This is a genomic window from Novosphingobium sp. Fuku2-ISO-50 (genome assembly GCF_001519055.1).
In the GTDB taxonomy this organism is placed as follows: Bacteria; Pseudomonadota; Alphaproteobacteria; order Sphingomonadales; family Sphingomonadaceae; genus Novosphingobium.
In genome coordinates this window covers 1-56289 of record NZ_KQ954301.1, presented here as the reverse complement: position 1 = coordinate 56289, position 56289 = coordinate 1, and the positions used below count along the sequence as shown (strand labels likewise).

51 protein-coding genes (1 of these 51 only partly in view) are annotated in these 56289 nt (G+C 65.3%); 27 read left to right on the top strand and 24 right to left on the bottom strand.

The features are described from left to right. Nucleotides 1-114 carry the 3' portion of an L-aspartate oxidase gene (gene nadB / locus AQZ50_RS17170; RefSeq protein WP_067748124.1) on the top strand. Its footprint begins 1521 nt before the window's first position, so the window shows 114 of its 1635 coding nt (coding positions 1522-1635); its start codon lies off the left edge, out of view; it ends in the stop codon at nt 112-114. Between the two features lie 44 nt (nt 115-158). On the opposite strand, the gene AQZ50_RS17165 is transcribed toward nadB, so the two are convergent. Then, entirely contained in the window at nt 159-416 is a 258-nt protein-coding gene (locus tag AQZ50_RS17165; protein ID WP_369801436.1) for a GlsB/YeaQ/YmgE family stress response membrane protein, read from the bottom strand. Nucleotides 417-1059: 643 nt separating this feature from the next. On the opposite strand from AQZ50_RS17165, the gene AQZ50_RS17155 reads away from it, so the two are divergent. The 3 genes from AQZ50_RS17155 to AQZ50_RS17145 all read left to right on the top strand — a co-directional run bounded on the left by AQZ50_RS17155 (nt 1060) and on the right by AQZ50_RS17145 (nt 4915). Continuing rightward, on the top strand, nt 1060-3051 hold the full coding sequence (locus tag AQZ50_RS17155; protein WP_067748178.1) for a ribonucleoside-diphosphate reductase subunit alpha: 1992 nt from the start codon (nt 1060-1062) through the stop codon (nt 3049-3051). 266 nt (nt 3052-3317) lie between these two features. Next, nucleotides 3318-3704, top strand: coding sequence for a PepSY domain-containing protein (locus AQZ50_RS17150; RefSeq protein ID WP_067748120.1), 387 nt, complete (start codon nt 3318-3320; stop codon nt 3702-3704). A gap of 155 nt (nt 3705-3859) precedes the next feature. Beyond that, the gene (locus AQZ50_RS17145; RefSeq protein WP_067748119.1) at nt 3860-4915 is read left to right on the top strand and encodes a ribonucleotide-diphosphate reductase subunit beta; all 1056 of its coding nucleotides are present in this window, start codon (nt 3860-3862) and stop codon (nt 4913-4915) included. Nucleotides 4916-5023: 108 nt separating this feature from the next. On the opposite strand, the gene AQZ50_RS17140 is transcribed toward AQZ50_RS17145, so the two are convergent. Then, nucleotides 5024-6109, bottom strand: coding sequence for a choice-of-anchor A family protein (locus AQZ50_RS17140; protein WP_067748117.1), 1086 nt, complete (start codon nt 6107-6109; stop codon nt 5024-5026). Nucleotides 6110-6204: 95 nt separating this feature from the next. Continuing rightward, nucleotides 6205-8724: a DNA topoisomerase (ATP-hydrolyzing) subunit B gene (gyrB, locus tag AQZ50_RS17135; protein WP_067748115.1), complete on the bottom strand. Its 2520-nt coding sequence runs from the start codon at nt 8722-8724 to the stop codon at nt 6205-6207. A gap of 195 nt (nt 8725-8919) precedes the next feature. Here gyrB and dapB point away from each other — a divergent pair, with 195 nt between their 5' ends. Genes dapB through AQZ50_RS17120 form a run of 3 tightly spaced genes read left to right on the top strand, consistent with a single transcriptional unit; the run spans nt 8920 to nt 10726 of the window. After that, the gene (gene dapB / locus AQZ50_RS17130; RefSeq protein WP_067748113.1) at nt 8920-9648 is read left to right on the top strand and encodes a 4-hydroxy-tetrahydrodipicolinate reductase; all 729 of its coding nucleotides are present in this window, start codon (nt 8920-8922) and stop codon (nt 9646-9648) included. Next, entirely contained in the window at nt 9645-10337 is a 693-nt protein-coding gene (gene nth, locus AQZ50_RS17125; protein ID WP_067748111.1) for an endonuclease III, read from the top strand. Before dapB ends, nth begins: the two co-directional genes overlap by 4 nt. Further along, nucleotides 10334-10726, top strand: coding sequence for a hypothetical protein (locus AQZ50_RS17120; protein ID WP_067748109.1), 393 nt, complete (start codon nt 10334-10336; stop codon nt 10724-10726). The genes nth and AQZ50_RS17120 overlap by 4 nt, the downstream gene beginning before the upstream one ends. Nucleotides 10727-10750: 24 nt before the next feature. Here AQZ50_RS17120 and AQZ50_RS17115 read toward each other — a convergent pair whose 3' ends face one another. Beyond that, a complete protein-coding gene (locus AQZ50_RS17115) occupies nt 10751-12061 on the bottom strand; it encodes a dicarboxylate/amino acid:cation symporter (RefSeq protein WP_082703747.1) in 1311 nt (436 codons plus the stop codon). An 89-nt stretch (nt 12062-12150) separates the two neighbouring features. Next, nucleotides 12151-13218: a chorismate synthase gene (aroC, locus tag AQZ50_RS17110; protein WP_067748107.1), complete on the bottom strand. Its 1068-nt coding sequence runs from the start codon at nt 13216-13218 to the stop codon at nt 12151-12153. A gap of 73 nt (nt 13219-13291) precedes the next feature. Here aroC and AQZ50_RS17105 point away from each other — a divergent pair, with 73 nt between their 5' ends. Both AQZ50_RS17105 and AQZ50_RS17100 read left to right on the top strand, forming a co-directional pair. After that, nucleotides 13292-13606 (top strand): antibiotic biosynthesis monooxygenase family protein, encoded by a 315-nt coding sequence (locus AQZ50_RS17105; protein ID WP_067748105.1) that lies wholly within the window; start codon nt 13292-13294, stop codon nt 13604-13606. Between the two features lie 31 nt (nt 13607-13637). Beyond that, nucleotides 13638-14159 carry a GNAT family N-acetyltransferase gene (locus tag AQZ50_RS17100; protein WP_067748103.1) on the top strand — a complete coding sequence of 174 codons (522 nt, stop codon included), beginning with the start codon at nt 13638-13640 and terminating at the stop codon, nt 14157-14159. Nucleotides 14160-14163: 4 nt separating this feature from the next. Here the strand turns inward: AQZ50_RS17100 and AQZ50_RS17095 are convergent, their stop codons facing one another. Further along, entirely contained in the window at nt 14164-15153 is a 990-nt protein-coding gene (locus tag AQZ50_RS17095) for a zinc-dependent alcohol dehydrogenase family protein (RefSeq protein ID WP_067748176.1), read from the bottom strand. A gap of 69 nt (nt 15154-15222) precedes the next feature. Then, on the bottom strand, nt 15223-16821 hold the full coding sequence (locus AQZ50_RS17090) for a bifunctional aminoglycoside phosphotransferase/ATP-binding protein (RefSeq protein ID WP_231730374.1): 1599 nt from the start codon (nt 16819-16821) through the stop codon (nt 15223-15225). Nucleotides 16822-16967: 146 nt separating this feature from the next. Between AQZ50_RS17090 and AQZ50_RS17085 the strand changes: the two genes are divergently transcribed. The 6 genes from AQZ50_RS17085 to AQZ50_RS17060 all read left to right on the top strand — a co-directional run bounded on the left by AQZ50_RS17085 (nt 16968) and on the right by AQZ50_RS17060 (nt 20905). After that, nucleotides 16968-18275 carry an Hsp70 family protein gene (locus AQZ50_RS17085; protein WP_067748099.1) on the top strand — a complete coding sequence of 436 codons (1308 nt, stop codon included), beginning with the start codon at nt 16968-16970 and terminating at the stop codon, nt 18273-18275. Further along, a complete protein-coding gene (locus tag AQZ50_RS17080) occupies nt 18272-18739 on the top strand; it encodes a GreA/GreB family elongation factor (protein WP_067748097.1) in 468 nt (155 codons plus the stop codon). Before AQZ50_RS17085 ends, AQZ50_RS17080 begins: the two co-directional genes overlap by 4 nt. A 205-nt stretch (nt 18740-18944) precedes the next feature. Next, complete coding sequence (locus tag AQZ50_RS17075) at nt 18945-19553, top strand: hypothetical protein (RefSeq protein WP_067748095.1); 609 nt, start codon at nt 18945-18947, stop codon at nt 19551-19553. 105 nt (nt 19554-19658) lie between these two features. Continuing rightward, nucleotides 19659-20006: an arsenate reductase gene (locus AQZ50_RS17070; RefSeq protein WP_067748094.1), complete on the top strand. Its 348-nt coding sequence runs from the start codon at nt 19659-19661 to the stop codon at nt 20004-20006. 91 nt (nt 20007-20097) lie between these two features. Then, a complete protein-coding gene (locus AQZ50_RS17065) occupies nt 20098-20502 on the top strand; it encodes an acyl-CoA thioesterase (RefSeq protein ID WP_067748092.1) in 405 nt (134 codons plus the stop codon). Nucleotides 20503-20548: 46 nt separating this feature from the next. Continuing rightward, nucleotides 20549-20905 (top strand): cupin domain-containing protein, encoded by a 357-nt coding sequence (locus tag AQZ50_RS17060; protein WP_067748090.1) that lies wholly within the window; start codon nt 20549-20551, stop codon nt 20903-20905. Nucleotides 20906-21015: 110 nt separating this feature from the next. Here the strand turns inward: AQZ50_RS17060 and ubiG are convergent, their stop codons facing one another. Next, a complete protein-coding gene (ubiG, locus tag AQZ50_RS17055; RefSeq protein ID WP_067748088.1) occupies nt 21016-21753 on the bottom strand; it encodes a bifunctional 2-polyprenyl-6-hydroxyphenol methylase/3-demethylubiquinol 3-O-methyltransferase UbiG in 738 nt (245 codons plus the stop codon). A gap of 95 nt (nt 21754-21848) precedes the next feature. Between ubiG and AQZ50_RS17050 the strand changes: the two genes are divergently transcribed. Next, entirely contained in the window at nt 21849-23090 is a 1242-nt protein-coding gene (locus tag AQZ50_RS17050) for an aspartate kinase (RefSeq protein WP_197412541.1), read from the top strand. Between the two features lie 42 nt (nt 23091-23132). Here the strand turns inward: AQZ50_RS17050 and katG are convergent, their stop codons facing one another. Then, on the bottom strand, nt 23133-25328 hold the full coding sequence (katG, locus tag AQZ50_RS17045) for a catalase/peroxidase HPI (protein ID WP_067748175.1): 2196 nt from the start codon (nt 25326-25328) through the stop codon (nt 23133-23135). 206 nt (nt 25329-25534) lie between these two features. Between katG and AQZ50_RS17040 the strand changes: the two genes are divergently transcribed. Beyond that, the gene (locus AQZ50_RS17040) at nt 25535-26557 is read left to right on the top strand and encodes an NAD(P)H-dependent flavin oxidoreductase (protein WP_067748084.1); all 1023 of its coding nucleotides are present in this window, start codon (nt 25535-25537) and stop codon (nt 26555-26557) included. Between the two features lie 33 nt (nt 26558-26590). Continuing rightward, on the top strand, nt 26591-27805 hold the full coding sequence (locus tag AQZ50_RS17035) for an MFS transporter (protein ID WP_067748082.1): 1215 nt from the start codon (nt 26591-26593) through the stop codon (nt 27803-27805). Between the two features lie 83 nt (nt 27806-27888). Here AQZ50_RS17035 and AQZ50_RS17030 read toward each other — a convergent pair whose 3' ends face one another. From AQZ50_RS17030 to AQZ50_RS17010, 5 genes are all read right to left on the bottom strand, one after another. Further along, nucleotides 27889-28560, bottom strand: a complete 672-nt coding sequence (locus AQZ50_RS17030; protein ID WP_231730373.1) for an HNH endonuclease — start codon at nt 28558-28560, stop codon at nt 27889-27891. 262 nt (nt 28561-28822) lie between these two features. Further along, the gene (locus tag AQZ50_RS17025; RefSeq protein WP_067748081.1) at nt 28823-29005 is read right to left on the bottom strand and encodes a hypothetical protein; all 183 of its coding nucleotides are present in this window, start codon (nt 29003-29005) and stop codon (nt 28823-28825) included. Beyond that, the gene (locus tag AQZ50_RS17020; RefSeq protein WP_067748079.1) at nt 28974-29528 is read right to left on the bottom strand and encodes a hypothetical protein; all 555 of its coding nucleotides are present in this window, start codon (nt 29526-29528) and stop codon (nt 28974-28976) included. The genes AQZ50_RS17025 and AQZ50_RS17020 overlap by 32 nt, the downstream gene beginning before the upstream one ends. Nucleotides 29529-29600: 72 nt before the next feature. Beyond that, nucleotides 29601-31028: a M20/M25/M40 family metallo-hydrolase gene (locus AQZ50_RS17015; protein WP_067748078.1), complete on the bottom strand. Its 1428-nt coding sequence runs from the start codon at nt 31026-31028 to the stop codon at nt 29601-29603. 17 nt (nt 31029-31045) lie between these two features. After that, entirely contained in the window at nt 31046-32443 is a 1398-nt protein-coding gene (locus tag AQZ50_RS17010) for a M20/M25/M40 family metallo-hydrolase (protein WP_067748076.1), read from the bottom strand. 83 nt (nt 32444-32526) lie between these two features. On the opposite strand from AQZ50_RS17010, the gene AQZ50_RS17005 reads away from it, so the two are divergent. Continuing rightward, nucleotides 32527-33252: an NAD-dependent deacylase gene (locus tag AQZ50_RS17005; protein ID WP_067748074.1), complete on the top strand. Its 726-nt coding sequence runs from the start codon at nt 32527-32529 to the stop codon at nt 33250-33252. Here AQZ50_RS17005 and AQZ50_RS17000 read toward each other — a convergent pair. From AQZ50_RS17000 to AQZ50_RS16975, 6 genes are all read right to left on the bottom strand, one after another. Next, nucleotides 33241-34011: a HesA/MoeB/ThiF family protein gene (locus tag AQZ50_RS17000; RefSeq protein ID WP_067748072.1), complete on the bottom strand. Its 771-nt coding sequence runs from the start codon at nt 34009-34011 to the stop codon at nt 33241-33243. The genes AQZ50_RS17005 and AQZ50_RS17000 overlap by 12 nt on opposite strands. A gap of 345 nt (nt 34012-34356) precedes the next feature. Then, entirely contained in the window at nt 34357-35964 is a 1608-nt protein-coding gene (gene dnaA / locus AQZ50_RS16995) for a chromosomal replication initiator protein DnaA (RefSeq protein WP_231730372.1), read from the bottom strand. A gap of 515 nt (nt 35965-36479) precedes the next feature. Beyond that, complete coding sequence (gene rpsT, locus AQZ50_RS16990) at nt 36480-36740, bottom strand: 30S ribosomal protein S20 (RefSeq protein ID WP_067748068.1); 261 nt, start codon at nt 36738-36740, stop codon at nt 36480-36482. A 284-nt stretch (nt 36741-37024) separates the two neighbouring features. Next, nucleotides 37025-37990, bottom strand: a complete 966-nt coding sequence (gene hemH, locus AQZ50_RS16985; protein WP_231730371.1) for a ferrochelatase — start codon at nt 37988-37990, stop codon at nt 37025-37027. 134 nt (nt 37991-38124) lie between these two features. After that, complete coding sequence (locus AQZ50_RS16980; protein ID WP_067748066.1) at nt 38125-40491, bottom strand: molybdopterin cofactor-binding domain-containing protein; 2367 nt, start codon at nt 40489-40491, stop codon at nt 38125-38127. 5 nt (nt 40492-40496) lie between these two features. Next, complete coding sequence (locus tag AQZ50_RS16975) at nt 40497-41462, bottom strand: Mrp/NBP35 family ATP-binding protein (RefSeq protein WP_067748063.1); 966 nt, start codon at nt 41460-41462, stop codon at nt 40497-40499. Nucleotides 41463-41595: 133 nt separating this feature from the next. On the opposite strand from AQZ50_RS16975, the gene hflK reads away from it, so the two are divergent. The 3 genes from hflK to AQZ50_RS16960 all read left to right on the top strand — a co-directional run bounded on the left by hflK (nt 41596) and on the right by AQZ50_RS16960 (nt 45384). Next, complete coding sequence (hflK, locus tag AQZ50_RS21040; protein WP_067748061.1) at nt 41596-42846, top strand: protease modulator HflK; 1251 nt, start codon at nt 41596-41598, stop codon at nt 42844-42846. After that, on the top strand, nt 42836-43708 hold the full coding sequence (gene hflC, locus AQZ50_RS16965) for a protease modulator HflC (protein ID WP_067748172.1): 873 nt from the start codon (nt 42836-42838) through the stop codon (nt 43706-43708). Before hflK ends, hflC begins: the two co-directional genes overlap by 11 nt. Nucleotides 43709-43824: 116 nt before the next feature. After that, the gene (locus AQZ50_RS16960; protein ID WP_231730370.1) at nt 43825-45384 is read left to right on the top strand and encodes a Do family serine endopeptidase; all 1560 of its coding nucleotides are present in this window, start codon (nt 43825-43827) and stop codon (nt 45382-45384) included. Between the two features lie 130 nt (nt 45385-45514). Here AQZ50_RS16960 and AQZ50_RS16955 read toward each other — a convergent pair whose 3' ends face one another. From AQZ50_RS16955 to AQZ50_RS16945, 3 genes are all read right to left on the bottom strand, one after another. After that, nucleotides 45515-47635 carry a transglycosylase domain-containing protein gene (locus AQZ50_RS16955; protein ID WP_067748059.1) on the bottom strand — a complete coding sequence of 707 codons (2121 nt, stop codon included), beginning with the start codon at nt 47633-47635 and terminating at the stop codon, nt 45515-45517. Between the two features lie 144 nt (nt 47636-47779). Continuing rightward, nucleotides 47780-48178, bottom strand: coding sequence for a peptide-methionine (R)-S-oxide reductase MsrB (gene msrB, locus AQZ50_RS16950; RefSeq protein ID WP_067748169.1), 399 nt, complete (start codon nt 48176-48178; stop codon nt 47780-47782). A 51-nt stretch (nt 48179-48229) separates the two neighbouring features. Further along, nucleotides 48230-48877, bottom strand: a complete 648-nt coding sequence (locus AQZ50_RS16945) for a hypothetical protein (RefSeq protein ID WP_067748057.1) — start codon at nt 48875-48877, stop codon at nt 48230-48232. A gap of 294 nt (nt 48878-49171) precedes the next feature. Between AQZ50_RS16945 and AQZ50_RS16940 the strand changes: the two genes are divergently transcribed. After that, nucleotides 49172-49666: a winged helix-turn-helix transcriptional regulator gene (locus AQZ50_RS16940; RefSeq protein ID WP_197412537.1), complete on the top strand. Its 495-nt coding sequence runs from the start codon at nt 49172-49174 to the stop codon at nt 49664-49666. A 59-nt stretch (nt 49667-49725) separates the two neighbouring features. Here the strand turns inward: AQZ50_RS16940 and AQZ50_RS16935 are convergent, their stop codons facing one another. Then, on the bottom strand, nt 49726-50070 hold the full coding sequence (locus tag AQZ50_RS16935; RefSeq protein WP_067748053.1) for a UrcA family protein: 345 nt from the start codon (nt 50068-50070) through the stop codon (nt 49726-49728). 297 nt (nt 50071-50367) lie between these two features. Here AQZ50_RS16935 and AQZ50_RS16930 point away from each other — a divergent pair, with 297 nt between their 5' ends. The 4 genes from AQZ50_RS16930 to AQZ50_RS16915 all read left to right on the top strand — a co-directional run bounded on the left by AQZ50_RS16930 (nt 50368) and on the right by AQZ50_RS16915 (nt 55577). Beyond that, entirely contained in the window at nt 50368-51129 is a 762-nt protein-coding gene (locus AQZ50_RS16930; RefSeq protein WP_067748051.1) for a metallophosphoesterase family protein, read from the top strand. A 91-nt stretch (nt 51130-51220) separates the two neighbouring features. Continuing rightward, nucleotides 51221-52249 carry a histone deacetylase family protein gene (locus tag AQZ50_RS16925; RefSeq protein WP_067748049.1) on the top strand — a complete coding sequence of 343 codons (1029 nt, stop codon included), beginning with the start codon at nt 51221-51223 and terminating at the stop codon, nt 52247-52249. Further along, entirely contained in the window at nt 52246-53613 is a 1368-nt protein-coding gene (locus tag AQZ50_RS16920; protein WP_231730369.1) for an APC family permease, read from the top strand. The genes AQZ50_RS16925 and AQZ50_RS16920 overlap by 4 nt, the downstream gene beginning before the upstream one ends. A 221-nt stretch (nt 53614-53834) precedes the next feature. Further along, nucleotides 53835-55577: a GGDEF domain-containing protein gene (locus tag AQZ50_RS16915; protein WP_082703751.1), complete on the top strand. Its 1743-nt coding sequence runs from the start codon at nt 53835-53837 to the stop codon at nt 55575-55577. Nucleotides 55578-56289 lie beyond the last annotated feature (712 nt).

Here is a 56289-nt window from a genome sequence, read left to right as displayed (position 1 = left end):
GAACTGATCGTGAAGAGTGCCAAGGCCCGCCGCGAAAGCCGCGGGCTGCATTACAATCAGGATTATCCGGCCACGCATCCGGCTGCGCGCGACACGATTCTGGTGCCGAATTGATGGGTCTGGTGCCGAATTGATGGGGGGGCGGTCGCGGACGGCCCTCAGAAATGCCTGCCGATGAAAATAAGCAGCATCGCCCCGACGACCGAGGCGATGCAGCCCGCCCGGCTGAATCCTTCGCCCCAGGGGCGGCCATCGCGCCAGCTTGCGGCAAGTCCGGCCACAAGCGAGCCGCCGATGCCGAGCAGGATCGTATGGCCCAGACCCATCGGCACGCTGCCTGGATAGAACAGCCTGGCGAACAGGCCGATGACAAGGCCGCTCAGGATCATCGACAGAAGATTGAACACAGGCTTCATGCCCTCGTTGGGTTGCGCGCGGGCGCCCTTTTGTGAAGGCGCGCTGGCGAGTGTGGATAAGCCGCGAGGTGGGTCTGGACAGCCTCGTTGTCCACAAGATCGTGAGGTTGCCCAGAAATATATTCGACCGCCTCAGATTGGTGCTTGAAGTGCCGCTTGGTCCACGCGTCGCTGCATTGCACAACGGCTGTCATCACGATGAAACGAATCGTGCGTGCGACGAACCGAATCGCCGATGAGGGGTTTACCCTCTTGCCTCTGACACCCGTTCCGGCACTATAGGTTGTGGTTGCACAGACCGGGAACCTCAAGACCTAGTTGCAGACGGCTTGCCTCGCTTGGAGGCATGACACGGTGTCGGCATCTCTTTGCCGATGCTGCGGATTTTCGTCGGCCTGGGTTTTGGCGGCTCGGAAGTGCGCAAATTGATTCATGGTTTGTTCCGGGTGATGCTACATTCGGGCAAGGACGTGAGTCGGATGTCGATGCTCCCGGCGATGTCGCCGGGCGAATGTTCGGCACCGGGGCGGGCGTGGTTGGGGTGGGTCGGCGTGTTGTCGGCCGTCGGCAGGCGATGATGGTCGGCTTTTGGGGCGTGCCCGCGTGGGCGGGCCCCGGCGCCGGAAAATTCGAGGATTGTGGCGTGGATTTCAGGACTGGTGACGGCGCGGTGACGGATGGCGAGGCTGCTCTCGACGGCAACGATGGACCGGGCGCGGAAAAGGCGGTTGGCATGACGGCGCAAGATCATGGCAGCGAGGCACTGGTTGCCGCTATTGCCAACGCGGCGGCTGCGGCAAAGCCGATCCGCGACGACAGCGATTCCAAGGCCGTCCATGCACGCCGGTTCGATGTCCGCACCGATCCGTCGCGCGATGCACTGCTGACCGAGTTCGGCAAAGTCACGCTCGACGATCGCTATCTCCTGCCCGGCGAAACCTATCAGGATCTGTTCGCCCGCGTTGCCGTTGCCTATGCCGATGACGCCGGGCACGCGCAGCGCCTCTATGATTACATCTCGCGCCTGTGGTTCATGCCGGCGACGCCCGTGCTGTCCAACGGCGGCACCGGGCGCGGCTTGCCGATCTCGTGCTATCTCAATTCGGTCGAAGACAGCCTCGAAGGCATCGTCGCGACCTGGAACGAGAACGTCTGGCTGGCCGCGCGCGGCGGCGGCATCGGCACGTATTGGGGCAAAGTGCGCGGCATCGGCGAAAGCGTCGGGCTCAATGGCAAGACCAGCGGGATCATCCCGTTTGTCCGCGTCATGGACAGCCTGACTCTGGCGATTTCGCAAGGCTCGCTGCGGCGCGGGTCGGCGGCGTGCTATCTCGACGTGTCGCACCCGGAAATCGAGGAATTCCTCGAAATCCGCAAGCCCAGCGGCGATTTCAACCGCAAGGCGCTCAATCTCCATCATGGCGTGCTGCTGACCGACGACTTCATGGAAGCGGTGCGCGACGGGCGCGAATTCGAACTGAAAAGCCCCAAGGACGGCGCTGTCCGGGGCAAAGTCGATGCGCGCAGCCTGTTCCAGAAACTGGTCGAAGTGCGGCTTGCGACAGGCGAGCCCTATATCGTGTTTTCCGACACGGTGAACCGCACGATGCCCAAGCATCACCGCGATCTCGGGCTCAAGGTTTCGACGTCGAACCTGTGTTCGGAAATCACGCTGCCGACCGGGCGCGATCATCTCGGCAACGACCGTACGGCGGTGTGCTGCCTGTCTTCGCTCAATCTCGAAACCTGGGACGAATGGCACGAAGACAAGCACTTCGTCGGCGATGTCCTGCGCTTTCTCGACAACGTGCTGCAGGATTTCATCGAGCGCGCGCCCGATGAAATGGCTCGCGCCAAGTATTCCGCCGCGCGCGAACGCTCGGTCGGGATGGGGGTGATGGGCTTTCACTCGTTTCTGCAGAAAAAGGGCATCGCTTTCGAAAGCGCGATGGCCAAGGCGTGGAACCTCAAGATGTTTCGCCATGTCGCCTCGCGCGCCGACGAAGCCTCGCTGTTGCTGGCGCAGGAACGCGGGCCTTGCCCCGATGCCGCCGACATGGGCGTGATGCAGCGTTTTTCGTGCAAGATGGCGATTGCGCCGACCGCGTCGATCTCGATCATTTGCGGCGGGACATCGGCGTGCATCGAGCCGATCCCGGCCAATATCTATACGCACAAGACGCTGTCGGGCTCGTTCGTGGTCAAAAATCCCTACCTCGAAAAGCTGCTGCAGGCGAAATCGAAGGATTCCACCAATGTGTGGAATTCGATTCTCGAACGCGGCGGCTCGGTGCAGCACCTTGATTTCCTGACCCCTGAGGAAAAGGCGGTCTACAAGACCAGCTTTGAAATCGATCAGCGCTGGCTGCTTGAATTTGCCGCCGACCGCACGCCCTATATCGATCAGGCGCAGTCGCTGAACCTTTATATCCCCGCCGATGTCGACAAGTGGGACTTGCTCATGCTGCACTATCAGGCGTGGGAAAAGGGCATCAAGTCGCTCTATTACCTGCGCTCGAAATCGGTGCAGCGCGCCGGGTTTGCCGGCGGGGTCGAAGCCGACAACACCGCCGACGCCCCGGTCATCGAACTGCAGTCGCAGACCGATTACGAGGAATGCCTGGCCTGCCAGTAAAGGCCTGCCGATAAGGGCCGCGTTGCCGTCGGCCAAGCCGACGGCTCCGGCGCTGCCCTTGGCCGGCCGGCAGAGTGGAGTGGATGCCATGGTGGCCGGCGGCTTCAGCATCGTCGGGTCTGGCCGCTCAATGCGAATACAACCTGTCACACTTCAAAGCTTGCCAACCATGATCAGTCCAGCCGACAAAAGAAGTGCTTGCATCCAATGGCCCCGCCGGGCCATTGTTGCGATCAATTCGCAATATCAGGAAATGGGACTCTATCATGCGCAAGTGGCACCGCTGGCTTTCGGTGTTTTTCGCCGTCGTTCTGCTCTGGATCGCCGTGACCGGCGTGCTCAGCCAGATTGTGCCGTTGCTGGGCAAGGGCGAGGGGCCGCGCGAGCATGCTTCTGCGACCGGTGCTCCGGCCTTCGTCTGCCCGCCGGACTATACCTGCCGACCCAAGCCCAAGGCGGGCGATCCGCGCGCGCTGGTCGGTCTGCTGCACCATCTCCATTCGGGGGAAAGCCTTGGTCCCGCAGGCGTGGTGATCGCCACGCTGGCCGGCTTTGCCATGGTGTTTTTCAGCTTTTCAGGGCTTTGGCTCTACATTCAGATGTGGCGCAACCGCAAGGATCGCGGCCTCAGCCCACGCTGGTTCTGGAAATAACCCGGTCGACGCCTTCGCGCGTCGCCGTTGCAAACCGTTCCTGCCCGACTGGCCATCGCGCCGGTCGGGCTTTTGGCGTGCCCCGCCGGGCCGCCTTTCCCCTTGCGACCAAACTGTCGTAAACCCGTTTTCGCGTTTTCCCCGGAGTTCGTCCCATGTCTCTTCTCGAAGCCCGCAAGACCTACAAGCCCTTCGAATATCCCTGGGCCTACGAGTTCTGGAAGCGGCAGCAGCAGGTCCACTGGATGCCCGAGGAAGTGCCTCTGGGCGAGGATTGCCGCGACTGGGCGCAAAACATCAGCGAGCATGAACGCAATCTGCTGACCCAGATCTTTCGCTTTTTCACCCAGGCCGACGTCGAGGTGCAGGACTGCTACCACGAAAAGTATGGCCGCGTGTTCAAGCCGACCGAGGTCAAGATGATGCTTGCGGCCTTTTCCAACATGGAAACGATCCACATCGCTGCCTATTCGCACTTGCTCGACACCATCGGCATGCCCGAAAGCGAATATGGCATGTTCCTCGAATACGAGGAAATGAAGGCCAAGCACGACTATCTGCAACTGTTTGGTGTCGATACCGACGAGGACATCGCCCGCACATTGGCGATGTTCGGCGGCTTTACCGAAGGGCTGCAACTGTTTGCCTCGTTCGCGATGCTGATGAACTTCCCCCGCTTCAACAAGATGAAGGGCATGGGCCAGATCGTGACCTGGTCGGTACGCGACGAATCGCTGCATTGCGAAGGCATCACCCGCCTGTTTCACGCCTTTGTGCAGGAACGCGGCTGCCTGACCAAGGCGGTGCGCGAAGACATCATCGATTGCTGCCAGAAGACCGTGCGGCTCGAAGACGCGTTCATCGATCTCGCGTTCGAACAAGGGCCGGTGCCGGGGATGAGCGCCAAGGAAATCAAGCGCTATATCCGCTATATCGCCGACTGGCGGCTCGCCCAGCTCGGGTTTCAGCCGATCTACATGATCGAGGAACACCCGCTGCCCTGGCTGACGCCGCTGCTCAATGGGGTCGAACACGCCAACTTCTTCGAAACCCGCGCTACCGAATATTCCAAGGGCGCCACGCGCGGCAGCTGGAACGAAGTGTGGGATGCGTTCGACGGCCGCCGCAAGGCAAGGAATGCCGCCAACGCCGATACCCTGCTGGAAGCCACGCCGGACATGTTCAACGTCGCAGGAATCGCTGCCGAATAAGGCTGCGGCAATCATGAAAGGGGCCCCGGTTCGCAGTGTCGAACCGGGGCCCCTCTTGTTTCAGGTCGGCACAGTGTCAGGCCAGCACAGTATCAGGCCAGCACAGTATCAGGCCGGTTTGAGGCTCGCCCGGCGGCGTCGCCACGCGAGCCCTGCTGCGCCCGCTGCGAACAGCGCGATCATGCCCGGCTCGGGCACGACATCGGCGCCGCTGCTGCTGCCCGACGAACTGGTCGATGACGTGCTCGAACTCGATGACGTCGAAGGCAGGCCAAAGCTGGTGCTGAACGTGCCGATGTGCATTTCGCCATTCTGGGTCAGGCTGCCGAACACCGCCGAGCCCTGGATGTAATTGCCGGTCGTTGCCGCCGCGAGCGGCGCCAGCACCGACCCGCCCCAGGCCGTTGTCAGCGAGAGCGATGTCGCATTCGGGAAGTTCCAGATCACGCTCTGGCCGAGATTGTTCGTCCCGCCGAGGAAGTTCTGCGCCAGCGCCACCGACGCCCCGGTCACATTGACCACCACCATGCTGCTGCCATCGGTGTTGAACTGGATCGCGCTCATCCCGGCCAACTGGCTGGCGGTCAGGTTGAACACCGTCGGCGTGGTCGAACCCGAAGGCACGTTGAACACCCCGGTGCTGCCGTTCATCACCACCGAAGCGGTGCCCGCCAAAGTGCCGAGCTGATACGACAGGCCGGTCATGCTCGTGCCCATCGCGCTGCCATACTGGGTCAGGTTCTGGACGAAAGCCGGATTGCTGTTGGCAAGGCCGGAAACGACCGTGTTCTGGTTGACATTGGTGTTGCTGATCGTGCCGCCGACATCGACAGTCTGCGCCGCGCCGTTGAGATTGAAACCGCTGCTGACATTGCCGCCGACGATCGCGCCCGAGCCGTTATCGAGATTCTTGGTCCCGCCGGTGACATTGCCGACCACGGTCAGTCCGGGAACGGTGTAAGTCGATGCAGGGACGGACGAGGCAATTTCATAATTCGACGAATTGCCGGTCAGATTGCCGCCGACGAACGTGCGCCCTTCAACTTCCGAGGACGACGTGAGGTCGCCCAGCACGATCAGATTGTACGCGCTCAGCGCATTGAGGCCGAGCGGCTCCGATTGGGCCATGGCCGGTGTGGCCAAGGCAGAGCTCGCCAGCACAAACAGGGTAAACGCATCGCGCAAGGAAATCATGTCGGCAGTCCCGGACCCGCAAGAGCGGCCCGCCTATCACCTTCACGAAATTCCGTAAAGGGACGCCGCGAGTCCCGTACTCGCGGCGCCTGTTATCAGACGTCGAGATTGGCGACGTTGAGCGCGTTGTCCTGAATGAATTCGCGGCGCGGTTCGACGACATCGCCCATCAGTCGGGTCAGGATTTCGTCGGTCACGTCGGCGTCTTCGATCTTGACCTGAAGCAGCGAGCGGTTGTCGGGATCGAGTGTGGTTTCCCACAATTGTTCCGCGTTCATTTCGCCCAGCCCCTTGTAGCGCTGGACCGACAGCCCCTTGCGCCCGGTGGCAAAGATCGCTTCGACCAGTTGCGACGGGAGAGTCAGTACGCCCGCGCCCGATGTGGGGCGCACGGGCGCGGCGGTTTCCTCATCGCTTTCGGCCACAGGTTCGGCGGGCTCGGCCGCTGCGCCGGTCGACCGTGCGAGGCGCACCGTGCCTTCGTAGACATCGGCATGTTCGCCGGCGAGCCGGGTCAGACGGCGCGCTTCCTGGCTGGCGAGGAAGCCGGGTTCGATCACGTGATGATCGGTGACGCCGCGCCAGATCCGCTTGACGTGATAGCCGCCCTCGGCGGCGAGTTCCGCCGCCCAGCGCGCCTCGGGATCGCCCCGGTTGAGCCAGGCCACCGCCCGCGCCAGCGCCGCGAGGCGGGCCGTTTCATCGAGCGCCGAATCGAGCGCACCGGCCAGCGCCAGCGCTTCGATAATCCGCGGGTCATAGCGACGCGGCACAAAGGCCATCAGATCGCGCATTTTCAGCGCATGATCGACCAGCGCGACCAGATCGGCGCCGCTGCGCGCGCCGCCGCTCGTTTCGAGCACACGGCCCGACAGCCCGGCATCGACGAGATAGCGGTCAAGCGCGGCATTGTCCTTGAGATAGACTTCGCTGCGCCCTTTGGCGACTTTGTAGAGCGGCGGCTGGGCAATGAAGAGATGCCCCTGACGGATGATTTCCGGAAGCTGGCGGTGGAAAAAAGTCAGCAGCAAAGTGCGGATATGCGCGCCGTCGACGTCGGCGTCGGTCATGATCACGATCTTGTGATAGCGCAGCTTTTCGATGTTGAATTCGTCGCGGATGCCGGTGCCCATCGCCTGGATCAGCGTGCCGACTTCCTTCGAGCCGATGATCCGGTCAAACCGCGCGCGTTCGACATTGAGGATCTTGCCCTTGAGCGGCAGGATCGCCTGAGTCTTGCGGTCGCGGCCCTGTTTGGCCGAGCCGCCTGCCGAATCGCCTTCGACCAGAAACAGTTCGCACTTCGACGGATCGCGTTCCTGGCAATCGGCCAGCTTGCCGGGCAGGCTGGCAATGTCCATCGCCCCCTTGCGCCGGGTCAGTTCGCGCGCGCGGCGTGCCGCTTCGCGCGCGGCGGCGGCATCGATCACTTTGTGGATGACGGCGCGGGCATGGGCGGGATTTTCTTCCAGCCACTCGTTCATCTTGTCCGCCATCAGGCTTTCCAGCGGCTGACGCACTTCGGAACTGACCAGCTTGTCCTTGGTCTGGCTGGAAAACTTCGGATCGGGCAGCTTGACCGAAACGATCGCGGTCAGCCCTTCGCGCATGTCGTCACCCGAAAGCGAGACCTTTTCCTTTTTCAACAGCCCGGACCGGTCGGCATAGCCGTTGAGCGTGCGCGTCAGCGCGGCGCGGAACGCGGCGAGATGAGTGCCGCCGTCGCGCTGCGGGATGTTGTTGGTAAAGGTCAGGACGTTTTCGTAATAGCTGTCGTTCCATTGCAGCGCGACATCGATGCCGACGCCGTCGCGCTCGGCGCTGATCGAGATCGGGTCGGGAACCAGCGGCAGCTTGTTGCGATCGAGATATTTGACGAAAGCGGCGATCCCGCCGACGTAATAGAGATCGTGTTCCTTCACTTCGTCATGGCGGCGATCGCGCAGCAGGATGCGCACGCCCGAATTGAGGAACGCCAGTTCGCGATAGCGATGCTCCAGCTTGTCGAAATCGAACTCGGTGACATTCTTGAACGTGTCGTGGCTGGCGAAAAAGGTCACGCGGGTGCCCTTCTTCGGCTTGCCGTCGACGATCGGCGCGGGCCCGCGCACGATCAGCGGCGCCACCGCATCGCCATGGGCAAAGCGCATCCAATGCTCCAGGCCGTCGCGCCAAACCGTCAGCTCAAGCCATTCCGACAGCGCATTGACCACCGACACGCCCACGCCGTGCAGCCCGCCCGAAACCTTGTAGGCGTTGTCATCGCTGGTGTTTTCGAATTTCCCCCCGGCATGAAGCTGGGTCATGATCACTTCGGCGGCGGAAATGCCTTCTTCGGTGTGAATGCCGGTGGGAATGCCGCGCCCGTTGTCCTCGACCGAGACCGAGCCATCGGGATTGAGCTCGATCAGCACGAGATCGCAATGCCCGGCCAGCGCCTCGTCGATGGCGTTGTCCGACACTTCGAAGACCATGTGGTGCAGGCCCGATCCGTCGTCGGTGTCGCCGATGTACATGCCCGGGCGCTTGCGCACGGCATCAAGCCCTTTGAGGACCTTGATCGAATCTGCGCCATAGGAATTGGTGTTGGGGATGTTTTCGTTAGTGCTGGCCATGCTCCCGCCATAGCATCTGTAACCAGAAACCCAAGCGAATCCGCGCCGTTTTGCACAGGAGCAAGTCCTTATTCCGATCGCATGGGGCAAGTGCCCGCGTTGACGCGCGTCGTTCGCCCTGTAGAGATTTGTCTGTAGAGATTTGCCTTTGGAAATTTGATCGACAGCGTGAGCGCGCGCCAGGAAAGGGGAACAATGGCCAGAATCGGGATCATCGGCAGCGCGGGGCGCATGGGCCAGGCCTTGCGCGATGCGATCGCCCAGGGTGGGCACGATTATGCCGGCGGTGTCGACAGGGACGGCGATCCGGCTGCCCTTGCCGCGCAAAGCGATGTGCTGGTCGACTTTTCCGCGCCCGGCGCGCTCGAAAGCAATTGCGAGGCCGCGATTGCCGTGGGTGTGCCGATGGTCGTCGGCACCACCGGCCTCGAAGAGCGGCATCACTGGCTGATCGATGCGGCGGCGCTGTCGATTCCGATTCTGCAGACCGGCAACACCAGCCTCGGCGTGACGCTGCTCGCCCATCTCGTGCGCGAGGCGGCACAGCGACTCGGGCCCGACTGGGACATCGAGATCGTCGAAACGCACCACCGCATGAAAGTCGACGCGCCTTCGGGCACCGCGCTGCTGCTGGGCGAAGCGGCGGCCTGCGGGCGCGGCGAACGGCTGGGCGATGTCGAACAGCGGGCACGCGACGGGATCACCGGCGCGCGCGAGCCGGGCGCGATCGGCTTTGCCAGCTTGCGCGGCGGCACCGTCGCGGGCGACCATGCGGTCCATTTCCTGACCGATCACGAACGCCTGACTCTGACGCACATGGCCGAAAACCGCGCGATCTTTGCGCGCGGCGCGGTGCGCGCGGCGCAATGGCTGCTCGGCCGCGCGCCGGGTCGCTATACGATGCCCGAGGTGCTCGATCTTTGAAACGCGATCAGATCTTCGAATTTTTCCGTCGTCTGGCCGAGGCCAATCCCGCGCCCGAGACCGAGCTGGCCTTTGGCAATACCTATCAGTTGCTGGTCGCCGTCGTGCTGTCGGCGCAGGCGACCGATGTCGGGGTAAACAAGGCGACCAGGGCGCTGTTCCGGATCGTGCACACGCCCGCCGAGATGGTCGCGCTGGGCGAAGCGGGGCTTAAGGAACACATCAAGACGATCGGCCTGTTCAACGCCAAGGCGAAGAATGTGATCGCGCTGTCGGAGATGCTGATTCGCGATCACGGTGGCGAAGTGCCCAATGATCGCGACGCCCTGACCGCGCTGCCCGGTGTCGGGCGCAAGACGGCCAATGTCGTGCTCAATTGCGCGTTCGGCGCCGAGACCTTTGCCGTCGACACGCATATCTTCCGCGTCTGCAATCGCACCGGCATGGCCAGGGGCAAGACCGTGCTGGCGGTCGAAAAGGGGCTGGAGAAAAAAGTGCCCGAGCCGTTTCGCGTCGGCGCGCATCACTGGCTGATCCTGCACGGCCGCTATATCTGCAAGGCGCGCAAACCGGAATGCTGGCGCTGTCCGGTCATTGACCTTTGCCGCTACAAGGACAAAATCACCGAACGGGGGACGATGCCCGCGCCGGTCAGGACGGCGCGTCGGTCGAAGGAGACTGCGACATGAAACGGACCTCTGTTGTATGTGTTGCCCTTGCCGCACTGGCCGGCTGTGCGCCGGTTCATGGCGGCGATGACGGTCATGGCAAGAATGTGCCCGCCGCGCGCCCGATCGGCGCCGCGCAAAACTGTATCCCGATCAGCAGCATCAGCGAAAGCCGCGTGCAGGACGACTGGACGATCGATTTCCGCACCGGCGTCCGGCAATGGTATCGCGTCACTCTGCCGCAACGCTGCAACAGCCTCGGCACGTATCGCGCGTTCAAGTACGAAACCTCGCTCAGCGAATTGTGCAACACCGACATCATCACCGTGATGGAATTCGGCGGCCCCGGCGGCGGTCCGCGCGGATCGTGCGGCATGGGCATGTTTCAGCCGGTCGAAATCGGGAAGTAAGCCCCCCGATTCAGGCCCCCGGATTCAGGCCCCCGGATCGAGATGCAGCCCCCGGCGCCCGTGTTCCGGGGTGTCGTGGGGCGGCATCGGAATCGGCGCGTCGGGGTCGAGCGGGACTTGCAACATGCCTTCCCAATGCGTGATGACCGCCGTCGCGACCGCATTGCCGACGACATTGGTCGCGGTACGGCCCATGTCGAGGAACGTATCGACGCCCAAAAGCAGCGCGATCCCCTCGATCGGCAGGCCGAACTGGGTCAGCGTCGCGGCGATCACCACGAGGCTGGCGCGCGGCACCCCGGCAATGCCCTTTGACGTGATCATCAGCGTCAGCAGCATGGCCACCTGCTGCCCGGCGGACAGCGGAATGCCATAAGCCTGCGCGATGAACATCGTCGCAAAGCTGGTATACATCATCGAGCCGTCGAGATTGAACGAATAGCCCAGTGGCAGGACAAAGCCCGAAATCCGGCGCGGCACGCCAAACCGGTCGAGCGCTTCGAACAGACGCGGCAGCGCGCTTTCCGAGCTGGCGGTTGAATAGGCGAGCAGCAACGGCTCGCGCACATAGCGGGCCAGCAGCCAGGCGCGCCGCCCGAGAAACAGGCTGGCGACCGAAAACAGCAAGAGCCAGAACAGCGCCAGCCCGCCATAGAATTCGGCCACAAATGCGCCATAGGTGACCAGAATGCCCAGGCCCCGCGTCGCGATGACCGAGGCGAGCGCGCCAAACACCGCCAGCGGCGCCGCGCGCATGACATAGCCGGTCATCGTCAGCATCATCGCGACCAGCGCCTCGGCCCCGCGCACCAGCGGCGCGCCCGTTTCGCCCAGCGCCGACAGCGCAACGCCCGCAAACAGCGCAAAGACCAGGATTTGCAGGACATTGTTCTGCGCCATCGCGTCGATCACACTGGTCGGCACGATTTCCATGACGAAATGGCGAAAGGTGAAATCGGCGGTCGACAGCGTGCCGACCGGCGCGGCGGCGGTGAAATGCAGGCCATGGCCGGGCTGAAACAGATTGACCAGCACGAGGCCCAGAGTGATCGAGATCAGGCTGGCGCAGACGAACCAGCCCAGCGCCCGCCCGCCGATCCGGCCCAGCGCGCTGCTGTCGCCCATCGCCGCGATCCCGGTGACCAGCGTTGCCAGGATCAGCGGCGCGATGATCATCTTGATCAGCCGCAGAAACACTTCGGGCAGCAATTTCAACAGGTCGGCGGTTGTCGCCAGCGTCTTGCTGTCCGCCGGCAAGGCCTGATGCAGCCCCGCGCCCAGCGCGATACCGGCAAACATGCCGATGACGATCCACAAAGTCAGGCGTCGCGCCACGTCGTCATGCTCCCCCGAAAGACCCCATCCTGCCGGGCCGGTGCGATTATCCTGGCCGCCCGCGCTTATTCTAGCCGCCCGCGCTTATTCTAGCCGCATTGTGCGCGGTGGAGCAGCCTTTGATCGGCGAGCACTGCCGCCATCATCGCCTCGACCACCGGCACGCCGCGAATCCCGACGCAAGGGTCGTGGCGACCCTTGGTGAACAGTTCGGTCGCTTCGCCTTCGCGCGTGATCGTCGGCATCGGCGTCAGGATCGACGACGTCGGCTTGAACGCGACGCGCACCATCACCGGCTGCCCGGTGGAAATGCCCCCGGCGATTCCGCCCGCATGGTTGGCCGTGAATACGGGGCCGGCATTTCCGGGATGCATGGGGTCGGCATTGCCTTCGCCGGTATTGGCTGCGGCGGCAAAGCCATCGCCGATTTCGACACCCTTGACCGCGTTGATCCCCATCATCGCATGCGCGAGCTCGGCGTCGAGCTTGCTGTAGAGCGGCGCCCCCCAACCGGCGGGGACGCCGGTTGCGATGCATTCGACCACGGCGCCAAGCGACGAGCCGGATTTGCGCGCCTGATCGACCAGCGCCTCCCAGCGTGCGGCGGCGACGGGATCGGGGCAGAAGAACGGGTTGCGCGCGATTTCGGCCGCGTCGAAACGGGCCGGATCGATCGCATCGCCGCCGATCGCGCTGACATAGCCGATGATCGCGACTTCGGGGATCACCAGCCGCGCCACTGCGCCCGCCGCGACTCGCGCCGCCGTTTCGCGCGCGGACGATCGCCCGCCGCCACGATAGTCGCGAAAGCCGTATTTGGCGTCATAGGCATAGTCCGCGTGGCCCGGACGATAGGCCCGGGCGACGTCGGAATAGTCCTTTGACCGCTGATCGACGTTTTCGATCATCAGGCTGATCGGCGTGCCGGTGGTGCGCCCTTCGAACACGCCCGACAGGATGCGCACCTGATCGGGCTCTTGCCGCTGTGTGGTAAAGCGCGACTGGCCGGGGCGGCGCGCGTCGAGAAACGGCTGAATCTCCGCCTCGCTCAGCAACAGGCCCGGCGGGCAGCCGTCGACTACGGCGCCAAGCGCCGGCCCATGGCTTTCGCCCCAGGTGGTGAAGCGGAACACGTGTCCGAAAGTGTTGCGGCTCATGCGCGGCCTTTTCCCCATTCCGGACGAAATGTCCACTGTTGCGGGGCTCGCGAGGTGGTAAGGGAGCATTGCAATGTATCTCGTGGTGTTCCGCAATCGCAAACGGGCCGATATTGACGGCCCGACGTATGCCGCCGATGCCGATCGGATGGTCGAACTGGCGCGCGCGCAACCCGGATTTGTCGCGTTCAAGAGCTATACCGCCGATGACGGGGAAGTGATTGCCCTGTCGGAATGGACGGATGAAGCCGCCGCGCTCGCCTGGCGCCGCGTGGCCGAACACGCAGCCGTGCAGGACAAGGGCCGCCGCGCCTATTATCAAAGCTACAGCCTGTTTGCCGGCACCCCCGGCCGGGTTCATCATTACACGCACGGCGGCGAGACCTGACTCGGGTCCCCCCCAAACGGAGACCGGGACAATGTTGAACGGAGGCAAAGTCGCGGTCGGCCCGATCTTGCCCGAAGATCTCGCCCGGTTGTTCCTGTGGGGCGACGATCCCGAAATCGCCCGGCTCAACGAACCCTATCTGCCCAAGAATCCTGATCGCGAACGCGATTTCTGGCTCAATCCGATGGGCGATCCGCGCCGCATCTTCATGGCGGTGCGGCATCTGGGGCGGGCCGAAATCGCCGGCTATATCCAGATCACCGCGATCGAACCGATCCATCGCAGCGCCAATCTGGGCATCCTGATCGGGCGGGTGGAAGATCGCGGGCGCGGGCTGGGGCGCGAGGCGATGGAGTTGGCCGTGCGCTTCTGCTGGGACCATCTCAATTTGTCGCGGCTGAGCCTTGCGGTTCATGCCGACAATGTCTCGGCCATCGCGCTTTATGAAAAGCTGGGCTTTGCGACCGAAGGCATTTTGCAAAAGGCGCAATTCATTGCCGGGCGCTGGGTGGACCTGAGGCTCATGGCGCTGATTCACCCGCAGCGAGCCTAAGGAATCAGGACGCCTGGGGAATCAATACCATGGCCCCTTCGACCGCGCCCCGGCGCAAGCGGTCGAGCGCCACATTGGCCTGATCGAGCGGCAAGGCTTCGGCATGGGTGCGGATGCCGGCCTGGGCCGCCAGCGCAAGAAACTCGATACCATCGGCGCGGGTCAGGTTGGCGACTGACAGGATCTGTCGCTCTTCCCACAGATCGGCATAAGCAAAGGCGGGGATGTCGCTCATGTGAATCCCGGCGCAGACCACCCGCCCGCCTTTGCGCACCGCGCGCAAGGCGATCGGCACGAGTTCGCCCACGGCGGCAAAGATGATCGCGGCATCAAGCGGTTCGGGCGGGGCGGCGCTCGATGGCCCGGCCCAGGCACAGCCGATCTCGCGGGCAAAATCCTGCGCGGCCTGATCGCCCTCGCGGGTAAAGGCAAAGACCTTGCGCCCCTGCCAGATCGCCACTTGCGCCAGAATGTGCGCCGCCGCGCCAAAACCATACAGCCCCAGAACAGGCGCATCACCCGCCAGCCGATAGCTGCGATAACCGATCAGCCCGGCGCAGAGCAGCGGCGCGGCATGCACATCGTCAAACCCGTCGGGCAAGGCAAAGCAGAACCGCGCATCGGCGATCATGTGGCTGGCATAGCCGCCATCGCGGGTAAACCCGGTGAACAGCGGCGCGTCGCACAGGTTTTCGCGGCCGGACCGGCAATAGCGGCATGTCCCGCAGGCATGGCCGAGCCAGGGCACGCCGACGCGTTGCCCGACGGCAAGGTCGGTGATGCCCTCTCCCAGCGCGTCGACCAGCCCGACGACTTCGTGCCCCGGGATGATCGGCAAGAGCCCGTGAATATCGCCGTCATATTCGTGAAGATCGGTTCGGCAGACACCGCAGGCACGCACGGTCAGGCGGATTTCGCCCGGACCCGGCGCAGGCAGAGGCCGTTCGACGCGGTGCAGCGGCACGCCCGGCGCATCCATCTGCATGGCGTGCATCATGGGCTGATCGGGCATGGGCAAAAACTCCTTTACGGTCAGCATAAAGGCGCCCGCGCGCCGACCGGGTCAAGCCTCGATCGCGCAGGCGGCAAGCGCCTCGGCCAGAACAGCGTCGGGGGCCTTGTCGGCGTCGATTTTCACCCAGCCGACAGGCGGGGCAGGCCGATGCGCGATCTGGTTGCGCACCACGCTCACATCGGCGTCGGAGGCATCGCCGCCCGGCGCCGCGCTGCGTTCGGTCGCCCGCGCGATCATCGTCGCGTCGTCCGCTTCCAGCCAGAGCCCGACAAACCCCGCCCCGGCCTCGGCGGCCGCGCGCGCCAGGCCTTCGCGATCACGCGCGCTGCCCGATACCGCGTCGATCACCACGTCTCGCCCCATCGCCAGATCGTCGGTCGCTTCGGCCAGCATGGCCGCATAGACCCGCGCCGAGGCCGCCTGTGTATAGCTTTCGGGCGGCAGGCGCACTTCGGGTTCGACTCCGGCCAGCCGTTTGCGGATGACATCGCTGCGCAACCAGCGCGCGCCGGGCGCCGGAGCCACAAGCGGGGCCAGCGCTCCGGCCAGTGTCGATTTGCCCGTCCCCGACAGCCCGCCGATCGCGATCAGCCGCGCCGGTGCCTCATGCGGCGCGGCAAAGTCGAGCGCCAGCGTCAGGTAATGCCGCGCCGCCGCGATGGCGCGCGCCGGGTCCGCCTGCCGCACAGCGCCCAGCGCGCCGACATGCGCACGGATTCCGGCGCGCAAGCTGAGGAACAGGCCCATCGCGCCCAGCCCTTCCTGCTCGTGCGGTCGCCGGTCGCAATAGCGATTGAACACGCGATTCGCCGCCGCGCCCAGCCCGCGCGCGCACAAATCCATGATCAGAAAGGCCAGATCGTAAAGCACGTCGGTCGTGGCCAGATCGGGATCGAATTCGAGGCAGTCGAACAGCGTGGGCTGCCCCTGCCACAGGCAGATATTGGCCAGATGCAGATCGCCGTGGCACAGCCGGACATGCCCCTGCGCCGCCCGCCGCGCGAGCATCGGGGCATGGGCATCGAGCAGCCCCTGCCAGCGCCGCACCAGTTCCGCGCCATCGTCGGCGTCGAGCATGCCGGGGGGCAGCGCGGCCATCGCGGCGCGGTTCCCCTCGATCACGCGATGCACCCGTTCGACGCCGTCGTGGCCTTCGACAATCGCTGCGCGATCGTGAAACCGCGCGACGGCATCGGCCAGATCGCGCAGCAGCCCCTGAGTCAATTCGCCGCGATCGGCGATCCCGGCGAGCAGCGCGTCATCGGCAAACCGGCGCATTTCGATCACCCAGTCGAGCGCGTCGCGATCGTCCGCCCCACCCTGATCCAGCTTGCCCGGATCCAGCTCTCCCAGAATCAGACCGCCATCCGCCCCGCGAATCACCGGGCGCAACCCGAGGTACAGGTCCGGCGCCGTCCGCCGGTTGAGCACCAGCTCCGCCCGGCAAGCCGCATGGCGCCGCGCCACGGTCGAGAAATCGAGATAACCGAGATCGACCGCCCGTTTGAGCTTGAAGGCATGGGTCTCGCCCAGCAGGATCACCGCGCCGTGCGTATCGATCCGGCGGACCGGCCCGGCGTTATGGCGCGCGCCAATATGCCGCTCAATCGCCGCGATCACGTCGTCCTGTGGCTGGGACTCTGTCACGATCTGCTTCCCGGTCTGCGCAATGGTCCGCAGGGGACCACCTGGCCGGCGAAATGGCAAGCCGTTGTTGCGGGATCGCGGCCTCGCTGGCATAGCGCCCCACCACCCGGACCGACCTTACGGCCCTCGCGAAAAGGAATGCGACCATGCCGACCGGCGCTCTCGGCATCGACTTCGGCACGACCAATTCGGTCATTGCCCGCGCCGACGCGGCGGGCGAGGTCGATCTCGTCGAATTTGCCGCCCCACAAGGGCCCGATTCGGTATTCCGCTCGGCGCTGTGCTTTTGGCAGGAGCATACGGCGCGCGGCGGCCTGGCGCACGAGGCGGGCCCCTGGGCGATCACGGAATTCCTCGATTTCCCGCAGGAATGCCGCTTTATCCAGTCGTTCAAGTCGGTCGCCGCCAATGCCGCTTTCGAACATGCCGGTCTGTTTGAAAAACGTCTGCGGTTCGAGGAACTGGGCTCGATTTTCCTGTCGCACCTGATCGCCCACGGCGGCGCGCCCTTGCGCGATCTGCCCGAATGCGTGGTCGTCGGTCGTCCGGTGCGCTATGTCGGCGCGCGGCCCGATCCGGTCCTGGCGCGCAAGCGCTACGAGATGATGTTCGCCACGCTCGGGCGGCAGGTGCATTATGTCTATGAACCGCTCGGCGCTGCCTACAGCTTTGCCTCGCGCCTGTCCGATCCTGCCACGCTGCTCGTGGCCGACTTTGGCGGCGGTACCAGCGACTTTTCGATCGTCCGCGTCGAAGCGCCGGGCGCCGCGCGCCGCTGTACGCCGCTCGGTTCGGCGGGGATCGGCATCGCCGGAGACCGCTTCGACTATCGCATCATGGATCATCTCGTCCTGCCCTTGCTCGGCAAAGGCGGGACGTATCGCTCGTTCGACAAAGTGCTCGAAATTCCGCCCGGCCATTTCACCGATTTCGGCGACTGGTCGCGGCTTGCGCTGATGCGCAACCGCCGCACGCTCGATCAGCTCCATCGCCTGCAACACAGCGCCACCGACCCCGCCGCGATCGGGCGGATGATCGCGGTTGTCGAAAACGAGCTGGGTTATGCGCTTTACGATGCGGTCGGCACGCTCAAGCGTGCGCTTTCGCGTGATACCCATGGTCAATTCGTATTCACCGGGGCCGACCTGACGATCGATGCGGACGTCACCCGCGCCGATTTCGAACGCTGGATCGCGCCCGATCTCGCGCGCATCGGCGAAACCGTCGATGAAGCCCTGGCCAGCGCGGGTCTCGCCCCTGATCAGATCGATCATGTCTTCCTGACCGGCGGTTCCTCGTTGATTCCCGCCGTGCGCGCGCTGTTTACCGCGCGTTTCGACGAAAGCCGGATCGCCGGCGGGGATGAGCTGACCTCGATCGCCCACGGCCTCGCGCTGATCGGCCAGGCCCCGGATCTTGCCGACTGGATCGCCCCCGACGAGGCCCCGCAATGAGCGTCGCCTTCCGCCGCGAAGGCGATGACGAACATCTCGAACCCAAATTCGAACTGCCCATTCCGCCCGGCCCCAACCGCGTCACCGCGCGCGGCCTTGCGCTGATTTCGGCGAAACTGGCGGAACTCGAAGCGCTGATTCCCACGCTCACCGACGAAACCGCGCTTAAATCCGCCCGCCGCGAACATCGCTATTGGAGCACGCGCCAGTCCAGCGCCCAACTGATGCCGCGCCCCGACGGCAGCAAGGTCGCCTTCGGCTGCACGGTCACTTTGCGCATGGGCGGTCGCGAACGCACGATCACGCTCGTCGGCGACGACGAAGCCGACCCGCCTGCGGGCCTCCTGTCGTTCACCGCCCCGCTGGCCCGCGCGATTGCCGATGCCGAAGTGGGCGAAGTGCTGGATTTCGCCGGAAAACCAGATGCGATTGCAATTGTTACGATCGAAGTTTCGGAAGACTGAAGTCGAAAAGTCGCAATATTTCAGCCTTTGCCGCCTGATTTCGCGACGGAGTGCGTTACGTTACGGGATTTTTCGAATAAATCACGTCATAATGGTGAAAATGACTTTTTAGAGGCGTAATTGACGTCGGCATTTTTGTCGGGCACCCAATGCGCTCCTTAAGGAGGGCATTATGCGGACCGTCATTCTTGCAATTTCAACGGCTATGGCAGCATTTACATTGTCTGGCTGCGCCACGGTGGTCAATGGCACGCATCAGGATCTTGTCCTGACCACTATTCCCGATGGCTCGACCATGACGGTGACTGGCGGCGAAAGCTGCACATCGCCCTGCAAGATCAAGCTCAAGCGCCGCAATCCTGTCCGTGTCGACATTGCGCATGCCGGATTCAAGCCCACTTATGTGCTGGTACGCAGCAAGGCGGGCGGCGCGACTGTCGGCAATGTGCTGGCGGGTGGCTTGATCGGGATCGTCGTCGACAGTTCGAACGGTTCGAACAATTTCCTTTCGCCCAATCCGGTGAAGGTCAAGTTGGCCCCCGAAGGTTCGGCCGAAGAGTCGAAATTGCTCGACAAGAACGACAAGGAGCAGCTGGTTTCGGCCTACAACGCCACTGTGCGCGCCGATGTTGCCCCGACCATTGGTGCAGAAGCCGCCGGCGTTGTTCCGCCTGCACAGACCGCTGCCGCTGCCCCCGCCCCTGCTCCCGTCTCTGCCCCTGCCGTTGCTTCGGCCACGGCGCCTGCTGCGTCCGATCCCGCCCCGGCGGCGCCTGCGCCCGAGTCTGCCCCCGCTACCCCTGCGGCTCGCTAGATTCCCGTCGAACTGCCGCGCTCCGCAAACCGGGGCGCGGCAACGCGCCAGTTGCCCGCCGCTGTCGGATCGTTAGAGCGGCGGGCAACCTGCAAGGAGCGCGCCATGGCGATAACGGTTTACGGCATTCCCAATTGCGACACGGTGAAAAAGGCGCGCGTCTGGCTTGAGGCGCGCGGGATTGCCTACACGTTTCACGATTACAAGAAGGCCGGGGCCGACGGGGCCCAAGTGGCGCATTGGGTCGATCTGGCGGGGCTCGACAAAGTGCTGAACCGCGCCGGGACGACGTTTCGCAAGTTGCCGGATGCGGACAAGCAGGCGATCGACCCGGCCAAAGCCGTGGCGTTGATGGTGGCGCAGCCTTCGCTGATCAAGCGGCCGATTGTCGAATATCCCGGCGGGTTGCTGGTCGGCTTCAAGGAAGCGGAATGGGTGGCGGCGCTGGGATGAGCCGCGCCGACGCATAAAGCGGCCCGCCCTTTACAGCCTTGCCGCATATCCTTTGTGGCGGGCAGGGTGGGGACGTGATATTATCGTATGCGTGAGCCCAGTAATCCCCCATCTTTTCGCGATCCATGTGGATCCTGCCGACATCGACTTCATGGGTCATGTCAACAATGCCTCGTACCTTAAATGGGTGCAGGACGCCGTGATCGACCACTGGCGCGCGCTGGCCCCGGCCGAAGCGGTGGCGGGGTTGATGTGGGTCGCCCTGAAGCACGAGATCACCTATCGCCGCCCGACGTTCCTCGATGACGCGCCGATCGCGCATGTCGTGCTGGAAAAGGTTCAGGGCGCGCGCGCGATGTATCAGACGGTGATCAAGCGCGGCGAAGAGGTTCTGGCCGAAGTCAAATCGAACTGGTGCTGCATCGATGCCGTCACGCACAGGCCTGCGCGGCTGGCCCGCGACCTGATCGAACGGTTTCTGCCCACCGGCGAATGACGGCTGTTGTCCGGCGCGTGCGATACATCCCAGACAGGACTACCCCATGATCAATCTTGCCGCCTTTGGCGACCTTTCCGCGCTCGATCTTGGCGCGCTCGTTCCCAAGCCGACGTCTTACGAGGGCAACCAGCGCGAAGTGGCCAAAGAGTTGTGGCGCAGCGCCGACGGCGCAACCCGCATCGGCGTGTGGGAATGCACTGTAGGTCGCTTTACCGCCGACCGCACCGCCATGGCCGAACTGTGCCACATCCTGTCGGGCCGGGTCACGCTGCACGATGCCGACGGCACGACTCGCGATTTCGGCCCCGGCGAGATGTTTGTCCTGCCCAAAGGCTGGACCGGCGAATGGACCATCCACGACCCCACCCGCAAGATCTATATCCTGTCCGACGTCGGCTGAGGTTTTCTCGATTTTTGGTCGGCACCGGCCCGCTCCCCCACCCGACCGCCCAACGATAGTACCCTATGGGCGGTCGGGTGGGGGAGCGGGCCGGTGCCGCCTCTCTACATTCAGCTGCGCGTGACCGCGACGATGTAATTGAGCGCCAGATTGTCCGACAGGTGCAGCCCGGTGACGGGGCTCCAGGCGATCCCTTGCGGATTGCCCATGGCAAGGCCTGCCCCGGCCAAAAGGTCGTGCAGCTCGATCGGCGTGATGAAATCATCCCAATGATGCGTGCCGCGCGGCACCATGCCGATCCGCTCCGCCGCTTCGACCATCAACAGGCGCGATGCGGCGGTGCGATTGGGCGTCGACAGGATCATCAGCCCCCGGTCGTCCAGCGCGGCCGCCAGCGCGCCGACAAACGCCGCCTTGTCGGCGACATGCTCGATGACTTCCATGCTCGTGACCAGGTCAAAGCCGGTCAGCCCCATCGCGGCCACATCGCCGCAGCGATAGGCGATCGACAGCCCGCCCGCTGCGGCATGGGCGGCGGCAACGCGCACATTGTCCTCAGCGGCGTCGACCCCGGTCACATCGGCGCCCATCCGCGCCAAAGGCTCGGCCAGCAGCCCCGCGCCGCACCCGACATCGAGCGCGCGTCGGCCCGCCAAAGGCCGCATCGTGCGCGGCTGTGAGTCGAAATGCAGGTCAATCGCCTTGCGGATAAAGGCCAATCGGACCGGGTTCAGCCGGTGCAGCATCGCCGAAGATCCCGCCGGATCCCACCAGTCATCGGCCAGACGACCGAAATGGGCGGCTTCGTCGGGGCGGATCGTGCCCGGAATCGGTGTTGCATTGCTCATTCCCCACCCCTAAAGCGCGCCGCTGGCATGGTCCATGGCCGTGTTGAGCAAGATTCTTTCGAATGGTCAGGAGCAGTTGCGTGGCCCGCATCGTGATGAAATTCGGCGGCACCTCAATGGCCGGCACCGAGCGCATCCGCCGCGTCGCGCGGATCGTGCAGCGCCAACAGGCCGCCGGGCATGAAGTCGCCGTGGTCGTTTCGGCCATGTCGGGCGAAACCGACCGGCTGGTGAATTTTTGCCGCGAGGCAAGCGCGCTTTACGATCCGGCGGAATACGACGTCGTCGTGGCAAGCGGCGAACAGGTCACGGCGGGCCTGCTCGCGCTGCATCTTCAGGCTTTGGGCTGCAAGGCGCGGTCCTGGCTCGGCTGGCAATTGCCGATTCATACCGACGATGCCTTTTCCAAGGCGCGGATCGAGGGGATCGATTCAGAAGCCCTGCTGGCGTCGATGGCTGCCGGCGAAATCGCGGTGATTCCGGGGTTTCAGGGCCTTTCGGACGGCAACCGCATCACCACGCTGGGGCGTGGCGGGTCGGATACCTCGGCCGTTGCGGTTGCCGCCGGGATCAAGGCCGATCGTTGCGACATCTATACCGATGTCGACGGGGTCTATACCACCGACCCGCGCATCGTTGCCAAGGCGCGCAAGCTCAAGAATGTGACATACGAGGAAATGCTCGAATTGGCCTCGGTCGGTTCGAAAGTCTTGCAGACCCGCTCGGTCAGCCTGGCGATGAAGGAAAAGGTTCGCGTGCAGGTTCTCTCGTCCTTCATCGACGAAACAGCCCCTGCCGCCGACACCCTGCCCGGCACGATGATCGTGTCCGATGAAGAACTTGAAGGACTGGATATGGAACGCCAGCTGATCACCGGCATCGCCGCCGACAAGAACGACGCCAAGGTCATCCTGACCGCAGTGCCCGATCGCCCGGGTGCCGTCGCGACGATCTTTGGCCCGCTTGCCGAAGCGAACATCAACGTCGACATGATTATCCAGAATGTCGGTCGCGCCGATACCGACACCGACGTCACGTTTACCGTGCCGCAGGCGGATCTCGAACGCACCAAGGCCGTGCTCGAAGGCAATCGCGCCTCGATCGGCTTTGAAAAGCTGAGCACCGATCCCAAAGTGTCGAAGATCTCGGTCGTCGGCGTCGGCATGCGCAGCCATGCCGGCGTCGCGGCAACGATGTTCAAGGCGCTGGCCGATCGCGGGATCAATATCCAGGCGATCAGCACCTCGGAAATCAAGGTCTCGGTCCTGATTGATTCGGACGAGACCGAACTGGCCGTGCGTGTGCTCCACACGGCTTACGGCCTCGACGCCGCCTGAAACCCTGGACGCCTCCCCGCAAACGGGGAGGCGTCTTCGGCTTCACGCCAGGTCGAAGCGGTCGGCGTCCATCACTTTGACCCAGGCCTTGACGAAATCGGCCACGAAGCGGTCTTCGCCGTCATTGGCGGCATAGACTTCGCTCAGCGCGCGCAGCTGGGAATTCGACCCGAAAATCAGGTCGACACGGCTGGCCTTGAGCCGGGCCTCGCCGTTCTTGCGGTCGAACGCGGTGAATACGCCCGGCTCGGTTTCGCGCCAGACATCGGCCGTGCTCGATGCGAGCAGCGTGCGGAAAAAGCCGTTGCCCAGCACACCGACGCGGTCGGTGAACTCGCCCAGGCGACTGTCGCTGCTATTGGCGCCGCTGTTGGCGCCGAGCACGCGCAGGCCACCGACCAGAACGGTCATTTCCGGCGCGCTCAGGCCCAGCAATTGCGCCCGGTCGACCAACAGTTCCTCTTCCGAACGGTGCAAAGCGCCCGACCGGAAATTGCGGAACCCGTCGACGTTGGGCTCAAGCACCGCGAACGACTGCGCATCGGTCTGTTCGGCCGCGGCATCGGTGCGCCCCGGCGTGAACGGCACGACCACATCATGGCCGCCGTCGCGCGCCGCCGCCTCGATGGCCGCCGCGCCGCCCAGCACGATCAGGTCGGCCAGACTGACTCGTTTGCCCCCGGTCGCGGACGCGTTGAACGCAGACCGGATGCCTTCGAACACGGCCAGTGCCCTGGCCAGTTCCGCCGGATCGTTGACCGCCCAATCCTTTTGCGGAGCGAGCCGGATGCGCGCACCGTTGGCGCCGCCGCGCTTGTCCGAATGGCGAAACGTCGAAGCCGAAGCCCAGGCCGTCGCCACCAGTCGCGAAATCGACAGGCCGCTGGCCAGAATCTGCGCTTTCAGCGCGGCGATGTCGGCGGCATCGATCAGCGGATGATCGACAGCCGGCACCGGGTCCATCCAGATCCGCGGCTGCGCGGGCACTTCGCTGCCGAGATAGCGCGTGATCGGCCCCATGTCGCGGTGCGTCAGCTTGAGCCAGGCTTCGGCAAAGGCCTTGGCCAGCTTGTCCGGATGGCGATGATAGTCCTCGCTGATCGCGCGATAGGCGGGGTCGGTGATCAGCGCGAGGTCGCTGGTGAACATGATCGGCTGATGCCGCAGGTGCGGATCGTGCGCATCGGGCACAGTGCCCGCGCCGGCCTCGCCCCTGGGCTTCCACTGGTGTGCGCCTGCCGGGCTTTTCGTCAGTTCCCATTCATGGCCGAACAGCACGTCGAAATAGCCGTTGTCCCAATGGATCGGGTCGGTTGTCCATGCGCCTTCGAGTCCGCTGGTGATCGTGTCGGCGCCGCGCCCGGTGCGGTTGGCGCTGATCCAGCCGAGCCCTTGCGCCTCGATCGGCGCGGCTTCGGGGGCGGGGCCGAGCAGGGCGGCATCGCCATTGCCATGCGCCTTGCCGAAAGTGTGTCCCCCGGCGATCAGCGCGACGGTTTCGGCATCGTCCATCGCCATGCGTGCAAAGGTTTCGCGGATGTCGCGCGCCGAGGCGAGCGGGTCGGGCGTGCCATTCGGGCCTTCGGGGTTTACATAGATCAGCCCCATCTGCACCGCCGCCAGCGGATCGGCCAGATCGCGGTCGTCGCCATAGCGTTTGTCATCCAGCCATTCGCTTTCCGGGCCCCAGTCGATGTCGGCTTCGGGCTCCCAGATGTCTTCGCGGCCACCGCCAAAGCCGACCGTGGGCAGACCCATCGATTCGAGCGCGCAAGTGCCGGTCAGGATCATCAGGTCGGCCCAGCTGAGGCTGGCGCCATATTTCTGCTTGATCGGCCAGAGCAGCAGCCGCGCCTTGTCGAGATTGACATTGTCGGGCCAGGAATTGAGCGGCGCAAAGCGCTGATTGCCGGTTCCCGCGCCGCCGCGTCCGTCGAAAATGCGATAAGTGCCCGCGCTGTGCCAGGCCATGCGGATGAACAGCGGGCCATAATGCCCGTAATCGGCGGGCCACCAGTCCTGACTTTGGGTCATCAGCGCAAAGATGTCGGCCTTGACCGCATCGAGGTCGAGCGCCCGAAACGCCGCGCGATAGTCGAAATCGGCGGGCAGCGGATCGACCCGGTTCGAATGCTGCGACAGAATCGAGAGATCGAGCCGGTTTGGCCACCACATGGTGTTGGCTGTCGCAGTCCGGCTGGTGCCGGTGTGAAACGGACATTTGCTTTGCGCGTTCATGGTCATTCCCTTCGCGTGATCGCTGGAGTCGATCTAGCAGTGAATGATTGATCGACTAAATGGGATAAATGCCTCAGAGAAATCGCCTGATGCGATCAAGGCATCTGGCACCCCTTGCCGAGTCCGGCGACCCACCGTAAGGGTCGCGCCAAGCGGCAATCCGGGGCAGGATGGCCGGTTCAGGACATCGGGGAACGAAATATAGCATGACCGCCTATCCAAAGACAGCGGCGCTTATGGCGCGCGGCGCGCAATTCCTCGGCAGCGAATACGCCATCCTGTGCGGCGCGATGAGCTGGGTGTCCGAACGCAATCTGGTTTCGGCGATCAGCAATGCGGGCGGCTTTGGCGTGATCGCCTGCGGCGCGATGACGCCCGATCTGCTCGATGCCGAAATTGCCGCAACGCGCGCGCTGACCGACAAGCCGTTCGGCGTGAACCTGATCACGATGCACCCCGCCTTGTTCGATCTGATCGCGGTCACCGCCAAACACGGCGTCAGCCATGTCGTGCTCGCCGGCGGCATTCCGCCCAAGGGCAGCATCGAGGCGATCAAGGCGTTTGGCGCCAAAGTGCTGGTGTTTGCCCCGACTCTCGCGCTTGCCAAAAAGCTGTTTCGCAGCGGCGCCGACGCGCTGGTGATCGAAGGCAGCGAAGCGGGCGGCCATGTCGGCCCGGTTTCGACCGGCGTTCTGGCGCAGGAATTCCTGCCCGCGCTGGCCGAAGACCATATCGTGTTTGTCGCGGGCGGCATCGGTCGGGGCGAAGCCATGGCAAGCTATCTCGAAATGGGCGCTGCCGGGGTCCAGTTGGGCACGCGCTTTGCCGCTGCGGCCGAATCGATCGCGCACCCCGCGTTCAAGCAGGCATTTTTCCGCGCCAACGCCCGCGACGCGGTGCCCTCGGTTCAGGTCGATCCGCGCTTGCCGGTGATCCCGGTCCGCGCCTTGAAGAACAAGGGCACCGAGGAATTCACCGCCAAGCAGATCGAAGTCGCCCGTGCGATCGACGCCGGCAGCCTCGACATGGCCGCCGCCCAGCTCGAAATCGAACATTTCTGGGCTGGTGCGCTGCGCCGCGCGGTGATCGACGGCGATGTCGAGCGCGGCTCGGTCATGGCCGGGCAATCGGTCGGGCTGGTCACGCAGGAATTGCCGGTCGCCACGATCATGGCCAATCTGCTGAGCGAATGCGAAGCCGTGCTTGAAAAGCGGTCGCGGGCCGCCTGACGGGCGCCGTACCCGGAACGGGGAGAATCAGGCATGCAGGATCGCGCCTCGCTCGGCTTTGTCTTTGCCATCGTGCTGATCGACATGCTGGGCTTCGGCATTGTCATCCCGGTGCTGCCCGGCCTGATCATGCATCTCGCGCATGTCCAGATCAGTGCGGCGGCGGCTTATGCCGGTTGGCTTGGCGCGGGCTATGCCGCGATGCAATTCGTCTGCGCGCCGATCATCGGCAATCTGTCCGACAGGTTTGGCCGGCGCCCGGTGCTGCTCGCCTCGATCTGCGCGCTGGGGCTTGATTACCTGCTGCAATTCGCCGCGCCGGTATTCGGCTGGCTGGTGGTCGGACGGCTGCTGGCGGGCGTGACCGGGGCGAGCTTTTCGGCCGCCTATGCCTATATCGCCGATGTCACCCCGCCGGAAAAGCGCGCCGCCAGCTTTGGCCTGATCGGCATGGCGTTCGGGGTCGGCTTTGTCGTCGGTCCCGCGCTGGGCGGGATCATCGGGTCTTATGGTCCACGCCTGCCGTTTCTGGCCGCCGCCGTGCTGGCGCTGGCCAATTTCCTGTTCGGCCTGTTCTTTCTGAAAGAATCGCTGCCCCGCGAAAATCGCCGCCCGTTCGATTGGCGTCAGGCCAATGCGCTGGCGTCGTTGCGCGCGCTGCGCCGTCAGAACGAGACGGTGCTGTGGTTCGTCGCCGCGCTCGGCACCTGGCAACTGGCGCATATCGTCTATCCGGCGGTGTGGTCCTATATGGCGATCGCCGCATATGGCTTTACCACGCGGCAGGTCGGCATGGCGCTGGCGATGGTCGGGTTCAGTTCGGCGATGGTGCAGGGCTTTGGCCTGCGCCGCGCCCTGCCGCGCCTTGGCGAACGCCGCGCGGTCATGCTCGGCGTCGGCGGCCTGGTGGTCGCCTCGGTGCTCTATGTCGTCGCGACGAATACCGCGATGATCTATTGCGCCATTGCCGTCGGCGCGCTTCAGGGCTTTGTGCAGCCCTCGATCTCCGGCCTCAACAGCCGCGCCGTCGACGCGCGCAGCCAGGGCGAATTGCAAGGCGCGGTCCAGTCGATCGGCTCGCTGGCGCAGATCGTCGGCCCCCCGCTCTATGCCCAGACGCTCGCCCATTGCACCGGCCCCGACGCCTGGATCGCGCTGCCGACGATGCCCATGCTGCTCTCCGCCGTGATCGGCATGATCGCGCTTGCGCTGTTCCTCAAAGGGGCGTCAAAACTCGAAGTGGCCTGATTTTCAAGGATTTCATGAGGCGCGCTCGTGCTGAGCCTGTCGAAGCACGCGCACCAACGGCGGGGATTGGGCGGTGTGCCCCATCACCCCTCCAGCTCGACATCCCAATAGAGCCAGTCGCGCCAGCTTTCGTGCAGGTAATTGGGCGGAAATGCGCGGCCCTTGTCCTGCAATTGCCAGGTCGTCGGGCGGATCGGTTCCTCGATCAGCCGCATATGCGCCTGTTCGGGCGTGCGCCCGCCCTTGCGCATGTTGCACGGCGCACAGGCCGCCGCGACATTTTCCCACGTCGTGCGCCCGCCCAACCGGCGCGGCACGACATGGTCAAACGTCAGATGGTCATGGCTGCCGCAATATTGGCACATGAAGCGGTCGCGCAGGAACAGGTTGAACCGCGTAAACGCCGGAAATTCGCTCGGCCGCACATATTGGCGCAGCGCGATGACCGAAGGGATCTTCATGTCGAGCGAGGGCGAATGCACTTCGCGCTCGTAGCTGGCGATGATGTCCACCCGTTCGAGAAACACCGCCTTGATCGCGGTCTGCCACGGCCACAGGCTGAGCGGATAATAGCTGAGCGGCGTGTAATCGGCGTTCAACACCAAGGCCGGGCAATTCGACAGATGCCGACTGCTGCCATGCCCGGCAAACCCCGCATCCGCGACATATCGGGCAACATTGAAACCGTCGGCGCCATCGCCGCCGCCATGGGGCCTGGCCTCAGCCGCCCGATCTATCAGCGCCTTATGAAGCATGCTCCGGTCCGGCCAAATGAAGCGACAGCCCCGCTGCTCCCGCTGGGGAAGCTTTGGGATACTGGCATGACCACTTCATGACGCATGACCAGCAAAGCACCACAGGACCGACTCCCGCGTCAAGTGCGCAAGTGAGTCGCATGCGATATTTCACAAGCGCGTATGGTGGCACATGGGCCAGATCATGCGGCTGGAAGGGCCGTTCAGGCAGAGCCCGAGTGCAGTAATGCCATTGGATACGGAGAATTGGCCTTGTAGAGGCCTACCAATCGCCGCCGATCTTGGTGATTTGGTTCAACAGCGCTTGTTTTGCGGTTGAGCGCCGCGTTCCGGCATTGCGGGGGGTGTTGACGGGGCCCACGGCAACGCGCCGCGCGGCGATTTCTTCGCCCAGCGCAGCCAAGCTGATTGCCTCACGCTTTGTTTTCAAGGTCTTGAACGCCATAGCCGTGCGCAGTTTCTTCCCGAATTCTCCGTTCCATATACTCGATGTCCAACCCTTGAGAAAGCGCGAACAGCGCGATGGCTTGGCCGAGCATCTCGTTGGCAGAGCCAGAGGCATATTGCCCCATGCGGTCTGCGATCAAATCCTCGATCGAGATAACAGCGATAGCTCCCCGGTCGCCGATTTCGATGATCCGGATCAGGTCGCGGTCCGCTAGGCCATCGAGCAGTTGGCTTCCAACCACTTCAAATCCCAAGGCAAGATCGCGGTGAATCCATCCTCGTGTGGCCCTTCCTGGCCCGGAGGGGCGGGTAAATCCATGCTCGGCCAGAACGGCTTCGAATTCGGGCTGAAGCACGGTGACCAGGTCAAAGTCGCCTGTGTTCACGGCGCCCTGAGTGTAGAGTTCGACCGCGCCGCCCCCGACCAGAACTGGCGGGCGGATGCCGCGCGCATCCAGATCCTCACTGATCTCGGCCAGCTTGACCAAAGCGGCTTCGAATTGAGGGCGCCATGCGGCCATCACGCACCCGTTAACGGGTGATGGAGGGTTGCTGGCCCTCGAATAATTTTCTTCTCTTCCAATCGCTTTGCCTCATTTCGCGTAAGCTTGCACCAGATCGTAGAGGAACGCGCGGCCTTTGAGCAGCGAGGCGACTTCGAGGTGTTCGTTCAGCCCGTGGATGCCGTTGAGGTCGGGGTTGGCCCAGATGCCGGGGACGCCGTAAGTCGGAATGCCCTTGGCTTCGAGGTAGATGCCGTCGGTGGCGCCGGTGGACATCGTGGGGACGAGCGGGACGCCGGGGAAGTATCGGGCCGTCAGCATCTCGATCGGGCGGATCACTTGCGGGTCCATCGGCGGGGCCTTGGCGATCGGGTGATCGGGCTCGGTGGTGGTGACGGTGACGCCCGGATCGGCAAAGACCTTGCTCAGATCCGCGCGGACTTCCTCGAAGCTGTGGCCGGGGAAAATGCGGCAATTGACGATCGCCCCTGCGCGCTGGGGCAGGGCATTGGTGGCATGGCCGCCGCTGAGCATGGTGGCAACGCACGTGGTGCGCAGCGTCGAATGAAAGCTGCGGTCATGATCGAGCAGGGCGACGGCCTGTTTGAAGCCGTCGCTGTCGGGTTTGGCGGTGGCGACGGTCTGCATCGCCTGGCCCACGGTGCCGCCGTAGACCGCACCGGCCTTGCCGAAAAAGGCGCGGGTGGTGTCATTGAGTTCGGCGGGGAAGTCGTAATCGCGCAGCCGCAACAGCGCGTCGGACAGCTCGTAAATCGCGTTGTCCTTGACCGGGATCGAGCTGTGGCCGCCGGGATTGCGCGTTTCGACGCGGTAATCCATCGCCGCCTTTTCGCCGACCTGGACCGACATGGCGACGATATGGCCGCCTTCGGCCAGCGCCTTGCCGTCGGTGCGCCCGCCGCCGCCTTCGTTGAGCGCGAATTCGGCGTCGATCAGATCGCGCTTGTTGGCGGCAAGCCATTGCGCACCGTTGAACGCGCCGCTGGTTTCCTCGCCGCAGGTCAGCGCGAGCTTGAGCGTGCGTTTGAGTTTGACTTTGCCCGCCTTGAGCCGCGCCATGGTATCGACCCAGACCGAAGCCATGGCCTTGTCATCGAGCGTGCCGCGCGCCCAGAAATAGCCGCCTTCCTCGATCAGCGTAAACGGATCGCGAGTCCAGTCGGCGCGTTTGGCTTCGACGACATCGAGGTGTGCCAGCAGGAGGATGGGTTTCGCCTTGGCCGAAGTGCCCGGCAGGATCGCGACGAGGCCGCCTTCCTTCGGGTGTTCGGGGGTGGCGTAATAGACGATCTGATCGTCGGCAAAGCCCGCAGCCTTGAGATGCGCGCCCATGCGTTGCGCGGCGAGCGTGCAGCTGCCCGACGAGAGCGTGGTGTTTGTCTCGACCAGCTCCTTGTATGTCGCGCGGAAGGCGGCTTCGCCCGGATCTTCGGCCGCGAGTGCGGTTTGCGAAGCGACAGCGGCAAGCGCGGTGCCGGCCAGAATGCGTGCGATCATGGATCTGTATTCCCCGTTCAAAAGGCGTAAGCGCGGATCAAGTCGTTGAGAAAGCGCCGTCCGGTCAGAAGAGAGCGCACTTCGATGCGTTCATCAAGCCCGTGGACGCCGTTGCCGTCGGGATCGCCCCACAGGCCGGGCACGCCATACGTCGGGATGCCCGCGGCGGTCAGGAACGTGGCATCGGTATAGCCATTGGCCATCGCCGGGACGAGCGCGACGCCCGGCCAGTATTTCGCCACCAGCCGCCGCGCCGGATCGAGCACCGCCGGATCGAGCGGCGGCGGCGGCGGCGTCGGGCGCAAGGGCGGCAGCGCGGTCACGCCGACTTCGGGATCGCCGATCACGCGTTCCAGTTCGTGGCCGATGGCATCGACGCTGTGGCCGGGAAAGATGCGGCAATTGACCGTGGCGCGCGCGCGTTGCGGCAGGGCGTTGGGCGCGTGGCCCGCATCGAGCATCGTCGCAACGCACGTCGTGCGGATATTCGAATGGAGAAACGCGTCGGTATCGACCTGCCACAGCGCCGTCTTGTCGGTCGGATCGGCGGCAAGCGTGATCATTGCCTTGCCCACGGCACCGCCGCGCGCTGTGCCCACCGCCTGAAAATAGGCGCGCGTGGTGGGCGTGAATTCGACCGGGAAGCTATAGCCCTCGATCCGGTCGAGCGCGTGGGCGAGCTGATAGATCGCGTTGTCGGGGCGCGGGGCAGAGCTGTGCCCGCCGCGATTGCGCGTTTCGAGGCGGAAATTGGCAAAGGTCTTTTCGCCGACCTGAATGGTCTGGGCGATGACTTTGCCCCCGGCCATCAGCGGTTTGCCGTCGGTGCGCCCGCCGCCGCCTTCGTTGAGCGCAAAGGCCGCGTCGATCAGCTCGCGCTTGTTGACGGCCAGCCATTGCGCGCCGTTGAATGCGCCGTTGGTTTCTTCGCCGCAAGTCAGCGCGAGCTTTACCGTGCGTTTGGGCCGGGCGTGGCTGCGCGCGAGATGCGCCATCGCATCGACGTAGATCGCCGCTTGCGCCTTGTCGTCAAAGGCGCCGCGTGCATGGAAATAGCCGCCTTGCTCGCTCAGCGCGAAAGGATCGCGCGGCCAGTCTTCGCGCTTGGCCTCGACCACGTCGATATGCGCGACGAGCAACAGCGGCTTGAGCTTGCCCGAACGGCCCGGCCAGACCGCCACCAGCCCGCCCTCGCGCGGATGGTCGGGCGCGGCATAAGAGATCAGCCGGTCTTCGGCAAAGCCCGCCGCGCGCAAGGCATCGGCCATGCGCGCGGCCGCCAGCGTGCAATCGCCGTGCGCCAGCGTGGTGTCGGTTTCCACCAGCGTGCGATAGGTCTCGCGAAACGCCGCCTCGTCGGGATCGGGGTCGGGCTGAACGGCGAGCGCGGCGGCGAGGAGAAGAGCGCTGATCATGCCCCTCAGTGTGCCATCATTTCCCCTTTGCGCAATGCTTCACCCTCTGGCCAGCCGCGCCTCGCCGCGCCATGATGCGACCCATGGCCAAACCACCAAGCATCGTCATCCTGACCGGCGCGGGGATTTCCGCCGAAAGCGGCATCGATACCTTTCGCGGGGGCAAAGATGGACGGGGCGGCCTGTGGGAACAGCACCGCGTCGAGGATGTCGCCACGCCCGAGGCTTTTGCCCGCGATCCCGACCTCGTGCAGCGGTTCTACGACATGCGCCGGGCGTCGATCCAGACCAGGCAGCCCAATGCCGCGCACCATGCGCTGGCGCGGCTCGAACAGGCTTTACCGGGCCTTGTACCTGGCGCGCGCGTGATCGTCGTCACACAAAACGTCGACGACTTGCACGAGCGCGGCGGGTCGCAAAATGTGATCCACATGCATGGCGAACACCTCAAGGCCTGGTGCACCGCCTGCGATACGCGCATCGGCTGGACCGGGCCGCTGATCGACCGGCCGCCATGCCCGGCTTGCGGCAGCGCAGCCCTGCGCCCCGACATCGTCTGGTTTGGCGAAGTGCCCTATCGCATGGACGACATTCATACCGCGCTGTCCCAGGCAGACCTGTTCGTGTCGATCGGCACCTCCGGCGCGGTCTATCCCGCCGCCGGCTTCGTCCGGCTGGCCCGCGACCGGGGCCTGCACACGCTCGAACTCAATCTCGAACGCTCGCAAGGCTCCGCCTGGTTCCACGAAACGCGGCTCGGCCCGGCCAGCGAAGTGGTCACCGCCTGGGTCGATGAGTTACTGGCTTAGCCCCCCGCACGTCCGGCAGGCAGGGTCTTTGGCAATGCGCAAGGCACGCATCGACGGGGCGAGGCCGTCGATCAACTGCAACCGCCCCCATTGCGGATCGCCCAGCGTCGAGGCGCCCGCCAGAACAACGCGCAAGGCTTGCATCGCCGCAAACGCACCGACCATGCCGACCATCGCGCCCAAAACGCCCAGATCCGCGCAGGTATCGCAATCGGTCGCATCGAATGCATCGCCCACAAAACAGCGATAACAGGCCTCATCGGGCAAATGCCCCGCGAAATTGGCAACCTGCCCTTGAAACCGCCCCAGCGCCGCGCTCGTCAACGGCACACCCAGCCGCACACACGCGTCGGCCACCGCCAGCCGCGTGGCAAAATTGTCGCTGCCGTCCAACACCACATCAGCCCCGGTCAGCAAGCCATTGGCGTTGTCCGCCCCGATTCGCACGACCTGCGGCACAACTTTCAATACCGGATCAAACCGCGCCGCCCACTCCGCCGCGACGTGCGCTTTCGCTCGGCCCATGTCGGCAGGCATAAACAGCGTCTGGCGCTGCAGATTCGATGCCTCGATCACATCATCGTCGATCAGCGTCAAAGCGCCGATCCCGGCCCCCGCCAGATATTGCAGCGCCGGATTGCCGATCCCGCCCATGCCGACCAACACGACATGCGCCCCGGCCAGTCGCACCTGCCCGGCACCGCCCACTTCGGGCAGGACAATGTGACGGGCGAAGCGGTCGAGACGGTCGGGAGTCATGGGGGAGCAATAGACGGAAAATGCGGGTTTGCGAGGGGGGCAGCGTTTTTTGCCTCCGGCGGACCTCCGGCGGGCAAGGGCCATTGCCCTTGCATCCCTTTACCGTCTTGCTTTGCGCGCCGCCGCTGCGCCCGCGTCTCGCCGCGAAGCGGCAGGAAGGTCTCCCGACGCGGGCGGCGGGATGTTACCGGGCCGGGGCACGCTGATCCGGACATTTCCGGGATGCAAGGGCGATGGCCCTTGCCCGCCGGAGGCATGGGAACGCCCGCCGGAGGCATGGGAACGCCCGCCGGAGGCATGGGAACGCCCGCCGGAGGCATGGGAACGCCCGCCGGAGGCTGAACCTCAGTCTTCCAACTGGCGCAACAACGTCCGCACATCGCCGTCCATTTCCGCGTCGCGGGTGCGCAGTTCTTCGATCAGGCGGACGGCGTGGATGACGGTCGAATGGTCGCGGCCGCCGAATTTGCGGCCGATTTCGGGGTAGGAGCGGGGGGTGAGCACTTTGGCGAGGTACATGGCGACCTGGCGCGGACGGACGACGGCGCGAGCGCGGCGTTTGGAGGCCATTTCGGTGCGGTCGACGCGATAGAACTGGCACACGGCGCGCTGGATTTCGTCGATCGTGATGCGGCGACGATTGGCCGAGAGGATGTCGGTCAGCTGTTCTTCGGCGAGTTGCAGGCTGACCGGCTGGCCGGTGAGCTGGGCATAGGCGATCAGCTTGTTGAGGCCGCCGACGAGTTCGCGGACATTGCGGTTGATCGTGCGGGCGAGGAATTCGATCACGTCGGCGGGAACCTGGGCCGAGGTAAACCGGGCGAGGCGATGTTCGAGGATCTTGCGGCGCAGATCGATGTCGGCGGGCTGGATGTCGGCGACGAGGCCCATCGAGAGGCGCGACAGGAGGCGTTGTTCGACGCCGTCGAGAGCTTGCGGGGCGCGATCGGCGGCCACGACCAGACGCTTGCCTGCGCCGAGCAGGGCGTCGATGGTGTGGAGGAATTCCTCCTGCGTGCTCGATTTGCCGATGATGAACTGGATGTCGTCGACCAGCAGCAGGTCAAAGCCGCGCAGGCGGGCCTTGAATTCGATCATTTCGTGGCTGCGCATGGCCTGGACGAATTCGATCATGAAGCGCTCGGCCGAGCAGTAGAAGATCCGCGCGCCGGGGCGTGCGGCGGCATAGGCATGGCCGATGGCGTGCAGCAGGTGGGTCTTGCCCTGCCCGGTCGAGGCCTTGAGATAGAGCGGCGAAAACTGCGGGGTTTCGATGGCGGCCATGCGCTGGGCGGCATTGACGGCCAGGACATTGCCCGCGCCGCTGACGAATTCGGCGAAAGTCAGCGAGGGGTCGAGCCCGCTTTGCGCGCCGGACAGCGCTTCGCCCGGATGGGCCGGGGGAGCGGAGCGCACGAGTCCGGTCTGCGAACTGCCCGCCATCGCGTTGGTGCCCGTGCTGCCCGTCATGCTGCTGCCGGGAAGCCGCAGGTCGGGCATGGCGCGGCGGCGCGGATGGACGCTGATGCGCACCTGGCGCACTTCGGATCGCGCGATTTTCCATGCGAGCGACAGGCGGTCGGCAAAACGGTCGGCGACCCAGTTTGCGGAAAATTCGGTCGGCAGGAACAAGTCGAGCGTGCCGGTTTCCTTGCAGAAGCTGCCGACCTGGATCGGCTTGATCCACTGGCTGTGCAACTGCGGCCCGAGATCCTTTTTCAGCCCCTGGCTGATGTCGGCCCAATCGGCGGCCAGATCGACGGCATCGCCGTCTTCGATGCTGGCGGCGTCGCGCTCCTTGCGGGCGGCGGACGACGGGGTTGCAGAAGCGGCGCGGGTCTCATGCGCTGATCCGGTTGCGTGTGCCGGGCCGCTTGCCCCGCGTGGCTGGCCTCGCCCGGAAGGACCGCCATTCATGTAATCGTCGATCTTCACGTGTGTCTGGTCCCGCATGTCGAATGCGCCGCAACAGGCCCCTTGATTGGCCCCCCTGCCGCGAAAGCAAATGATCCTCATCCAGCCGAGACCATGCCCGACCGGCTGTTTGATGGAGTCCGACCGGGCAGGAAGCCCGATCGACCGTCCGATGGTCAATGTCGTGTGATCCCCGCATGTCGAAACTGGCCATACCAGTCCACCGCGTCGCGACCCGTGCCTACTGTCTATTGGCGAGTGGCGGGGATTCGCAAGTCATGGGGCGAAAAGAAATTGAAATAATTCGCCTTGACTCCGATGACAGCGTGGAAATTTTCTAAATATATGAAAATAAATGATAAAATTTCAAGAGGGTGGCGAATCGCGGCAAATCAGCCATTTCGATGGCACCGGACTGTCATCGGTCTGTCATCGACGCTGCGACAAAAAAGGCCGGCGTGAAACACGCCAGCCTCTTGTCGGGCGAAATGCGGAATTGTCCTAAGCCGAATCCCCGAGGGAAGACCCCCTCGGGTATGTCGGTGCGGGACGAATCAGAGCGCGGCGACGCGCTTCGACAGCCGCGACACTTTGCGTGCCACGGTGTTCTTGTGGAGCACGCCACGGGCCACGCCGCGCGCCAGTTCGGGCTGTGCCGCGCGGAGCGCTTCGGCAGCGGCGGTCTTGTCGCCACCTTCGAGAGCGGATTCGACTTTCTTGACGAAAGTGCGGATGCGCGAAAGACGCGCGCCGTTGATCTGGGCGCGGGCTTCGTTGCGGCGGATGCGCTTGCGGGCTTGCGGCGTGTTGGCCATGTCTGTCTTTGCTTCTCGTCCTGTGGCGGCCCGCTTGGCGCGGTCCGGGCAATCTCGTCGAAAAATCTCGGGAGACTGCCTGGTTGATCCGAATTCATGTCCCGGCGCGGTCCTGTTGCTCTGGCCATGGGCCAAGTCAACCGGCGTGTCGAAACAGGCGGGCAAGCCCGCGGGAAAGCGGGGCCCATACCGGCAGCCGGGGCCCAGGTCAACAGATTCGCCGCATTTCCAGCCATGGCCGATTGTGTATTTGACCCTGTGGGCTCAGATCCGGCCGGGCGCGCTCAGATCCAGCCGGCCAGTTCGCGCCGGACCAGCGCCGTCGTCAGTGCGACACCGGCATCGCCGGCATTGAGGCAGGCGAGTGCGGCAAAGTCGGTGCCCCCGGCGGCCAGAAATTCGTCGCGCCCACGAATCGCCAGCTCTTCGAGCGTTTCAAGGCAATCGGCGGAAAATCCGGGCGCCGCGACCGCGATTCGCCGCGTACCGGCGCGCGCCTCGGCAATCAGCGTCGCATCGGTTGCCGGTTCGAGCCATTTGGCCCGGCCAAAGCGCGATTGGAACGTCGTTTCGAGCCTGAGCCCCGGGTGGCTTTGCGCAAAGGCCTGCCCGAGCAGGCGCGACGTCTTGCGGCAATGGCAGTGATAGGGATCGCCCAGGTGCAAAGTGCGCTCGGGCATGCCGTGATAGCTGAGCAGCAGCAGGTCCGGCGTGAAGTCGAGCGCGGCGATCTGGCGGGACAAGTCGCTGTGGAGCGCGGCGATATAGCCGGGATCGCCATGCCAGGGCGGCACCGTGCGCAGCGCGGGCAAGCGCCGCGTGCGCAAGATCCAGCGGGCGAGATCGTCGAGCACGCTGGCCGTCGTTGCCGCCGAAAAGTGCGGATAGAGCGGCATGACGAGCACGCGTTCGCACCCTTGTGCAATCAGCGCGTCGAGCTCTGCGGCAATCGTCGGTTGGCCATAGCGCATGGCATGGCGAACGATCGCGGCATCGCCCAGTTCGGCCTGCACCGCGCGCGCCAGAGCCTTGGTAATCGCGGCGAGCGGCGATCCGTCGGCGCTCCACACCAGGGCATAGGCGTGCGCCGACTTTTTGGGCCGCGTGTTGAGGATGATGCCGCGCAGAATCGGCTGCCAGATCAGCGCGGGGATTTCGACCACGCGGCGGTCGGACAGGAACTGTTTCAGATAGCGCCGTACCGCGCCCGGCTCGGGTGCATCGGGGGTGCCCAGATTGACCAGCAGCACGCCGACGCGACCGGTGGCGATGGGGGGGTGATCGGCGGGCCAATGATTTGGGGGCCAATGATCCGGAAGAGGCCTGGGATCCGGAAGAGGCCTGGGATCCGGAAGAGCGCGGGTCGAATGAGTCGATTGGGGCATCAGATGCTTTCGGGAAGAGATGGCGTCGACAGCAGGGGCAGGCGGCGAAACCGCGTCCCGCTTGCCGAAAACAGCGCATTGGCGATGGCCGGTGCGACTGCCGCCATGCCCAGCTCGCCGGGATCGAACGGTTCGGCCTCGCTTGTCGCAAAGGCAACCTCGACTTTGGGGCAATCGGCCGGCAAGGGCAGGTTCAGCGCGGCCAGCCGCCCGGCCTGGGGCAGCCCCGCGTTCCAGCGCGTGCTGCCGCCCAGAGCGTGGGCGAGGCCGAACATCAGGCCGCCTTCGATCTGTTGGCGCGCGATGTCGCGGTTGACGATCCGCCCGATGTCGCAAAATGCCGACAGGCTCTCGACGCGGATCGCGCCCGATTCGGCGCGCGCGGTCGCGATCACCGCGATATAGCCCGCGCGCATGCCTTCGGGCGCGGCGAGCGTCATGCGGTGGCAGGCGAGGCCCTGGCCCGATCCGCCGCCCCCACCGCCCCACATGGCCAGATGCGCCGCCCCTTCGAGGCAGGCGACGAGGCGCGGCTCGGCGCCCAGCATGGCGACGCGAAACGACAGCGGCTCGGCACCGGCATAGTGCGCGCATTCATCGATGAAGCTTTCGGTGATGAAGGCGGTGAGCCCGTGCGCCCCGCCCCGCATGCGCCCGACGGGCAGGCTGATCGCGGTCGGCAGATGGTCGACCGCGCGTTCGGGAATGGCGTAGACGGGCATTGCGCCGGCGACGGCGAGCGGATCGGCGCAGCCTGCCGCCTTGTCCTGCGCCGCGCGCGTATCGCTGCCGCCAAACAGCCGCGCCCCGGCCTCGATCATGCTTGCGGGCGTCGCGATCCGCGTGCGCCAGCCGATCAGATGTTGCTTCGCCGGGTCGAACGCGGCGCTCAGGCGCGCTGCGAGCGGGGCGCGGGGATAGCCGGCGAGCGTTTCCTGCCAGCGCGACCAGGTCAATTGCACCGGACGACCCAGCTTGCGCGCAAGGATCGCCACTTCCTCGGCAATCCGCGTATCGAGCCGCGCATCGAAGCTGCCGCCTGCGGGCAAGGGATAGACCGTGACCGCCTGACGCGGCAGACCGGCGCCGCGCGCTGCGGCCTGTGCTGCGGCTTCGGGCGCCTGACTGGCGATCCACAGTTCGAGCCGCCCGTGCACGATTCGCGCGGTGGCGCTGGCGGGTTCGAGCGGGGCGTGAAGTGCGGGCTCGATGTCATAGCGCGCGGTCAGCGCTGGATGGATCAGCAGCGGGTCGGGATCGCCCTCGGCGGCGATGCGGTTCGGCGACGCGTGGGTCAGCGCCGCGTCGAGCGCGGCTTCGCCGACGATCGAATCAACGACGCGGCCGCCTTCGCCCGGATCGATGCGAAAACGCGGCTCCATGGCCGTCAGCGCACGATCGGCGGCGTGCCAGGTGCGCGCAACCGCCGCCAGCCAGCGCTCGGTGGCGATGACCGCGATGACGTCGGGAATCCCGCGTGCCGCCGCTTCGTCGTGCCCGGCCAGTCGGCAATGCCCTTGCGGCCCATGCGCGATGGCGGCGTGAACCATGTCGGGCAGGCGCAAGTCGGCGGCAAACACCATGCTGCCGTCGACTTTGGCGGGCAAGTCGAGCCGGGGGAAATCGGGTGCGGCGAGCGGCCCCGGCGCGGCGTCGGCGTTTTCGCGCGCAGGGGCAGCGCGCAAGACGGGCGCGGAAGGCGGCGGTCCGGCCAGCGCCGCATCGATCAATGGCGCAAAGGGCCAGTGCTGCTTGCCGCACACGACATGATGATCGCGCGTGTCGCAGGCGGCGACATCCATCCCGGCCTCGCGCGCGGCGGCGGCGATCAGCGCGCTGCGCAAGGCGGCGGCGGCCAGCCGCAGGCGCGGTTCGAACGCGGCGAGCGTCGTGCCGCACGCCGTCAACAGCACGGGCACGCGATCCGCCTCATAGCGCGCCCAGGCATCGCCGGGGCCCCCGGCCAGCGCGTCCGTCAGCGCCTTGCCGACAAACGGCGCCCCGGCCACGGCGCGCGGCAACCACATCGTGGCCCATTCGGCGGCAATCACCCGATCGGCATAGAGCGGGCTGAGCGGCGCCGGTTCGACTCCGACGCGGCGCCAGTCCGCGCCCAGTTCGACCGCGACGATCTGCGCCGCGAGCGTGGTTACGCCCTGGCCCATTTCGAGCGCGGGCACCGCGACGCTGATGCTGCCGTCGCGCGACAGGCGGATCAGGCCGTCGATGACATGCTCGCCCTCCCCGGCGACGAGCGGCGTGCGATAATGGCGCGGCACCAGCGCGAGACCGACCACCAGCGCGCCCGCCGTCCCCGCACCGACCAGCACGGCGCGGCGGGTAAAGTGGGGAAGACGGGGCGCCATCGGGTTCAGGGGTTCCGGTCGAGCCAATCGGCGATGCGGCGCGCGATCGTCCGATAGGCTTCGGCCAGCGGTCCTTCGCCGGCGGCCGGTGGCTGGCCTGCGTCGCTGCCTTCGCGAATGCCGAGCGCCAGCGGGATGCGCCCGAGGAAAGGCAGGTTCATCGCCTTTGCCGCCGCTTCGGCCCCGCCATTGCCAAACGGATCGCTCGGTTCGCCGCAATGCGGGCAGAGATAGCCGGCCATGTTTTCGACCATCCCGATCAGCGGCACGGTGCCCTGTTCGAACAAGGCGATCGCGCGCGTCGCATCGATCAGCGCAAGGTCTTGCGGCGTGGACACGATCACTGCGCCTGCGGGCTTGTATTTCTGCAACATGGTCAGCTGCACATCGCCGGTGCCGGGGGGCAGATCGACCACGATCGTCTCGACCGCGCCCCATTCGGCATCGATCAGCTGGCCCAGCGCATTGCTGACCATGGGCCCGCGCCAGGCGATCGGCTGACCGGGGCGGACGAGATGGCCCATCGACAGCATCGGCACGCCAAACCGGCTGGCCACCGGGATCAGCTTGTTGGCTTTGGCCTCGGGCCGCTTGTCTTCGGTATCGAACAGCCGCGCCTGCGACGGGCCGTAGATGTCCGCATCGACAAGCCCGGTCGGCCGTCCCAGCCGATGCAGCGCAATGGCAAGATTGGCCGCGAGCGTCGATTTGCCGACCCCGCCTTTGCCCGATCCGACGGCAATGATCCGCCGCCGCCGCCGCGACGCGGTCATCGCCACGCGCAAGGGGGCAATGCCGACCCGCGCTGCCGCCGCGTTCAGATCGCCTTCCAGCGTCGCGCGCGCGGCATCGTCAAGCCCTTCGGCATCGACCACCACGCTCGCCGCGCCGCCGTCGCCCAGACGCACGGCCTGCACGCGGGCATTTGCCACTTCGCGCAGGGCCTGTTCCAGCGTTGCTGCATCCGTCATCGTATCCGTCCGGTTCCCTGTTTCGTGTCGCCCCCTCGGGGCACTTCCTTAGCAAAGGAAGAATGGGCCCCTAGCAAAGGAAAAATGGGAACGAGACCTGTTTTTCTGGGGCGGGCACCCTATAACCCCTGCCATGAACGGTCTTGACACGGACAAGGCCACCGATGGCCCGGACAGCAAGGGCTTCGGCATGGCCCATGACGACAGCCGGCGGGACGGGCGCGAGCCCGGCCTTGCGCCTGCTCTGCGCGAGGCCGAACCGCCTGCTGCGGCCGAGGCGGGCGCGGGCGAGGGAGGCAGGGAAACGCCTGCTGCTGCGGGCGCCGCCGGAAAAGGCGATGCGCCATTGCCCCCCGCATCGCCCCCCACCAAGAATCCCTGGCACCATTCGCGGCCCCGTCGCGGCGCACCGCGCGGCCCCCGGCGCGGCGCGGCGGCGCGGCCCGGTCTTGCCGCGGCGCTGATTCCCGCATTCGTTTCCGGCGGGTTGCAACGCCATTTCGCCAAGGCCCATTGGCCGCACATCCGTCCCCCGCTTGGATCGAACTGGACGCCGTGGCTGACCGGGGCGCTGGTCATGCTATGGGTCGGGGCGACTTCGCTCCATCCGGTCGGGGTGCGCGAACAGGCGATCGTCTCGACCGATGGCGCCTGGGGCCCCGCGCTCGGCCCCGGCCTGGCGGTCAGCTGGCCCTGGCCGATCGGCGCCGCACGGATCGAGGATGTGACCACGATCCGCCATCTTGCGCTGCCCGAAGGCGATGGCGAACATCTGATCCTGACTCGCGATGCGGCGCTGGTCGATCTGGCCTGCGACGTGCGCTGGCGCATCCGCGATTTGCGTGCCCATGCCCGGGGGCTGGCCGATCCCGCCGCCACCATGCGCCTTGCTGCCGAAAACGCGATGCGGGCGACTGTGGCCGGGATGGATTTTGCCGAGGTGATGGGGGCTGGGCGCGATGCGCTGGGGCACGAAGCGGCGCGGCGTTTGCAGGCTTTGCTCGACCGCGATCGGGCGGGCATCGCCGTGGACGGCATCGACCTTCGCCGCGTCGATCCGCCGCCGCGCGTCGCCGATGCGTTGCGCGCGATTGCCGCAGCGCGCAACGATGCCGCGACCGAGGCGACACAGGCGCGCAGCTGGTCGCGTCAGGTGATCGTTCATGCCCAGGGCGAAGCGGGCGCCTTTGACAAAGTCTATGCGCAATATGCCCGCGCGCCCGATGTGACTCGCCGCCAGATGTATTACGCGACGATGGAACGGGTGCTCGCCCAAAGCGACAAAGTCATCGTCGATGCGCCCGGCACGACCACGACTTTGCCTTTGCGGGCGGCTGGCGAGCCGTCCACGGGGCACGATGCAGGGGGCGGCAATGGCCATTGAGCGCGCCGATCATCGCTGGTTTGCCCCCTTGCCCGGCGCCCCCTTGTTCGGTGTGGCGGCGCTCGCGGGCCTCGCGCTGACGATGGTGACCCCGGTGCCGAGCGATCGCGCGGCGCTGGTGCTGCGGCTTGGCCAGCCGGTACGCGTGATCAACGGCTGGCGGCCAGGCACGGATCAGGCGGGCCCCGATGAAGCGGGTTTGGCCTTTCGTCTGCCGCTGGTCGAGCGTGTCGTCTGGCTCGATCGCCGGTTGATGACCGTTTCGCTCGACAATGCCAAAGCGGAGACCGGCGACGGGCAGGCGCTGACGATCGACGCCTATGCCACATGGCGGGTGACCGATCCGGTGCGTTTTTATCAGGCGCTGGGCGCGCCCGACCATGCCGGTGACGAATTGCGCGCGATCCTCGCCTCTGTCCTGCGCCAGCACGTGGGGCACACGACACTGGCGGGCGCCCTCGCGCTGGAACGGGGCGAAGGCGAAGGGCTTGGCGCCTTGCGCGCCGCGTTCGATCGCGAACTGTCCGGCTATGGCGCGCGCGTCGCCGATCTGGGCCTGTCGCGTCTTGCCCTGCCCGACGGGGCGCCGCTCGATGCCGCTTATGCCCGGATGAGCGCGGGCGCCGAGGCCAGTGCCGCAGACGTCGCCGCCGAGGGCCATCGCAACGCGCAGATGATCCGCGCCGATGCCGAAGCCCGCGCCGGTGAAATCTATGCTGCCAGTTTCGGCAAAGATCCGCAATTCTATGATTTTTATCGCGCCATGCAGAGCTATGACGCAACGTTCGCGCAAAAGGGCAGCCGCACCTCGATCGTGCTGTCGCCCGACAATGCCTATCTGCGACAATTTCGGGGGAAATAGCGCTGTCATGCGGCATTCAAATGCCGTTCATGCAGGGCAATGGATTTTATGATGTCTGCAAGATCCGGATTCGAGTGCATCCGGCTCTTCGGGATGAAAAAAGAGGACTAGGCCACGTGCGATACGCTTATGGAGTTACTTCGGCGCTGCTCCTCGCCGGCAGCGCATTGACGCTTGTGACCGGCTTTCCGGCCGGCGCCCAGGTCGCGCAGAATGACAGTGCGCAGATCGCTGCGGTCGTGCCGCGTGTCGGCGCCCCGGCCAGCTTTGCCGATCTCACGCAACAATTGCAGCCCGCGGTGGTCAACATTTCCACGCGCCAGCGGGTCAAGGTTCAAAACGCCAATCCCTTTGCCGGCACGCCCTTTGGCGAACTGTTCGGCGGACAGGGCGGACAAGGTGGGCAAGGCGGTCAGGGCGGCGGCGCGCAGACGCGCGAAGCCCAATCGCTCGGCTCGGGCTTCGTCATTTCGGCGGACGGCTATATCGTCACCAACAATCACGTGATCACCGCCGATGGCCAGGGCGAAGTCGAATCGATCACCGTGACGATGACCGACGGCACCGATTACCCGGCCAAGCTGGTCGGCAAGGACGCCGCTTCCGACCTCGCGGTGCTCAAGATCGTCGGCACCAAGCCCTTTCCGTTCGTGACATTCGGCGATTCGCGCAAGGCGCGCGTCGGCGACTGGGTCATCGCCATCGGCAATCCGTTTGGCCTGGGCGGTACGGTGACGCAGGGGATCATCTCGGCGGTTTATCGCAACACCGGCACCGGCTCTGCCTATGACCGCTATCTCCAGACCGATGCCTCGATCAACCGGGGCAATTCGGGCGGCCCGATGTTCGACATGCGCGGCAATGTCATCGGCATCAACAATGCGATCTTTTCGCCGACCGGCGGCAGCGTCGGCATCGGCTTTGCCATTCCCGCCGAAACCGCTGCGCCGATCGTCGAAAAGCTGATCAAGGGCGTCGCGATCGAACGTGGCTATCTCGGCGTGCGCATTCAGCCCTTGTCGGATGACCTTGCCGCCTCGCTCGGCCTCGCCAAACGGCGCGGCGAATTCATCCAGTCGGTCGAACCCGGCCAGGGCGCGGCCAAGGCCGGGCTGCAAGCGGGTGACGTGGTGATCAGCGTCGACGGCAAGGCGGTGACTCCCGAACAGTCGCTGTCCTTCATCGTCGCCAACACCGTGCCGGGCAAGCATGTCCCGATCGACATCATCCGCAATGGCCAGCATCTGACGCTGAACGCCATTGTCGGCAAGCGCCCGAGCGAAGAAGACCTCGCCAAGCAAAGCTTCGATCCCGAGCAAAAGGATGATGAAGACTTCGGCCCCGGCAGCACGGGCAAGCAACACGCGGGCCCCTCGATCCAGCAGGCGCTCGGCGTGGCGGTGATCCCGGTCACCCCGCAAATCGCCCGCCAACTCGGCACCAGCGAAGACGTCCACGGCGTCGTCATCACCGAAGTCGACGAATCGAGCGATGCCGCCGCCAAAGGCCTGCAACGCGGCGACATCATCCTGTCGGCCAACTACAAGCCCGTCACCAACCGCGCCGAGCTCGACGCGATCGTGAAACAGGCCAAGGCGGAAAACCGCGAAGCCGTCCTCTTGCGCATCCAGCGCCGGGGCCAGCCCGCCTTCTACTTCCCGATCCGCATCCGCTGATCGACCCACCAACGCAAAAAAAGGGCGGCGCCGAAATCCCGGCGCCGCCCCTTTTTCCGTTGTGCGCTGACGCCAAGACGAATTTCCGGCCCGCCATGCCGGAGTTGATCCGGCATGGCGGGCCCGAAGTTCAGTTCGTCCGGGGGCGGCCCGTTGCTGCGGCGCGCGGTGTGGTGCCGGGTGTGGCGCGGCGGGCGGGGCGGCCGGTGGCCTGGTCCAGCAGGTCGTCGTTGGCGGCGCGGCCCTGGTCGTCGCCGACGGGGACGGTGTCGTCGCGGGTGCGCTGCGCGGGCTGGCCGTCGTCGGGGGCGGTGGGCGCGTGGTTGGCGATGTTGCCGTTGGGGTCGACGTAGAAATAGGCGTCGGGGTTGTTTTGCAGGGCCTCGTCGTCGGGTTCGAGCTGATACTGCGGCAGTTTCAGGTCGGTCTGGAACTTTTCGGGCGGGCGCTTCGCCGTGGCGACGCGCATATAGGCGGCAAAGGCGCGCGCCGGCGCGGTGCCGCCTTGCAGGCCGGGGACGGGTTTGGCGTCGTCGCGGCCCATCCATACCCCGGTGGTCACCCCGCTGGAAAAGCCGAGGAACCAGCCATCCTTGTTCGAGGTGGTGGTGCCGGTCTTGCCCGCGACGGGGCGACCGATCTGCGCGGCGCGGCCGGTGCCGATCGAGACGGCGGTCTGAAGCAGGTCGGTGATGCCCGCGGCGACGTAATCGGGGACGAGCTGCTGGGGCTGATCGGGGCGGTGGCTATAGAGCACTTCGCCTTCGGTCGTGGTGACCTTGCGGATGCCGTAAGGGGTGAGCGAGGCGCCCTTGGCGGAGACTTCGGCAAAGGCGCGGACCATGTCGATCATGCGCACATCGCTCGTGCCCAGCACCATCGAGGGCATGGTGTTGATCGGGGTGGTGATGCCAAAGCGGCGGGCCATGTTGGCGACCGCGCCAAAGCCGACTTCGTTGCCGAGCTGCGCGGCGACGGTGTTTTTCGAATAGGCAAAGGCCGTGCGCACGTCGATCTGACCGGCATATTTGCCGCCGGAATTGCGCGGGCTCCAGCCGCCGATGGTCACCGGTTCGTCGACGACCTTGTCATCGGGTTTGTAACCGGCTTCGAGCGCGGCGAGATAGACGAACAGTTTCCACGCCGAGCCGGGCTGGCGCACGGCATTGGTGGCGCGGTTGTAATTCGAGGTCACGTAGTCGGTGCCGCCGACCATGGCGAGCACGGCGCCGTCGCGATCGACGCTGACCAGCGCGCCTTGCGCGTCCTTGGGGGCATTGGCCTGGATCGCTTCGGTCGCGGCGCGTTGCGCGGCGGGGTCGAGCGTGGTCCATACCTCGATCGGCTGATCGTTGTCGGGCAGGACCAGATCGAGCTGCGGCAAGACCCAGTCGGTGAAATAGCGCGCGGAATTCTGCCCGGCTTCCTGAGCCAGTTTCACGTCCTTGAGGTCGGCATTCTGCGCCTCGGCGGGGGTGATGGCGCCGGCTTCCTGCATGGTCTGGAGCACGACTTGCGCGCGCTCGACCGCCGCCTTGGCATCGGCGGTGGGCGAATAGTGCGACGGCGCCTTGACCAGCCCGGCGATGATCGAGGCTTCGCCCAGGCTCAACTGTTCGCCCGAATGGCCGAAGAATTTGCGCGCGGCGGAATCGACGCCATAGGCGCCGCCGCCGAAATAGACCTTGTTGAGATAGAGCTCGAGGATCTGGTCCTTGCTGAACTTCGTTTCGAGCGCGAGCGCGAGAATGGCTTCGCGGATCTTGCGGTCAAATGTGCGGTTGGAATTGAGGAACGTGTTGCGCGCCAATTGCTGGGTGATCGTCGAACCGCCCTGGCGCCAGCGCCCCTTTTCCGCGCGGACCCAGACCGAGCGCGCGATACCGATCGGATCGACGCCCCAATGATCGCGGAAACGGCGATCTTCGACCGAGATCATCGCATCCTGCATCGATTTGGGCATGCGGCCGATCGGGATCCATTTGCCATAGCTGGGCCCGAGCGTGACGATTTCGGAGCCGTCGGCGGCGCGCACGACGATCATCTGCCCGGCCTGGCTCGATTTCAGCCGCTCATAGCTGGGCAGCGAGCGAGCGGTGACCATGACCGCCGCCGTCAGGCCGAGCCCCGCGAGCAGCAGCAGCGCAAAGCTCCAGATCAGCAGGCCCTTGAACAGTCGGCCAAGGAAAGAGCCCTGGCGTGGTTCCGGGCCGCCGGAATTGCGGCGGCGGGGATTGTCCCGTGTGGCCATCGGAGTTTTATGGTTCCCTCAGACGTCGGCGCCAAGCTTTGCGCGCCGAGCTTTGCATGAATGTGCCCCATGCATAAGCGAAGTGGAACGTAGCGTTAACACCGTGCGCCATGCGTGCGGCAGGAAATACGTGGGAAAACCCCGTCAATCCTTTGGTTCGAAGTCCAGCGCGGCGCTGTTCATGCAATATCGCAGCCCGGTCGGTGCGGGGCCATCGGGAAAGACATGGCCCAGATGCCCGTCGCAGCGGGCGCAGCGCACTTCGGTGCGAATCATGCCGTGCGAGGCGTCGCGCAGTTCTTCCAGCGCTTCGGGCTCTGCGGGCGCGGTAAAGCTGGGCCAGCCGCAACCGCTGTCGAACTTCGCTTCGGAGGAGAACAGCGGCGCGCCACAGCCTGCGCAAAAGTATTCACCCGGCGCCTTGTTGCGATCGTATTTGCCGGTAAAGGCGCGCTCCGTCCCCGCCTGGCGCAGGATCTGGTACTGTTCGGGGGTCAGGCGTTCGCGCCATTCGGCGTCGGTCAGGGTAAGCTTGTCCGGCATGGTCGGGATCTCCTTGGCGCGGGGCATATCTGGGGTGGCCAGGCGTCTGGTTCAACCGTGATGCGCCAGGCGGCGGCATGCGGCGTAATCATCGGCATCGACGCTGGCCGGGCCGCCGGTCAGGGCTTCGCGCACGCGGGCCCTTGCGCGGTCGATCGCGCGATCCGTGGCCGGGTCATGCGTCGGGGGCATCAGGGCCGCGGCTTCGCTGTGCAAAGTCGCAGCCAGCGCAGAGCCGGGCTCGCGCGCGTCGATCGCTTCGGCATACGTGCCGAGAATGGCCAGGCAGTCGACCGCGTCGGGCGCGGGGCGGGGCGGCACTGCGGCATCGAGTTCGCCAAGGCATTGCCCGGCGGCAATCGGCGCGCCCTGAGGCCCCAGGCGCTGCGCCGCGTCGGCAAGCAAATCGCGGACCGTCTCGCCCGACAGCCCGGTTTCGGCCGCGACGCGTTCGCCGACCAGACCGAGATAGGATCGACCGCGAATGCCGAGCGGGGGCAGCGCCAGCGCGGCCGCATCGCCGCGCGCCTGCCCGGCGGCGACGACGGCAAAGGCCGCCGCGCAGCGCAAGTCGTGGCGATGGCGCTCGGTCAGCCGGATCAGATCCGGGGCGGTGCCGGCAAGGTGGGCGGGTTGCGTCGCGGCGCCGAGCGCAAGGCCGGCGATGACAGGCAGGGCGAAGCGGAAGAGGGGCACCATGGCGAGGCCATAGGCGCGCCCAGCCCCAACGAAAAGGGCCCCGGATGAGCCCCGGTTCATTCGGGGATCATCCGGGGCGCGAGGTGCCAGGGTTTGCCCGCAAGGGTGGAAAGGCTGGGGCCGACCGCTGGAGAGAAGGGGACCGGAAGGACGTGGGGAAAAAGAATCGGTTTCAAACGCGAACCTATCAAGGCCAGTTGCTGATTGCAACTGATACCGGCGCGTCACATTGTTGCAAAAAGGTTGCGATGGCAGACCTTATAATCGTGACAGATCTGGTCTATGCGCACCTGTATGGATAAATTGCGCGAACCCTTGTCCTGTACCGCCAGTTGCGGGTTGCCGCTTGCGCTCGAAGTCATGGGCGAACGCTGGTCGTTCATGATCTTGCGCGCGGCATTCAATGGCGTGTGCCATTTCGAGGAATTCCTCGAGCAACTCGGCATTGCCCGCAACATCTTGTCCAACCGCCTCGCGCGGCTGGTCGAAGCGGGCATCTTGAAGCGGGACCATTGCTCCGAGGATCGGCGGCGCATCGAATATTGCCTGACATCAAAGGGGCATGATCTGCTTCCCGCGATGCTCGCCTTGCGCCAGTGGGGCGAAAAATGGGCGCTGGGCGTGCCGTGCAATCCGGTGCTGTGCGATGCGCGCGACGGGTTGCCGATTTCGCAGATCACCATTCGTGCGCACGATGACCGGATCGTCCGGCCCGGCGAACTGATCTGGCGCGAACGCTCCGATCTTGCCGAGGATCAGGTTGAAACGCCGCTGCGGGCCGCCGTTTAGATTTTGGCGTTTAGATTTTGGCGTTTAGATTTTGGCGCCCGGATTTTAGCGCCCGGATTTTAGCGATTGTCGACCATTCGGGTATTGAGCCGGGCCGCCATGACGGTGCGCGCGTGGCTCAGCGCCGTTTCGGTGCAATGCCGCACGGCCTGGTGGTCCAGCAGCAGGCGATCACTGTCATTGCGACTACAGACATCTGCGGCGGCGCGTTTCAGCCGGAGATCCAGCCGGGCGCGGCCCTTTGCCGTGGACAAGTCGAGATCGCCATAACCGACCGCCAGGCGGGGCACATCGGCCTCTTCGTCAGCGCCTTGCGCCAGCGCGGGGGCTGCGGAAAGGGTCAGCGCGGGAATCAGCGCCAATCCGGCAAGCATGACCGGGTGCCATGCAGAACGATGCATCATCGCGGAATTCCTTCGGGGGGTTGGGATTGTTGCCAGACAGGGGGAACCGGCGGGGCACGCCTCCAACGCACCCCGCCGGTCGCGGTCGTGGGCATCCCAGGTATCCGGGGGGAGGGGTGCCGCCGTTGCCGCTCGATCATCGTGTAGGCGGGCGCGGATGCCGTTTCATCATGGGCTCGACCGGCGTGGTCGGCGTGCCGATGGGCGGACCAACCGTTGCCGGGGATCGGCGAACGGCATGTGTTGCGATCGTCGCATGGCGCTTGACCTTCCCCGCGGGGCGGCGAAAAGGCGGTGATGATCCGCCTGTTCCATATCAGCGACCTGCATTTCGGGCTTGAAGATCGTCGCGCGCTCGATTGGGTGGCGCAGGCGGTGCGTGATGAGGCGCCGGACGGCGTGATCATTACCGGCGATTTCACGATGCGCGCGCGGCCGCGCGAATTTGCCGCGGCGGCGCGCTGGATCGCCGCGCTCGGGGTGCCGGTGCAGATCGATCCGGGCAACCACGATCTGCCCTATTTCAACCCGCTCGAACGCCTCATCGATCCCTATCGCCGGTTCCGCGCGCTCGAATCGACCATCGAACGACCGCTGCGGCTCGATGGTCTGGCGATCGTGCGGCTGCCGACGACGGCGGCGGCGCAATGGCGGCTGAACTGGTCGAGGGGCATCGCCGGCGCTGCGGCACTGGGCCGCGCGATGGCCGCGCTTGATGCCATTCCCTTTGACACGCCGGTGCTGGTCACGTGCCATCATCCCCTCGTCGAAGTCGGCACGCGCGGGCGTGCCTTGACGCGCGGCGGTACGCTTGCACTGACCGAACTGGCGCGGCGCGGGGTCTTGGCGGTGCTTTCCGGGCATGTTCATGATGCCTTTGACCTCGTGCGCGAGACGCCGGCGGGCCCCGTGCGGATGATCGGCGCGGGTACGCTGTCGCAACGGCTGCGCACCACTCCGCCTTCGTTCAACGAGCTGACGCTGCTTGGCGGGCGGCTTACGTGTCGCGTGCGCCAGATGCAGGGCGTCGGCGCAGAGGCACTTGGCCGCTATCGCTGAATCACGCCCTTTTTGACGTGACGCTTGAATTGCCGCGGGCCTGCAGGCAGGATCGCGTACAATCTGTGATCACGATCTGGCGGGACGGGCGATGCGGACGATCTATAGCGATGACCATCGGCTGCATCATGGCGCGGCGGAGCTTTATCGCGGACAGTTGGTGCCCTGTTTCGAAATGCCCGCGCGCGCCGATCAGGTGCTTGATCGGGTGCGTGCGTGCGGATTGGGGGATGTGGTGGCGCCGGACCGGTTCGACCGCGCCGCGCTGACCCGCGTTCATGCCGACGATTATGTTGCCTTCCTCGAAGCCGCATGGGCCGAATGGGCGGCGCTGGGCGAGACCGGCGATGCGCTGCCTTATGTCTGGCCCGCCGCAGGGCTGCGCCGCGATGTGCCGCCTGCGCATATCGACGGCAAGCTCGGGTTCTATTCGATCGATGCGGCCGTGCCGATTACCGCCGGCACCTGGACGGCGGTGCGATCGAGCGCCGATGTCGCGCTGACCGGCGCGCGGCATCTGGTCGAGGGCGCGGACAGCGCGTTTGCCCTGTGCCGCCCGCCGGGGCACCATGCCGGGGCCCGTGCGATGGGCGGTTTCTGCTATCTCAACAATGCCGCGATCGCCGCGCAATATCTGCGCGATCATGGCGCCGCGCGCGTGGCGGTGCTCGATGTCGATTATCACCATGGCAACGGGACGCAGAGCATCTTCTATGACCGGGGCGATGTGTTCTTTGCCTCGCTCCATGGCGACCCGCAGCAGGAATACCCGTTTTTCCTCGGCCATGCGGACGAACGCGGCGCCGGCGAAGGGCTTGGCGCCAATCGCAATTTCCCGCTGCCCTGGGGCACGACCGGCGCGCAATATCTGGCCGCGCTCGATGCCGCGATTGCCGATATTGCCGCGTTTGGCCCCGACAGCGTGGTGGTTTCGCTCGGCGTCGATACGTTCGCCGAAGACCCGATCAGCCATTTCAAGCTGTTTGGCCCCGATTTTACCGCGATCGGCCGACGCATTGCCGGTCTCGGTCGGCCGACGCTGTTCGTGATGGAGGGCGGCTATGCCGTCGCCGACATCGGCGTCAATGTCGCGGCGGTTCTGACCGGCTTTGCCGGGTGAGCGGGCCTGGATCAGGAGGGGTATCCGGGATCGAGGAACGCTTTCGCCGTCAACTGCGGCTGTCCGATCTTGTGGCTTATGGGCTTGCCTACATCGCGCCGATCGCGCCGCTGTCGACGCTCGGACTGGTGTGGAGCGCGTCGCACGGGATGATCGCGCTGGCCTACCTGCTCGGTGGGCTGTGCATGGCGTTTACCGCGTTCAGCTATGCCGCGATGGTGCGCGAGGTGCATAGCGCCGGGTCGGTCTATGGCTTTGCCCGGGTCGTGCTGGGGCCGTTTGTCGGGTTTATGGCGGGGTGGATGATCCTGCTCGATTATCTTTTGATCCCGGCTTTCGTCTATGTCGTCATGGCGGTGGCGCTGGGGCAGCTCATGCCCGGCATCGACCGCGCGGTCTGGATCGTTTTGCTGGCGGTCTTTACGACGATGGTCAACTGGTTCGGCATGCGCTCGACCACGCGGGTGTCATCGGGCGCGGTCATCGCGCAGATCCTGGTGATGGTCGCGCTGATGGGGCTTGCCGCCCATGTCCTGTGGCACGCCCATGGCGCGGCGGGGCTGGGGCCCGCGCCGTTTTACAGGACGCCTTTTGCCCTGTCGGCGGTGCTGGCGGGTACGTCGATCTGCGTCATGTCGTTTCTCGGGTTCGATGCGGTCTCGACTCTGGCCGAAGATACCGCCGACCGCAGCGGACGCACGCTCGGGCGGGCGATTCTGCTGGTGCTGGGCTTTGCGACGACGCTGTTCGTGCTGACCGCGTGGATTCTCGGCAACGCGATGCAGGGGGCGCATTTCGTCAGCCTCGATGCCGCCGCCTATGAACTGGCCGGGCAATTGGGCGGTGTCTGGGCCGGGATCGGGCTCGCCTGGGCTTATGCGATTCTGGTCGGGCTCAGCAATGCGCTGCCGATGCAGGTCGGCGTGGCGCGCGTGCTCTATGCCATGGGGCGCGACCGGCAATTGCCCGGCGCGCTCGCCCGGCTCCATCCGCGTCACAACACGCCGCATGTCGCGATGCTGGCATCGACGGCGGTATCGCTGGCGGTGGCGCTATGGCTGCGCGATGCGATGGATCAATTGGCCGCCTTCGTCAATTTCGGCGCCTTGTTCGGCTTTGCCTTGATCCATGTCTGCGTGATGGTCCGTTTTGCGAAGAGCGGGCGGCGCAATGTCCTGTTTCATGTCGTCTCGCCCGTGTTGGGAATCGGCGTGGTGGCTGCGATCCTGTCGGGGATGAATCATGCCGCGCTGGTGCTTGGGGGCGTTTGGCTGATCGCCGGTCTGTGCTGGTGGCGTTTTCGTATTGTCCGGCTGGGACGTGTTGCAACGGACGAGACAAGCGATCCTTTTGCCGAGGCCTGAGCGGCTGGTTCAAGATATTCGCGTGACGGACTTGAACAAGCCCGCGCCAGGCCATGCCTCATCGCGTCGTCAGGACTTTCCACAATTCGCGTAACATGCTTGACTCTTTAAGCTTTTGCAGACGGATTTGTGGCAGACAGGGGTTCATGACCGGCAGAGATCTTCCCTTTCGGACAAGTTGGCCGCAGATGGCGATGCGGGCGGGCAAGGCATTGCGCGTCATGATCGCCTGCCTTTTGTTGATTGTGCCCGCGCTGTTTGCCGGGGCACAGGCTGATGACGGGGCGGCCGGAGACTGGTTGCCGCTTGCCAGGTTGTGTCATGCTTCGACCGCGCTGCCCATGTCGGCGCGCGATCACGATTTGCCGGGCGGATTCTTCTGCGGAGGAAGCCCCGAAGGCTATCAGCAGGGCAGCCTGTGGTTGCTCGGTGGCGTGCGGGCGGTGTCGGGCGGCGGGCGGGCCCCGGTGCTGATGGTCCATTCCTCGCGATTCGATCGCTTGCTGGTCGGCTTTCGCTATGCCGACGGGGTGATCGCCTGGCAGGACGTGCATAGCGGAAATTTTGCCGGACATTGGCGATTGGGCGGGCAGATCGGCTTTCAGGCGCCGTTGCGCGACGCCCGCCTGACCGGGGTGATCATGCGCTTTGACCGGTTGGCCAGCGCGGAAGTGCTCCGAATCCGGCTGGTACGGTCAGAGGTTTCCGATCTGCAGACGATCGCGCTGGCCAGTCTGATCGGTGCGGCGCTGATGCTGCTGGTGATCGGCGCGGTCTACAATTTCATGCTTGGGCTGGCGGTGCGGCGGACGTTCCCGCTGCTGCAGGGGCTCTGGTCGGCGACGATGGCGCTATGGGGCGCGATCTGGTCCCAGCTTCATCTGTTCGTCGCGCCGGGCATGGCGGGCACGCTGTCCTCGCAAGTCGGCACCATTCTGGCATGCGCGATGCTGATGCTGACTGCGCTGAGCCTGATCAGCGCGATCGAGCCGGGCGAGACGCCACGCTGGCTGCGGCGTCTCGGGCTGGGGCTGGCGCTGGTTATCGGTGCGCTCGGCGTGCCGCTGGGGCTCATGCGCAGCGGCGCGATCGAGCTTGTCGCGAATATCGAAGGCGTGCTGGTCATGGCCATGGTCGTGGTGATCATCGCCTCGCTCGGTGTGGCCTGGCGGCGCGGCAGCGCGGCAGCGCGCGCGTTTGCCGGGGCTTGGCTCGTGCCTTTGCTGGTGATGAGCCTGTCGGGCTTTTTCGATCTGGGCGATGTCCTGTGGGGCGGCGGACCGCAAATGCTCGTGCTGCTGTCGGCGGCCTGGCAGACGGTGTGGCTCTCGCTTGCAGCGACCCGGCGCTTTACCCTGCTGCGGCAGGAGCGCGATCAGGCGGTCGCGGCCGAGGCGATCGCGCAGGAACAGGCGCGGCGCGACCCGCTGACCGGGCTGAGCAACCGGCGCGGCTTTATCGAACGAATCGGGCCGTTGCTGACCGCGAACACCGGGGGAGGCGTGGACGATGATGGCAACACCGTCGCGCTGATGCTGCTCGACATCGACCGTTTCAAATCGATCAACGACAGCTATGGCCATGATGCGGGCGATGACGTGCTGATCGCCGTTGCGCGGCGGTTACAGCGCTGGGATTCCCCGGTGCAAGTGATCGGCCGACTGGGTGGTGAGGAATTCGCGATTCTGGCCGCCGGAATGGGTCGCTTTGCCGCGCACAGCTTCGCCGAGAGCGTGCGCCAGGCGTTGGCAGCGTGCGACCATGGTCTGGGCGGGGTGTCGGTTACGGTCAGCATCGGCATGGTCATGGCCAGCCCGGGCGACACATTCGCCACGCTCTACCGCGCCGCCGACACCGCGCTCTATGCCGCCAAGCATCAGGGCCGCAATCGCGTCGTCATGGCGCATTCCACCGCGATCGAGCACGAAGTCTCGCTGCCCCCGGCCAAAATCGAACACGGCTGACCTCTACGCTGACCGGCGGTCCCTGCGCACAGGGCGCTTGGAAATGCGAAGACAAGACCTTATGCCTTGGCCCAGCCAAGCGCCAAAAGTCACGATTTCATGAGGGTTTGCCAACGCTCCCGGCCTTAGGCCGGGAGAGGAAATGGTGCCAGAAGAGGAGATCTCATGGACGCCCAAGAGGTTGATTTGCAATCGTGTTTTTCACCGCGCAATCGCTAAAATACTCGATAACAGCCACGACCCACAACGCAACCCAATGTTGAGCCTTTGGCTGCAAAATTCGTTGCTTCCGATGGGTGGATAATCGCCCCCCCCCCGGCAGGATGTTTGAACCGGCCGCGCGGGAGTGGCAATTGGCTGCCGGGGAGCGTGATGTTCAAATGCTTCGGCGAGGGTCATGTGCTCGGGGCGGGCGATCTGCAGGGCGCCAGGCTGACCTTGCAGCTTATGGCGCTGGCGATGTCGCGATGTGCGGCCCCTGCGACCGACCGGCATGCCCGACGCCTGGCGCCTCAATGGGGCAGGAAGCCGCCGGCGCCCGCCTTTCGCTCGCCGACACCTTCTGAACCTCGCCAGGGCTACACGGCTGGCCCGAGCAGATCGCGATAGCGCGCGCGATCGCGACCGCCGCGGCGATTGCGCTCACATAGGGTACAGCGACACTGGCATTGCCGATTTCCGCCGCCCCACACCGCCCGATTTCGGCTTCAAG

Bases quoted from the DNA above. Each gene is read 5' to 3' on its own strand.
- AQZ50_RS17020 (WP_067748079.1), bottom strand. From the start codon at position 29,528: ATGGCCGCATGGCGCCCTCAATTCGAAGCCGCTTTGGTCAAGCTGGCC.
- AQZ50_RS17085 (WP_067748099.1), top strand. From the start codon at position 16,968: ATGCCGACCGGCGCTCTCGGCATCGACTTCGGCACGACCAATTCGGTC.
- AQZ50_RS17000 (WP_067748072.1), bottom strand. From the start codon at position 34,011: ATGACTCCCGACCGTCTCGACCGCTTCGCCCGTCACATTGTCCTGCCC.
- AQZ50_RS16955 (WP_067748059.1), bottom strand. From the start codon at position 47,635: ATGGCCACACGGGACAATCCCCGCCGCCGCAATTCCGGCGGCCCGGAA.
- AQZ50_RS17105 (WP_067748105.1), top strand. From the start codon at position 13,292: ATGTATCTCGTGGTGTTCCGCAATCGCAAACGGGCCGATATTGACGGC.
- AQZ50_RS16915 (WP_082703751.1), top strand. From the start codon at position 53,835: ATGATCGCCTGCCTTTTGTTGATTGTGCCCGCGCTGTTTGCCGGGGCA.
- AQZ50_RS17060 (WP_067748090.1), top strand. From the start codon at position 20,549: ATGATCAATCTTGCCGCCTTTGGCGACCTTTCCGCGCTCGATCTTGGC.
- AQZ50_RS17080 (WP_067748097.1), top strand. From the start codon at position 18,272: ATGAGCGTCGCCTTCCGCCGCGAAGGCGATGACGAACATCTCGAACCC.
- AQZ50_RS17050 (WP_197412541.1), top strand. From the start codon at position 21,849: ATGAAATTCGGCGGCACCTCAATGGCCGGCACCGAGCGCATCCGCCGC.
- AQZ50_RS17075 (WP_067748095.1), top strand. From the start codon at position 18,945: ATGGCAGCATTTACATTGTCTGGCTGCGCCACGGTGGTCAATGGCACG.
- AQZ50_RS17035 (WP_067748082.1), top strand. From the start codon at position 26,591: ATGCAGGATCGCGCCTCGCTCGGCTTTGTCTTTGCCATCGTGCTGATC.
- AQZ50_RS17025 (WP_067748081.1), bottom strand. From the start codon at position 29,005: ATGGCGTTCAAGACCTTGAAAACAAAGCGTGAGGCAATCAGCTTGGCT.
- AQZ50_RS17070 (WP_067748094.1), top strand. From the start codon at position 19,659: ATGGCGATAACGGTTTACGGCATTCCCAATTGCGACACGGTGAAAAAG.
- AQZ50_RS17030 (WP_231730373.1), bottom strand. From the start codon at position 28,560: ATGCTTCATAAGGCGCTGATAGATCGGGCGGCTGAGGCCAGGCCCCAT.
- AQZ50_RS16925 (WP_067748049.1), top strand. From the start codon at position 51,221: ATGCGGACGATCTATAGCGATGACCATCGGCTGCATCATGGCGCGGCG.
- AQZ50_RS16945 (WP_067748057.1), bottom strand. From the start codon at position 48,877: ATGGTGCCCCTCTTCCGCTTCGCCCTGCCTGTCATCGCCGGCCTTGCG.
- AQZ50_RS17005 (WP_067748074.1), top strand. From the start codon at position 32,527: ATGGCCAAACCACCAAGCATCGTCATCCTGACCGGCGCGGGGATTTCC.
- AQZ50_RS16930 (WP_067748051.1), top strand. From the start codon at position 50,368: ATGATCCGCCTGTTCCATATCAGCGACCTGCATTTCGGGCTTGAAGAT.
- AQZ50_RS17165 (WP_369801436.1), bottom strand. From the start codon at position 416: ATGAAGCCTGTGTTCAATCTTCTGTCGATGATCCTGAGCGGCCTTGTC.
- hflK (WP_067748061.1), top strand. From the start codon at position 41,596: ATGAACGGTCTTGACACGGACAAGGCCACCGATGGCCCGGACAGCAAG.
- dnaA (WP_231730372.1), bottom strand. From the start codon at position 35,964: ATGCGGGACCAGACACACGTGAAGATCGACGATTACATGAATGGCGGT.
- ubiG (WP_067748088.1), bottom strand. From the start codon at position 21,753: ATGAGCAATGCAACACCGATTCCGGGCACGATCCGCCCCGACGAAGCC.
- AQZ50_RS17150 (WP_067748120.1), top strand. From the start codon at position 3,318: ATGCGCAAGTGGCACCGCTGGCTTTCGGTGTTTTTCGCCGTCGTTCTG.
- katG (WP_067748175.1), bottom strand. From the start codon at position 25,328: ATGAACGCGCAAAGCAAATGTCCGTTTCACACCGGCACCAGCCGGACT.
- AQZ50_RS16940 (WP_197412537.1), top strand. From the start codon at position 49,172: ATGGATAAATTGCGCGAACCCTTGTCCTGTACCGCCAGTTGCGGGTTG.
- AQZ50_RS16935 (WP_067748053.1), bottom strand. From the start codon at position 50,070: ATGATGCATCGTTCTGCATGGCACCCGGTCATGCTTGCCGGATTGGCG.
- gyrB (WP_067748115.1), bottom strand. From the start codon at position 8,724: ATGGCCAGCACTAACGAAAACATCCCCAACACCAATTCCTATGGCGCA.
- AQZ50_RS17040 (WP_067748084.1), top strand. From the start codon at position 25,535: ATGACCGCCTATCCAAAGACAGCGGCGCTTATGGCGCGCGGCGCGCAA.
- msrB (WP_067748169.1), bottom strand. From the start codon at position 48,178: ATGCCGGACAAGCTTACCCTGACCGACGCCGAATGGCGCGAACGCCTG.
- rpsT (WP_067748068.1), bottom strand. From the start codon at position 36,740: ATGGCCAACACGCCGCAAGCCCGCAAGCGCATCCGCCGCAACGAAGCC.
- AQZ50_RS16975 (WP_067748063.1), bottom strand. From the start codon at position 41,462: ATGACGGATGCAGCAACGCTGGAACAGGCCCTGCGCGAAGTGGCAAAT.
- AQZ50_RS16980 (WP_067748066.1), bottom strand. From the start codon at position 40,491: ATGGCGCCCCGTCTTCCCCACTTTACCCGCCGCGCCGTGCTGGTCGGT.
- AQZ50_RS17010 (WP_067748076.1), bottom strand. From the start codon at position 32,443: ATGATCAGCGCTCTTCTCCTCGCCGCCGCGCTCGCCGTTCAGCCCGAC.
- AQZ50_RS17120 (WP_067748109.1), top strand. From the start codon at position 10,334: ATGAAACGGACCTCTGTTGTATGTGTTGCCCTTGCCGCACTGGCCGGC.
- hflC (WP_067748172.1), top strand. From the start codon at position 42,836: ATGGCCATTGAGCGCGCCGATCATCGCTGGTTTGCCCCCTTGCCCGGC.
- AQZ50_RS17140 (WP_067748117.1), bottom strand. From the start codon at position 6,109: ATGATTTCCTTGCGCGATGCGTTTACCCTGTTTGTGCTGGCGAGCTCT.
- dapB (WP_067748113.1), top strand. From the start codon at position 8,920: ATGGCCAGAATCGGGATCATCGGCAGCGCGGGGCGCATGGGCCAGGCC.
- AQZ50_RS17015 (WP_067748078.1), bottom strand. From the start codon at position 31,028: ATGATCGCACGCATTCTGGCCGGCACCGCGCTTGCCGCTGTCGCTTCG.
- AQZ50_RS17145 (WP_067748119.1), top strand. From the start codon at position 3,860: ATGTCTCTTCTCGAAGCCCGCAAGACCTACAAGCCCTTCGAATATCCC.
- AQZ50_RS17095 (WP_067748176.1), bottom strand. From the start codon at position 15,153: ATGCACGCCATGCAGATGGATGCGCCGGGCGTGCCGCTGCACCGCGTC.
- aroC (WP_067748107.1), bottom strand. From the start codon at position 13,218: ATGAGCCGCAACACTTTCGGACACGTGTTCCGCTTCACCACCTGGGGC.
- AQZ50_RS17100 (WP_067748103.1), top strand. From the start codon at position 13,638: ATGTTGAACGGAGGCAAAGTCGCGGTCGGCCCGATCTTGCCCGAAGAT.